This window comes from Mycobacterium sp. NTMscope_Eco_3 (assembly GCF_976985685.1).
Map to the genome: position 1 here is coordinate 3,827,227 of NZ_CDRJYZ010000001.1, position 56,637 is coordinate 3,883,863.

Annotated in this window: 56 protein-coding genes (2 of these 56 cut by a window edge); 24 read left to right on the forward strand and 32 right to left on the reverse strand. The window is 69.1% G+C overall.

Translation table 11 applies throughout. The features are described from left to right. Positions 1–770, reverse strand: the 5' portion of a protein-coding gene (locus tag AC0KTM_RS17550) for a nuclear transport factor 2 family protein (protein ID WP_238956532.1). Its footprint begins 163 nt before the window's first position; 770 of the gene's 933 nt are visible here — the first part of the coding sequence; its start codon is at positions 768–770; the stop codon falls past the left edge of the window. 266 nt (positions 771–1,036) lie between these two features. Continuing rightward, complete coding sequence (locus tag AC0KTM_RS17555; protein WP_238956533.1) at positions 1,037–2,011, reverse strand: hypothetical protein; 975 nt, start codon at positions 2,009–2,011, stop codon at positions 1,037–1,039. 421 nt (positions 2,012–2,432) lie between these two features. Between AC0KTM_RS17555 and AC0KTM_RS17560 the strand changes: the two genes are divergently transcribed. Continuing rightward, positions 2,433–3,089, forward strand: a complete 657-nt coding sequence (locus tag AC0KTM_RS17560; protein ID WP_238957347.1) for an ACT domain-containing protein — start codon at positions 2,433–2,435, stop codon at positions 3,087–3,089. 119 nt (positions 3,090–3,208) lie between these two features. Here the strand turns inward: AC0KTM_RS17560 and AC0KTM_RS17565 are convergent, their stop codons facing one another. The 3 genes from AC0KTM_RS17565 to AC0KTM_RS17575 form a co-directional block, all read right to left on the reverse strand. Continuing rightward, positions 3,209–4,465 carry an HNH endonuclease signature motif containing protein gene (locus tag AC0KTM_RS17565; RefSeq protein WP_238956534.1) on the reverse strand — a complete coding sequence of 419 codons (1,257 nt, stop codon included), beginning with the start codon at positions 4,463–4,465 and terminating at the stop codon, positions 3,209–3,211. Positions 4,466–4,545: 80 nt separating this feature from the next. Next, positions 4,546–7,449, reverse strand: a complete 2,904-nt coding sequence (locus AC0KTM_RS17570; protein ID WP_238956535.1) for an MMPL/RND family transporter — start codon at positions 7,447–7,449, stop codon at positions 4,546–4,548. Beyond that, entirely contained in the window at positions 7,446–7,877 is a 432-nt protein-coding gene (locus AC0KTM_RS17575; protein ID WP_238956536.1) for an MmpS family transport accessory protein, read from the reverse strand. Before AC0KTM_RS17575 ends, AC0KTM_RS17570 begins: the two co-directional genes overlap by 4 nt. A gap of 223 nt (positions 7,878–8,100) precedes the next feature. Here AC0KTM_RS17575 and AC0KTM_RS17580 point away from each other — a divergent pair, with 223 nt between their 5' ends. Continuing rightward, positions 8,101–8,619, forward strand: coding sequence for a pyridoxamine 5'-phosphate oxidase family protein (locus tag AC0KTM_RS17580; RefSeq protein WP_472416258.1), 519 nt, complete (start codon positions 8,101–8,103; stop codon positions 8,617–8,619). On the opposite strand, the gene AC0KTM_RS17585 is transcribed toward AC0KTM_RS17580, so the two are convergent. The 6 genes from AC0KTM_RS17585 to AC0KTM_RS17610 all read right to left on the reverse strand — a co-directional run bounded on the left by AC0KTM_RS17585 (position 8,616) and on the right by AC0KTM_RS17610 (position 14,399). Beyond that, on the reverse strand, positions 8,616–9,227 hold the full coding sequence (locus AC0KTM_RS17585; protein WP_238957348.1) for a TetR/AcrR family transcriptional regulator: 612 nt from the start codon (positions 9,225–9,227) through the stop codon (positions 8,616–8,618). The two genes, AC0KTM_RS17580 and AC0KTM_RS17585, sit on opposite strands and share 4 nt — an antisense overlap. Before the next feature lie 35 nt (positions 9,228–9,262). Further along, positions 9,263–10,369, reverse strand: a complete 1,107-nt coding sequence (locus AC0KTM_RS17590; RefSeq protein WP_472416260.1) for a cystathionine gamma-lyase — start codon at positions 10,367–10,369, stop codon at positions 9,263–9,265. Positions 10,370–10,373: 4 nt separating this feature from the next. Then, complete coding sequence (ligA, locus tag AC0KTM_RS17595) at positions 10,374–12,455, reverse strand: NAD-dependent DNA ligase LigA (protein ID WP_472416262.1); 2,082 nt, start codon at positions 12,453–12,455, stop codon at positions 10,374–10,376. A 48-nt stretch (positions 12,456–12,503) separates the two neighbouring features. Then, positions 12,504–12,839: an ArsR/SmtB family transcription factor gene (locus AC0KTM_RS17600; protein ID WP_238956539.1), complete on the reverse strand. Its 336-nt coding sequence runs from the start codon at positions 12,837–12,839 to the stop codon at positions 12,504–12,506. Further along, positions 12,836–13,318 (reverse strand): SRPBCC family protein, encoded by a 483-nt coding sequence (locus tag AC0KTM_RS17605; protein ID WP_008259062.1) that lies wholly within the window; start codon positions 13,316–13,318, stop codon positions 12,836–12,838. The genes AC0KTM_RS17600 and AC0KTM_RS17605 overlap by 4 nt, the downstream gene beginning before the upstream one ends. A 64-nt stretch (positions 13,319–13,382) precedes the next feature. Next, positions 13,383–14,399, reverse strand: coding sequence for a uroporphyrinogen decarboxylase/cobalamine-independent methonine synthase family protein (locus tag AC0KTM_RS17610; protein ID WP_472416264.1), 1,017 nt, complete (start codon positions 14,397–14,399; stop codon positions 13,383–13,385). Positions 14,400–14,498: 99 nt separating this feature from the next. Here AC0KTM_RS17610 and AC0KTM_RS17615 point away from each other — a divergent pair, with 99 nt between their 5' ends. After that, entirely contained in the window at positions 14,499–15,143 is a 645-nt protein-coding gene (locus AC0KTM_RS17615; protein ID WP_238956541.1) for a sensor domain-containing protein, read from the forward strand. A gap of 7 nt (positions 15,144–15,150) precedes the next feature. On the opposite strand, the gene mnmA is transcribed toward AC0KTM_RS17615, so the two are convergent. From mnmA to AC0KTM_RS17645, 6 genes are all read right to left on the reverse strand, one after another. Then, positions 15,151–16,227 carry a tRNA 2-thiouridine(34) synthase MnmA gene (mnmA, locus tag AC0KTM_RS17620; protein WP_238956542.1) on the reverse strand — a complete coding sequence of 359 codons (1,077 nt, stop codon included), beginning with the start codon at positions 16,225–16,227 and terminating at the stop codon, positions 15,151–15,153. After that, entirely contained in the window at positions 16,228–17,406 is a 1,179-nt protein-coding gene (locus AC0KTM_RS17625) for a cysteine desulfurase family protein (RefSeq protein WP_238956543.1), read from the reverse strand. Between the two features lie 33 nt (positions 17,407–17,439). Further along, complete coding sequence (locus tag AC0KTM_RS17630) at positions 17,440–18,324, reverse strand: lysophospholipid acyltransferase family protein (RefSeq protein ID WP_238956544.1); 885 nt, start codon at positions 18,322–18,324, stop codon at positions 17,440–17,442. Then, positions 18,321–19,181: a GNAT family N-acetyltransferase gene (locus AC0KTM_RS17635; RefSeq protein ID WP_238956545.1), complete on the reverse strand. Its 861-nt coding sequence runs from the start codon at positions 19,179–19,181 to the stop codon at positions 18,321–18,323. The genes AC0KTM_RS17630 and AC0KTM_RS17635 overlap by 4 nt, the downstream gene beginning before the upstream one ends. Before the next feature lie 231 nt (positions 19,182–19,412). Next, complete coding sequence (locus AC0KTM_RS17640) at positions 19,413–20,369, reverse strand: electron transfer flavoprotein subunit alpha/FixB family protein (protein ID WP_225326553.1); 957 nt, start codon at positions 20,367–20,369, stop codon at positions 19,413–19,415. Between the two features lie 50 nt (positions 20,370–20,419). Beyond that, positions 20,420–21,220 (reverse strand): electron transfer flavoprotein subunit beta/FixA family protein, encoded by an 801-nt coding sequence (locus AC0KTM_RS17645; protein WP_225326552.1) that lies wholly within the window; start codon positions 21,218–21,220, stop codon positions 20,420–20,422. A gap of 286 nt (positions 21,221–21,506) precedes the next feature. Here AC0KTM_RS17645 and AC0KTM_RS17650 point away from each other — a divergent pair, with 286 nt between their 5' ends. The 3 genes from AC0KTM_RS17650 to AC0KTM_RS17660 are packed head-to-tail and all read left to right on the forward strand — an operon-like array spanning position 21,507 to position 25,166. Beyond that, positions 21,507–22,331: a class I SAM-dependent methyltransferase gene (locus AC0KTM_RS17650; protein WP_472416266.1), complete on the forward strand. Its 825-nt coding sequence runs from the start codon at positions 21,507–21,509 to the stop codon at positions 22,329–22,331. After that, a complete protein-coding gene (locus tag AC0KTM_RS17655; RefSeq protein WP_472416268.1) occupies positions 22,328–23,908 on the forward strand; it encodes a 1,4-alpha-glucan branching protein domain-containing protein in 1,581 nt (526 codons plus the stop codon). Before AC0KTM_RS17650 ends, AC0KTM_RS17655 begins: the two co-directional genes overlap by 4 nt. A gap of 13 nt (positions 23,909–23,921) precedes the next feature. Beyond that, positions 23,922–25,166, forward strand: a complete 1,245-nt coding sequence (locus tag AC0KTM_RS17660; RefSeq protein ID WP_472416270.1) for a glycosyltransferase family 4 protein — start codon at positions 23,922–23,924, stop codon at positions 25,164–25,166. A 20-nt stretch (positions 25,167–25,186) separates the two neighbouring features. Here AC0KTM_RS17660 and AC0KTM_RS17665 read toward each other — a convergent pair whose 3' ends face one another. The 3 genes from AC0KTM_RS17665 to AC0KTM_RS17675 form a co-directional block, all read right to left on the reverse strand. Continuing rightward, positions 25,187–26,266 carry an NAD-dependent epimerase/dehydratase family protein gene (locus AC0KTM_RS17665; protein WP_472416272.1) on the reverse strand — a complete coding sequence of 360 codons (1,080 nt, stop codon included), beginning with the start codon at positions 26,264–26,266 and terminating at the stop codon, positions 25,187–25,189. 36 nt (positions 26,267–26,302) lie between these two features. Further along, positions 26,303–26,986, reverse strand: coding sequence for a phosphodiesterase (locus AC0KTM_RS17670; RefSeq protein ID WP_225326547.1), 684 nt, complete (start codon positions 26,984–26,986; stop codon positions 26,303–26,305). Between the two features lie 70 nt (positions 26,987–27,056). Then, positions 27,057–27,797, reverse strand: a complete 741-nt coding sequence (locus AC0KTM_RS17675) for an Rv1815 family serine proteinase (RefSeq protein WP_238956550.1) — start codon at positions 27,795–27,797, stop codon at positions 27,057–27,059. Positions 27,798–28,132: 335 nt separating this feature from the next. Between AC0KTM_RS17675 and AC0KTM_RS17680 the strand changes: the two genes are divergently transcribed. From AC0KTM_RS17680 to AC0KTM_RS17720, 9 genes are all read left to right on the forward strand, one after another. Further along, positions 28,133–28,564 carry an STAS domain-containing protein gene (locus AC0KTM_RS17680; RefSeq protein WP_238956551.1) on the forward strand — a complete coding sequence of 144 codons (432 nt, stop codon included), beginning with the start codon at positions 28,133–28,135 and terminating at the stop codon, positions 28,562–28,564. A 297-nt stretch (positions 28,565–28,861) separates the two neighbouring features. Further along, complete coding sequence (locus AC0KTM_RS17685) at positions 28,862–29,986, forward strand: polyprenyl synthetase family protein (protein ID WP_225326544.1); 1,125 nt, start codon at positions 28,862–28,864, stop codon at positions 29,984–29,986. 28 nt (positions 29,987–30,014) lie between these two features. Further along, a complete protein-coding gene (gene crtI / locus AC0KTM_RS17690; protein WP_472416274.1) occupies positions 30,015–31,535 on the forward strand; it encodes a phytoene desaturase family protein in 1,521 nt (506 codons plus the stop codon). Next, positions 31,532–32,485: a phytoene/squalene synthase family protein gene (locus AC0KTM_RS17695; RefSeq protein WP_238956553.1), complete on the forward strand. Its 954-nt coding sequence runs from the start codon at positions 31,532–31,534 to the stop codon at positions 32,483–32,485. The genes crtI and AC0KTM_RS17695 overlap by 4 nt, the downstream gene beginning before the upstream one ends. Further along, a complete protein-coding gene (locus AC0KTM_RS17700) occupies positions 32,482–32,805 on the forward strand; it encodes a lycopene cyclase domain-containing protein (RefSeq protein ID WP_472416276.1) in 324 nt (107 codons plus the stop codon). Before AC0KTM_RS17695 ends, AC0KTM_RS17700 begins: the two co-directional genes overlap by 4 nt. Further along, entirely contained in the window at positions 32,802–33,113 is a 312-nt protein-coding gene (locus AC0KTM_RS17705; RefSeq protein ID WP_472416278.1) for a lycopene cyclase domain-containing protein, read from the forward strand. Before AC0KTM_RS17700 ends, AC0KTM_RS17705 begins: the two co-directional genes overlap by 4 nt. Continuing rightward, positions 33,100–33,825 carry a class I SAM-dependent methyltransferase gene (locus AC0KTM_RS17710; protein ID WP_472416280.1) on the forward strand — a complete coding sequence of 242 codons (726 nt, stop codon included), beginning with the start codon at positions 33,100–33,102 and terminating at the stop codon, positions 33,823–33,825. Before AC0KTM_RS17705 ends, AC0KTM_RS17710 begins: the two co-directional genes overlap by 14 nt. Further along, positions 33,822–35,357: a hydroxysqualene dehydroxylase gene (locus AC0KTM_RS17715; RefSeq protein ID WP_472416282.1), complete on the forward strand. Its 1,536-nt coding sequence runs from the start codon at positions 33,822–33,824 to the stop codon at positions 35,355–35,357. Before AC0KTM_RS17710 ends, AC0KTM_RS17715 begins: the two co-directional genes overlap by 4 nt. Continuing rightward, positions 35,354–36,358, forward strand: a complete 1,005-nt coding sequence (locus AC0KTM_RS17720) for a DUF5914 domain-containing protein (protein WP_225326537.1) — start codon at positions 35,354–35,356, stop codon at positions 36,356–36,358. The genes AC0KTM_RS17715 and AC0KTM_RS17720 overlap by 4 nt, the downstream gene beginning before the upstream one ends. On the opposite strand, the gene AC0KTM_RS17725 is transcribed toward AC0KTM_RS17720, so the two are convergent. Continuing rightward, a complete protein-coding gene (locus AC0KTM_RS17725) occupies positions 36,334–36,564 on the reverse strand; it encodes a hypothetical protein (protein ID WP_472416284.1) in 231 nt (76 codons plus the stop codon). The two genes, AC0KTM_RS17720 and AC0KTM_RS17725, sit on opposite strands and share 25 nt — an antisense overlap. A 138-nt stretch (positions 36,565–36,702) precedes the next feature. Between AC0KTM_RS17725 and AC0KTM_RS17730 the strand changes: the two genes are divergently transcribed. Further along, entirely contained in the window at positions 36,703–37,287 is a 585-nt protein-coding gene (locus AC0KTM_RS17730; protein WP_225326535.1) for a MarR family winged helix-turn-helix transcriptional regulator, read from the forward strand. 18 nt (positions 37,288–37,305) lie between these two features. Here AC0KTM_RS17730 and fni read toward each other — a convergent pair whose 3' ends face one another. Further along, positions 37,306–38,352, reverse strand: a complete 1,047-nt coding sequence (gene fni, locus AC0KTM_RS17735; protein WP_472416286.1) for a type 2 isopentenyl-diphosphate Delta-isomerase — start codon at positions 38,350–38,352, stop codon at positions 37,306–37,308. A 122-nt stretch (positions 38,353–38,474) separates the two neighbouring features. Here fni and AC0KTM_RS17740 point away from each other — a divergent pair, with 122 nt between their 5' ends. The 4 genes from AC0KTM_RS17740 to AC0KTM_RS17755 all read left to right on the forward strand — a co-directional run bounded on the left by AC0KTM_RS17740 (position 38,475) and on the right by AC0KTM_RS17755 (position 43,035). Further along, on the forward strand, positions 38,475–40,583 hold the full coding sequence (locus tag AC0KTM_RS17740; protein ID WP_225326533.1) for an MMPL family transporter: 2,109 nt from the start codon (positions 38,475–38,477) through the stop codon (positions 40,581–40,583). Continuing rightward, a complete protein-coding gene (locus AC0KTM_RS17745) occupies positions 40,580–41,059 on the forward strand; it encodes a TspO/MBR family protein (protein ID WP_225326532.1) in 480 nt (159 codons plus the stop codon). The genes AC0KTM_RS17740 and AC0KTM_RS17745 overlap by 4 nt, the downstream gene beginning before the upstream one ends. Positions 41,060–41,070: 11 nt before the next feature. Beyond that, complete coding sequence (locus AC0KTM_RS17750) at positions 41,071–42,399, forward strand: cryptochrome/photolyase family protein (RefSeq protein WP_472416288.1); 1,329 nt, start codon at positions 41,071–41,073, stop codon at positions 42,397–42,399. A gap of 87 nt (positions 42,400–42,486) precedes the next feature. Continuing rightward, on the forward strand, positions 42,487–43,035 hold the full coding sequence (locus AC0KTM_RS17755; protein ID WP_238956559.1) for an anti-apoptotic protein: 549 nt from the start codon (positions 42,487–42,489) through the stop codon (positions 43,033–43,035). Here AC0KTM_RS17755 and AC0KTM_RS17760 read toward each other — a convergent pair. After that, positions 43,032–43,769 carry an acyltransferase gene (locus AC0KTM_RS17760; protein WP_225326529.1) on the reverse strand — a complete coding sequence of 246 codons (738 nt, stop codon included), beginning with the start codon at positions 43,767–43,769 and terminating at the stop codon, positions 43,032–43,034. The two genes, AC0KTM_RS17755 and AC0KTM_RS17760, sit on opposite strands and share 4 nt — an antisense overlap. An 81-nt stretch (positions 43,770–43,850) precedes the next feature. Between AC0KTM_RS17760 and AC0KTM_RS17765 the strand changes: the two genes are divergently transcribed. Together AC0KTM_RS17765 and AC0KTM_RS17770 are read left to right on the forward strand one after the other, a co-directional pair. Next, positions 43,851–45,185: an outer membrane protein assembly factor BamB family protein gene (locus AC0KTM_RS17765; RefSeq protein WP_225326528.1), complete on the forward strand. Its 1,335-nt coding sequence runs from the start codon at positions 43,851–43,853 to the stop codon at positions 45,183–45,185. A gap of 18 nt (positions 45,186–45,203) precedes the next feature. Beyond that, positions 45,204–45,590, forward strand: coding sequence for a hypothetical protein (locus AC0KTM_RS17770; RefSeq protein ID WP_374109650.1), 387 nt, complete (start codon positions 45,204–45,206; stop codon positions 45,588–45,590). A gap of 4 nt (positions 45,591–45,594) precedes the next feature. On the opposite strand, the gene AC0KTM_RS17775 is transcribed toward AC0KTM_RS17770, so the two are convergent. The 8 genes from AC0KTM_RS17775 to ctaD form a co-directional block, all read right to left on the reverse strand. Further along, a complete protein-coding gene (locus AC0KTM_RS17775; protein WP_225326527.1) occupies positions 45,595–46,278 on the reverse strand; it encodes an esterase in 684 nt (227 codons plus the stop codon). A 73-nt stretch (positions 46,279–46,351) separates the two neighbouring features. Then, a complete protein-coding gene (locus AC0KTM_RS17780; protein ID WP_225326590.1) occupies positions 46,352–47,590 on the reverse strand; it encodes a THUMP-like domain-containing protein in 1,239 nt (412 codons plus the stop codon). Further along, a complete protein-coding gene (locus tag AC0KTM_RS17785; RefSeq protein WP_225326526.1) occupies positions 47,548–48,519 on the reverse strand; it encodes a class I SAM-dependent methyltransferase in 972 nt (323 codons plus the stop codon). Before AC0KTM_RS17785 ends, AC0KTM_RS17780 begins: the two co-directional genes overlap by 43 nt. Before the next feature lie 10 nt (positions 48,520–48,529). Then, positions 48,530–49,294: an enoyl-CoA hydratase gene (locus AC0KTM_RS17790; RefSeq protein WP_238956560.1), complete on the reverse strand. Its 765-nt coding sequence runs from the start codon at positions 49,292–49,294 to the stop codon at positions 48,530–48,532. Then, positions 49,291–50,121 carry an NUDIX hydrolase gene (locus tag AC0KTM_RS17795; RefSeq protein ID WP_238956561.1) on the reverse strand — a complete coding sequence of 277 codons (831 nt, stop codon included), beginning with the start codon at positions 50,119–50,121 and terminating at the stop codon, positions 49,291–49,293. The genes AC0KTM_RS17790 and AC0KTM_RS17795 overlap by 4 nt, the downstream gene beginning before the upstream one ends. Beyond that, positions 50,118–50,978 carry an ABC transporter ATP-binding protein gene (locus AC0KTM_RS17800; protein ID WP_238957349.1) on the reverse strand — a complete coding sequence of 287 codons (861 nt, stop codon included), beginning with the start codon at positions 50,976–50,978 and terminating at the stop codon, positions 50,118–50,120. Before AC0KTM_RS17800 ends, AC0KTM_RS17795 begins: the two co-directional genes overlap by 4 nt. A gap of 16 nt (positions 50,979–50,994) precedes the next feature. Further along, positions 50,995–52,230 carry a phosphoserine phosphatase SerB gene (gene serB / locus AC0KTM_RS17805; protein WP_238956562.1) on the reverse strand — a complete coding sequence of 412 codons (1,236 nt, stop codon included), beginning with the start codon at positions 52,228–52,230 and terminating at the stop codon, positions 50,995–50,997. Positions 52,231–52,254: 24 nt separating this feature from the next. Next, positions 52,255–54,000: an aa3-type cytochrome oxidase subunit I gene (ctaD, locus tag AC0KTM_RS17810; protein ID WP_225326521.1), complete on the reverse strand. Its 1,746-nt coding sequence runs from the start codon at positions 53,998–54,000 to the stop codon at positions 52,255–52,257. Between the two features lie 286 nt (positions 54,001–54,286). Here ctaD and AC0KTM_RS17815 point away from each other — a divergent pair, with 286 nt between their 5' ends. Next, positions 54,287–55,405 (forward strand): iron-siderophore ABC transporter substrate-binding protein, encoded by a 1,119-nt coding sequence (locus tag AC0KTM_RS17815; RefSeq protein WP_425326325.1) that lies wholly within the window; start codon positions 54,287–54,289, stop codon positions 55,403–55,405. A 106-nt stretch (positions 55,406–55,511) separates the two neighbouring features. Further along, positions 55,512–56,552 carry an NAD(P)-dependent alcohol dehydrogenase gene (locus AC0KTM_RS17820; RefSeq protein WP_238956563.1) on the forward strand — a complete coding sequence of 347 codons (1,041 nt, stop codon included), beginning with the start codon at positions 55,512–55,514 and terminating at the stop codon, positions 56,550–56,552. A gap of 4 nt (positions 56,553–56,556) precedes the next feature. Here AC0KTM_RS17820 and AC0KTM_RS17825 read toward each other — a convergent pair whose 3' ends face one another. Then, positions 56,557–56,637, reverse strand: partial view of a DUF3349 domain-containing protein gene (locus AC0KTM_RS17825; protein ID WP_225326589.1) — the 3' portion only. Its footprint extends 270 nt past the window's final position; only the last 81 of its 351 coding nucleotides appear in the window; its start codon lies off the right edge, out of view; it ends in the stop codon at positions 56,557–56,559.

Below are 56,637 nucleotides of genomic sequence, written 5' to 3' on the forward strand. Positions count from 1 at the left end.
TTTTGGGTCAGCCCGCTGAATTCGATCGGTCCGGTAATTTTTGCGGTCGTCGGGTTGATCGGCGTATCCCGCTGCATCGTGGGGCATTTGAAGAAGCGATCGGGCGCGGTAAGGCATCCGTTGAGCCATGTCTCGAGCGCGGCGGTGATCGCGGCGTGGCCCGCGTCGTTGATCGCGAATGCGACGTTGATCAGCGCGGGGTTATCCCCTAGCAGGGATTCGAGCAACACAGGTTGAGCGATCACGTCGACGTAGCGCACCGACGAGATACCGAGGTAACCGGGAAACACGTAGGCGTGCTGACCCTGCGCCAGCGGCTTGCCCAAAATGGTCAGGCTGCCCGCCGCGTCTCCGAGCAGACCTTGCATGAGACCGGAGATGTTGATGGCCGAACTGACCATCTTCCAGACACCGTCGGATTTTCTCACCTGAATCTGACCCTGAGAGTGGTTGTCACCGAAGTCTGCGGCGGCCTTCACGATGGCGAAATCGCCCGGATCAACTTTGGACGAATCTTCAAGTATCGCAATGTTTTTTATCGGCCAATGGTCGATCTGCTGCTTGAGCATCTCTTTGGTGAGGAATTCATTCGATGCCGGCTTCCCGGCGGCAAGCCCCAGCGCGATATCGGCGTCCCCCTTGGCCAGCGCCTCGAGATATGCCTTGACCACATCTCCGGCGCTGCCGTTGCCCACTTGCTTGGAGCTCGCGCCGTTGCCCGTCATCAACACGATCGCCAAGACCACACCGACGATCACCAGCACCGCCACTCCAGCGACAAGGGTGATCACAAGTGGCTTGCGCCGCTTGGGCGGTGGCGGCCACCCGCCGGGAGGCGGAAATCCCGTGGGCGAGAACGCCTGCGGCCCGTTCGCGAAATAGGGCGGCGGCCCGGACGGGGGCATCGGTGTGTCGGCACCGCTCCCCGGATACGGCATACCGCCTGACGAACCGCCCGGCGAAGGGCCTCCGGGTGGTCCCCAGTTCTGCTCCGTCACGCTGTCGCCCCGTTGATCACATTTGGTCGCATGCTGACTTACTTGAAGGAGATCGCGGGTGGACTTTTGGTGAGATCAGCAACCGCTTTCGCCAGCGTCGGCACCCTTCCCGTGTCGGGCGCTCCGGACGCCGACTTTGCCGTCAATTGAAAATCGACGATTCCGTAGACGTTGACCGCCATCTTCTCGGCGTCGAAAGATCCGATCGTCATTCCACTGATATCGGTCGGTGGCACCCATTGCGCCGTTCCGTCGACCAAGTCCGAGGCCAGCGCCATCTGAGGGCAGTTAGGCGGCCGCAGCTGCGTGGACTTGGCACATTCGGCGAAGGCATTCTTCAACGCAGTCTGAATCCCTGCGCGGCCCGCGTCGCTGATGTCGTAGTCCAGGTTCACCGACGTGCCCGAGCTGATGGTATTCAAGTCATCCAGCAACAGGGGACGAGTTGGGGTGCGCTGGGTGATGTTCGGGTTGCTGTTGCCGAAATCGACCCAGCCCGGGAACACATACGTCGCCTGGTCGGCGTTGACTGGCTTTCCGAACAGCGTGAGCGTGCTCGCCGCTTTCGCGCTCTGCGAACTGAAGAATGTCAGCTTGATGGCGCCAGCCTCGAGCTTCCAGCCTCCGCCGTCAACCTGCTTCACGAACATCTTCTGATCCGACGTCTGGTCACCGAAGTTGGCGGCCACGTGCACCGACAGTGAGTCGCTGTCGAGAACCCGAATGTTGGTGATGGGCCACTTTGAGATCTGCTTCTTCAATACGTCGTCGGTGAGGAACTGCGTCGTCGCGGGTTGATCCTTGGCGTAGGAAAGGGCGGCCTTGGCATCGCCGCGGGCCAGGGCCCCCAAATATCCTTTGACCGCATCGACCGCGGTTAGCGGTTTTTTCTCACCGCCCGAGAGCGTGACCGCGATGGCGATGACCGCCGCGATCACGACAACGACCACACCGGATATGAGGGCGATGACCAACCGCTTGCGGCTTTTTCGCGGTGGCGGTCCGAAATGCATCATTGGTTGCTGCGACGCGATCGGCGGCCCCGGCCATGGCGGCCCTTGCCAACTGGGCGGCGCCCCTTCGGTCAGCGCGCCTGGTGTCGCGAAAGCGGGGGGAACCACGTCGGGCGGTGGTGGGGGCGGCGGCGAATCGTTGGGCGCACCACTTGCGCTGGGGCCACCGATCGGGTTGGGCCCGCCAAAACGCCCCGCCGACTCCGACCCTTCAGTCACATCGAGCCCCCTGGGTAATTCGTGCCGCGCCTATCTGACCATGCATATTCGCGCTCCACACCGTTCCGCGGCACGTCTTGTTATACACCTGCCGACCAAGCCCGCTCAGCTTATTTGTATGACGACGCACTCGACCAGTCACCCGTTGCGCCGGCGCACCGCCGAAATGCCGCCGACACATCGCTGTGCAACAGTGTTGGCCGTGCCCTCCTATCTGTTGCGCATCGAGCTGGTCGACCGCCCGGGAAGCCTGGGGTCGCTGGCGGTGGCGCTCGGTTCGGTGGGAGCCGACATCTTGTCGCTCGACGTCGTGGAGCGAAGCTCCGGATACGCGATCGACGACCTGGTCATCGAGCTGCCGCCGGGGGCGATGCCCGACTCGCTGATCACCGCCGCCGAATCACTGCCCGGGGTCCGGGTGGACAGCGTGCGCCCGCACACCGGCCTGCTCGAGGCGCACCGCGAGCTGGAGCTGCTCGACCACGTCGCCGCGGCCGGCGACAAGGCGTCCAGGCTGCAGGTGCTGGCCAACGAGGCGCCCAAGGTGCTGCGCGTCAGCTGGTGCACGGTCTTGCGGAGTGCGGATGGAGAGCTGCAGCGCCTGGCCGGCAGCCGCGGCGCCCCGGAGACCAAGGCGGACTCGGCCCCGTGGCTGCCCCTCGAGCGGGCCGTGTCGCTGGACAGCGACGCCGAGTGGGTGCCGAAGGCATGGCGCGACATGGACATGACGATGGTCGCGGCCCCGCTGGGGGACCCGCACACCGCGGTGGTGCTCGGCCGCCCGGGTCCCGAATTCCGTCCTTCGGAGGTCGCGCGCCTGGGTTACCTCGCCGGGATCGTGGCCACGATGCTGCGTTAATCGGACTCCAACTCAATCGAATCCGGTTGGCATAGGTCGAAGAATGAACCAATTCCCCCATGCACCAACATGTTTGATCGTCAACACAGTGCCGGTAGCGGCCGGCCCCGGTGACCGAGCTAGTTGTTTGTCGGTGGTGGTTGGGGTTGGAAGGGGTCATACCACCACCAGTCGGCGCGTTCGCCGATAGGTCCCGGGCAGGGCGCCACCGCGGGCGGTGGTCCAGTGGGTGGGCGTGCCAGCGATCCCGCGCTCAGGATTCTGCCGTCCTCGTCCGTGACCACCAGAGCGTGCGCGGGTCCGGTGATGGTGATCAGGCCACGATGGTGCAGCCGATGGTGATAGGGACACACCAGCACCAGATTGGCCAACTCGGTAGGGCCGCCGTCCTCCCAATGCCGGATGTGATGAGCGTGCAAACCCCGGGTCGCACCACAGCCAGGAACCGCACACATGCCGTCGCGGTGCTCGAGCGCACGGCGCAACCGCCGGCTGATCACCCGCGTCGACCGGCCGGCACCGATGGGCTCACCGTGACGTTCGAACCACACCTCACAGGTGGCATCACAGGTCAAATATCGGCGATCCGAATCAGACAGCAGCGGACCCAGATGCAATGCCGCAGCGCGCTGGGCGACATCAAGGTGCACCACGACCGTGGTGTGCTGCCCCTGCGGGCGGCGGGAGGCCTCGACATCCCAACCCGCCTCCACCAAACGCATAAACGCCTCGACCGTGCCCGGCAACGGCGGCACCTGATCACCGGCGCGGTCACCCTCACCGTGGTCGCGTTTCCACTCCGCGACCAACGCGTCACGATGAGAGGCCAACGCGGCATCGAACTTCGCGGCATCCAAATGTCCCAGCGTGATCCGATAACAGGCGCCCCACTCAGTGGCGGTCGCGGTGATCGAACGCTCGCGCTCGGGCTCGGGCAGAGGGTGGGGTTCAGGTCGCGGTTCCAGCTTGACCGCCGTGCGCAGCTGACTGACCGTGGCGACCGCGGCCAGCTGCGCGTAATGCTCATCAGATCCCTGCCCGGCGCGTGCGGCGATCACCCCGACCTGATCGGCCGACAACCGACCCTCCCGCAGACCCTGAACACAGCGCGGAAACTCCTGCAGCCTGCCCGCGATGGCGCTCAGCGTGTGCGCATTTGCCGACGAACAACCCAGCTTCCAGGCCACCAACGCCGGCACCGACCGCGCCCCGGTCACACCACACAATTGGTCACGATCAATCTCGGCCACGATCTCCACAATGCGCCCATCAATCGCGTTGCGCTGACCGCTCAACTCCGCCAACTCTCCGAACAACACCTCAAGACGGTCACTCGCAGTGACCACCCCGGCGTCAGCGCATGCGGTCGACAACATGACCTCATCATCGCAGCCACCACCGACAAGTTCGGGCCAAGTCAGGTCGCGCTAGGCGGACGCGGCCCGACGCAACCACATCAGCGCGCTTTCGATCCGGACATCGCCACCGGGTCGTCGTCCTCCCACAGGAGCAGCTGACGAACCGCCGGGCGCGACCCGTAGGGGCGCAGCATGGTGCTGGCCGGTCGTGGCCGCACCCGCTGCGGCCACCAGAACCAGCGCCCGAGAAGCCTTGCGACAGAAGGCGTCATGAATGACCGAACGATCAGCGTGTCGAACAACAGGCCGAGGCCGATGGTCGTGCCGATCTGGCCGAGGACCTGAAAGCCGCTGAACACGAACGCGCACATGGTGACGGCGAAAACGATTCCGGCCGAGGTGACCACCGAGCCGGAGCCGGCCATCGCCCGGATGATGCCGGTGTTCAGGCCCGCATGAATCTCTTCCTTGAATCGCGAGATCAACAGCAGGTTATAGTCGGATCCGACTGCGAGCAGCAGGATCACGGCCAGCGCGAGCACCACCCAGTAGAGCTGAATGCCGAAGAGGTACTGCCAGACCAGAACCGACAGCCCGAACGAGGCTCCCAGCGACAGGGCCACCGTACCCACGATGACGAGCGCGGCGATCAGGCTGCGCGTGATGATCATCATGATCAGCAGGATGAGGCTCAGCGCCGCGAACGCCACGATCATCAGGTCGTATTTCGCGCCGTCCTGAATGTCTTTATACGTCGCAGCGGTGCCGCCGAGATAGATTCCCGCGCCCGCCATCGGCGTGCCCTTCAGGGCCTCGTGCGCGGCCTTGGCCATCGGGTCGATGTGCGAAATGCCTTCTGGTGTAGCGGGATCACCCTCATGCGTGACGATCATGCGGGCGGCTTTGCCGTCCGGTGACAGGAACAGCTTCAAGCCGCGCTTGAAGTCGGGGTTGTTGAACACCTCGGGCGGCAGGTAGAAGGTGTCGTCGTTCTTGGCCGCGTCGAAGGCTCGCCCCAGCGCCGTCGCGTTGTCGATCGCCGCCGCCGTCTGCGCGTAAATGCCCGACAGCGTCGCGTAATTGGCCAACGTCAGGTCGCGATTGGTCTGTTGACTGTCGATCTGCGGCGGGATCAGCGCGACCAGTTTCGGTTGCAGCGCGTCGAGTTTGTCGAGGGAAGCCGTGAGGTTCTCGAACTTTTCCGTGAGCTGGTCGATGCCGTCGAGCGCGTCGAAGAGGGATCTAAACGCGAAGCAGGCGGGGATGTCGAAACAATGCTTTTCCCAATAGAAATAACTGCGCACGGGGCGGAAGAAATCGTCGAAATTCGCGACCTTGTCGCGCAGGTCCCGGATCGTGACGAGCGTGTCGCGGAAACTTTCGGTTTCTTCGTGGGTGGTGCCGGCGAGCTGCTGCTGCAATACGTACTGCTGCTTCAAAATGTCGATGGTCTTGGACAGTTCATTGGCCTGCTTGAGGGCGTCGTCGGCCCGATCGCGTTGGTACGTCAGGTTTTGTTGCTGCGCCGCGCTTTGATTGCTGACCACGAAGGCGAGCGAGCTGTGAACCAGCGGGGTCCCCAACGGCCTGGTGATGGACTGCACCTGGGCGACGCCAGGAACGTGGAACACCGCCTTGGCCACCTTGTCCAAGATGAGCATGCTCTCGGGGTTACGCATGTCGTGATCCGTTTCGACCATCAGCAATTCGGGCTCCAGCCGGGCCCGCGAGAAATGCTTCTCGGCGGCGGTGTAACCGATGTTGGCCGGTGCGCTCGCGGGCATGTAGGGCCGGGTGTCGTAACTCGTCTTGTACCCGGGCAGGGCGATCAGCCCGACCAGGGCCAGCGCGCACGCCGACGCCAGAACCGCGCCGGGCCACCGAACGATGGCGGTGCCGATGCGCCGCCATCCTCGCGTCCGTATCGCCCGCTTGGGGTCGAAAATACCCACCTTGGCGCCCAGGGTGAGGATGGCCGGGCCCAGGGTGAGCGCGGCGAACAGCGCGACGAGGATGCCCAATGCGGCTGGGATACCGAGACTTTGGAAGTAGGGCAGCCGGGTGAAGCTCAGGCAGGCCACCGCTCCCGCAACGGTGAGCCCCGAACCCAGCACGATATGCGTCGTGCCGTGATACATCGTGTAGAAGGCGGTTTCGCGATCCTCACCGGATCCGCGCGCTTCTTGATAGCGACCCACGAAAAATATCGCGTAGTCGGTTCCGGCGGCGATCACCAAGAGTGTCAGCAGGTTCGTCGCATAGGTCGACAACCCAATGACCCCGGCGTTCCCCAGGAACGCGACAAGGCCTCGGGCGGCTGACATTTCGATCAAGACGGTGGCGAGCACCAACAACGTGGTGAGCACCGAGCGGTAGACGAAGAACAACATCACCGCGATCACCCCGACGGTAATCCCGGTGACCTTGGCGGTCCCCTTGCTACCGACGTCGAACTGATCGGAGATCAGCGGCGCCGCGCCCGTCACGTAGGTCTTGACGCCGGGCGGCGGCTTCATGTGCTCGACGATGTCGCGGATGGCGCCGACGCCCTCGTTGGCCAACGCCGAGCCTTGGTTGCCGGCAAGGTTCACCTGAACATAAGCCGCCTTGCCGTCGCTGCTCTGCGATCCCGCCGCGGTGAGAGTGTCGCCCCAGTAATCCTGGACATGTTGGACGTGTTTCTTGTCCCGCTCGATCCTGCGGATCATCTCGTCGTAAAAGCGGTGCGCGTCCGCGCCGAGCGGCTTGTCACCTTCCAGCACGATCATGGCCGAGCTGTCGGTGTCGAACTCGTGGAATTTTTCACCGATACGCTTGATCGCCTTGAGCGACGGGGCGTCGGGCGAGTTCAGCGCCACATTGTGGGTTTTCCCCACGTCTTCCAGTTGCGGCACCGCGATGTTCGTGAGGGCGGCCAATCCCACCCAGAACAGCAGGATCGGCAGCGCGAGCCGGCGGATGGTGCGCGGCACACTGGACCGCGGCTGTTGATCGTTGCTCATCCAGATTTATCCAGACAGAAGGTGTAGGCGTCGACTTTGTGAACCGTGCGTTGGTCTTTCACTTCACCGTTGACGGTGATGCGGCAACCGAGGGTGTCCCCGTTGCCCTGCGCCACGACGTTGCCGATCACGGCGGGCTCCGTGGTGGTGATGGTGAACGACCACGGCAACGGGGCGTCTTTGACTTGTTGCGGCTGGGCGTTGACGTCCAGGTAGTTGATGGTGGCCACCGCGCCCGGGGCGCCGAAGACTTCGAGGACCACCTGCTTGGGGTTGAACGGGACGATCTCGCCCGCCAGGCCGCTGTTGGCCGACGTGGTGTTGTGCGAGCCGAAGATGCCGTGCAGCCGATAGATCCCGAATCCCGCGAGGGCGACGACGAGCACGGAGACGATCACCATCCACCCTCGCTTGACCAGGGATGCCATCGAAAAGCCTTTCACCCGTTAGCCTTTCGAATATCGGGTGACAGGGTCGCGCCCAAGCCGGGCGCGGCTGCCAACGTCCATAAGCGTGATCGACAGCTATGACAGTACGGTACGGGACCGTACTCTACAAGAGGAACTTTCCCCTTGGTTATGCCGGGCGATGAATTCCGGTGCCGTCACCCGGTCAGTGTCCGTACGAGCAATCGACGTGCGAGGAGTAACAATGCTGCCCGAACCGATTTCGGCAACCGACCTGAACATCTACGGCGACGCCGAGCTGCCGTGGGCCAGGGCCCTTGACGCGATGAAGGCCCTGCCGTCCGAGGAGACGCCACAATTTCTGGGGACCGTCCGGCCGGACGGCAGCCCGCACTCGGCGGGTATCGGCTCGATCGAACACGGCGGCCACCTCTATTTCACCAGCGGCCCTGCGACGCTGAAATCCCGCAACCTGGCCGCCAATCCGGCCTGCACCCTGTCGTTCCGACTTCCCGGAGTCGACCTGGTGCTCGACGGCGCAGCCCACCGGACCACCGACGGGCGCGAACTCGACGAGGTCACGGCGCTGTATCGCGACTCCGGCTGGCCGTGCGAACGCGACGGCGACGCCGTCACCGCCCCGTACAGCGCCCAGAGCGCAGGGCCGCCGCCGTGGTATTTGTACCGATTCGTGGCCCGGGGCGCTGTCGGTGTCGCAACCGCCGAGCCCCACGGGGCGACGCGTTGGCGGTTCGCGCCCTAGGCGCGGGGCTGCGCGGTCAGGCCCGGGATCAGGAACCCGTCCACAAACGCCTGCACGGTGTGACGGGTGGGCGGCCGACCGGGGATGATCGACCGGAAGATGAGGTAGCCGGGCAACAAGTCCCAGAGTTCGTCGGTGATGACGTCTGCAGTGATCTCACCCCGGTTGACGGCCTGACGCAGCACGTGCTGAATCATCGCTTTGCGCTGGTCGAGGAATTGATGCTGCAGGGCGTCCTTGAGCGCGGGGTGGCGCGACACCTCGACCATTACCGCACGGATGGTGCTGGCGTGCTGCCCGCATTCCACCGCGATGGTCTCCCCCAGGCTCAGCAGGTCGCCGCGCAACGTGCCCGTATTCGGCGGGACGGCCACCTGGCGGACCCCTTCGATGAAGGCGGCCAGCACCAGTTCGGCTTTGGACGGCCAGCGCCGGTAGACCGTGGCCTTGCTGGCGCGGGCGGCGTTGGCCACCGCTTCCACTGCCAGCTGGTCATAGCCGTGTTCCTGCAGCAGCCGCAGGGTCACCGCCAGGATCTCGGCCTCGCGCGGCGACCACGGCGATGCCTGCTCGCACTCCTCGGCCGTCTGGGTCATAGAACCCACGATAGAGCCGCCCGCGCGGTGCGGCATGTATATGTCCGTTATCGGGAGCTCATGAGCGCGCGTTCGATGTCGGCGACGAGGTCGTCGGTGTCCTCGATGCCCAACGAAATGCGCGCGAATCCGTCGGCGACCGCGTCTCCCCACCGGGCCCGCCGATCCACCGACGTGTGCAGGCCCCCGAAGCTGGTGGCGGCGATCAGCAGCTCGCTGGCGTCGACGAGGGCGTGGACCGCGGCGGCGTCGGCCAATTCGACCGTGAGCAGGCCCCCGAATCGGCGCATCTGCGCCATGGCGACATGATGCGCCGGATCCTCCGCCAACCCCGGATAGCGCACGGCCCGAACCGCCGGGTGGCGGGCCAGCATCGTCGCCACCGCCCGGGCGTTCTGGCACTGGCGCTCGAAGCGCAGTCCCGCAGTTTCCAGGCTGCGCAACAGAAGCCACGCTTCGAACCCGCCCAGGACGGCGCCGGCGAGCAGTCGTTGGCGCTCGGCGGCGGCGAGTAACTCGGGCTGACTGGTCGCGACATAGCCGGCCAGCAGGTCGCTGTGACCGGACAGGGCCTTGGTGGCGCTGGCCACCACCGCGTCGGCGCCCAACGACAGCGGCTGCTGACCCAGAGGCGTGGCGGCGGTGTTGTCGACGACCAGGCGTGCGCCGTGACCGTGGCAGATGGTGGCCAGCCGGTGCAGGTCGATCACGTCGAGGGCCGGATTGGTGGGGGTCTCGGCCAGCACCACGTCGGCTTCCGCGGCGGCGTCATAGATCTGCGAGCTGGACGCGGCGATGACGGTCACCCCCGCGGGCGCCAGGTCCTCGGTGGCGTGGCGGCGCACCTGGTAATAGCCGTCGGCCGGCACCACCACCGTCGACCCCGGCGGCGCCAAGGCCCGCAGCACCGCACTGACGGCCGCCATCCCCGAGCCGAACACCCGAGCGCCCGCCGCGCCCTCCAGCTCCGCGAGCGCCGACTCCAGTTGCCGCCAGGTCGGATTCGAGGTGCGACCGTAGCTGTCCAGGGTTTCGTCGCCCGAAAGGTGATAGGTGGCGGCGAACACCGGCTGCGGTGCGACCGGCTGACCCGAAACCGGTTGAGAATTCACGGCTTTGAGGCTGCGGGTGGAATCGCCGTACCGACCGCTCATCGGCTTATTCCGCCGGCGTTTCCGGCGGACCGTCGGCCAGCAGCTGCCGGAAGCCGTCCTCGTCGAGGACGGGCACCCCCAGCTCAACGGCCTTGTCGTACTTCGAACCCGGCGAATCGCCGGCCACGACGTAGTCGGTCTTCTTCGACACCGACCCGGAGGCCTTGCCCCCGCGCGCCAGAATCGCCTCCTTGGCGTCGTCGCGTGAAAAGCCGGCGAGCGACCCGGTGACCACCACCGTCAGCCCCTCCAGCGTGCGGGGCACGCTGGTGTCGCGTTCGTCGGCCATCCGCACGCCGGCGGCACGCCACTTGTCGACGATCGCGCGGTGCCAGTCGACGGTGAACCATTCGGTGAGTGCCGCGGCGATCGTCGGGCCCACCCCCTCGACCGCGGCGAGCCGCTCGGTGGAGGCCGACATGATGGCGTCCAGATCGCCGAACTCGGTCGCCAGGGCGCGCGCCGCCGTCGGCCCGACATGCCGGATCGACAACGCCACCAAAACCCGCCACAGCGCAACCTTTTTGGCCTTGTCGAGATTGTCGAGCAGCCGTCTGCCGTTGGCGGACAGGGCGCCCGCCTTCGTCCGGAACAGCTCGGTGCGCAGCAGGTCGTCCTCGGTCAGCGTGAACAGGTCGCCCTCGTCGGCGATCACGTCTGCCTTCAGCAGCGCGACGGCGGCCTCGTAGCCGAGCCCCTCGATGTCGAATGCCCCGCGACCCGCGACGTGAAAGACCCGCTCCCGCAGCTGCGCCGGACAGGACCGCGCGTTCGGGCAGCGGATGTCGGCGTCGCCCTCCTTGGCCGGCGCCAGCGGGGTGCCGCACTCGGGACACGTTGTGGGCATATCGAATTCGCGCTCGGAGCCGTCGCGCAGGTCGACGACGGGCCCCAGCACCTCCGGGATCACGTCGCCGGCTTTGCGGATCATCACGGTGTCGCCGATCAGCACGCCCTTGCGCTTGACCTCCGCGGCGTTGTGCAGGGTGGCCAGCCCGACCGTCGACCCGGCCACCTTCACCGGCGTCATGAACGCGAACGGCGTGACGCGCCCGGTGCGCCCGACGTTGACGCGGATGTCGAGCAGCTTGGTCTGCGCCTCCTGGGGCGGGTACTTGTAGGCGACGGCCCAGCGCGGCGCGCGCGACGTGGTCCCGAGCCGGCGCTGCAACGCGACATCGTCGACTTTGACCACCACGCCGTCGATCTCGTGCTCGAGCTCGTAGCGGTGCTCACCCCAGTAGCCGATCCGCTCCTCCACCGCGGCTAGGCCGCGCACGCGTGCCGTTTGCTCGGCCACCGGCAGCCCCCACGCCTTCAGCGCGGCGTAGGCCTCGTGCTGGGTCTTCGGGGCGAACCCTTCGGTGCGGCCGATGCCGTGGCAGATCATCCGCAGCTTGCGCCGGGCGGTGACGGCCGGATTCTTCTGGCGCAGCGACCCGGCGGCGCTGTTGCGTGGATTGGCAAACGGCGCTTTACCGTCCTCGACCAGGCTGGCGTTGAGCGCCTCGAAATCGGCGAGCAGGAAGAACACCTCGCCGCGCACCTCCAGCAGGGCCGGCGTCGGGAAGTCCTTGTCGGCGGAGAGCCGCTCGGGCACGTCGTCGATGGTGCGCGCGTTGAGCGTCACGTCCTCGCCGACCCGGCCGTCGCCGCGGGTCGCGGCGCGTTCCAACCGGCCGTCGCGGTACACCAGCGACAGCGCCACCCCGTCGATCTTGAGTTCGCACAGGTAATGCGGTTCCTTGCCGACCTCGTTCTCGACGCGATTGCTCCAGGCCACCAGCTCGTCGCGGTCGAACACGTCGTCGAGGCTCAGCATCCGTTCCAGGTGCTGCGCCTCAGCGAAGTCGGTGGCGAAGCCCGCCCCGCCGACCAGCTGGGTCGGCGAATCGGCGACCCGCAGCTCCGGGTGGCGCTCCTCCAGCGCGAGGAGCTCGTTGAACATCGTGTCGAATTCGGCGTCCGAGATGATCGGCGCGTCCTTGATGTAGTAGCGGAACTGGTGTTCACGGACCGATTCGGCCAGGTCCTGCCACTGCCGCCGAACCTCGGGCGCTACCGAATCAGCTTCTGCTGAGCTCACCTTGGCAGGCTATCCGAGGACACCGACGCAAAACCCGGCGCGCTCGACTCAATCCTCCACTCCGTCTTCCACGAAGGACCGCAACCGCTCCAGGGCCGCATCCCACCTGCGGGACAACTGGTCGAGGTAGTCGCTGGCCGACGCCAACGGCCCGGTCTGCACCGTCCACACGCGCTCGCGCCCCCGCCGGCTGCTGGTGACCAGTCCGACCGACTCCAACAGCTGCAGGTGCTTGCTCGCCGCCTGCCGGGTGACCGGGACGACGCTGGTGACCTGCGACGTCGAGCTCGGGCCCTGATCGCAGAGCCGCACGATGATGCGCAGCCGGTTCGGGTCACCGAGCGCACCGAAGATCGGGGCGCCGACGGCGACTCGTCCGCTCATACCCGAACGCCCTCGATGTACTTGCGCACCAGCGTGGTCTGGATCGCCCAGCCTTCGCCGTTCGCCTCGAACGACGCGCCGCGGCGGGCCTCCGGAATGGCCTCGAAACCGGATTCGGTGATGGTCAGCAGCACGCCGTCGGACCGCTCGGCGAGGGTGAACTCGACCAGCGTGGTCGGCTCGCCCTCATAGTCGACCTCCGGGTCGATGGCGAAGGGATGCCAGCGGTAGGCGAACCGCCGCCGCGGCTCGACGGCGACGATCTGCCAGGTGCTCGTCACGCCCGCGTGCGACTGTTGGCGCTTGGCGACCTCGCCGTCGACGGTGGTCGGGCTGATCGCCGCGGTCACCGATGTCCCGGCGACGAACGGCCCGTCGAAGCGCACCCCGAACCAGCGGCCGAATTCCTCGGCGTCGCTGATGGCCCGCCACACCCGCTCCAGCGGCGCGCGCAGCACCACCTGCTTCTCGATCTTCATATGCAACCTCCTGGTTGCCTATTAGTTCAGCACGGCGCGGTAAGAAGCGCAACCCCTCGGTTGCCTATTGGATGGCGTCGGGATCCTCGGCGAACATCCGGGCGGCCTTGCGGGCGAGCTCGATCGCGGTGCGGGCCCATTCGGGCGTGGCGCCGGCCAGACCACAGGCCGGGGTGACGCCGATGCGTTCGCGCAGCGCCGAGCGGGCGAAGCCGAGGCGATCGGTCACCGCGACCACCGCGGCGGCGACCTCCTCCGCCGACGGCCGGCGCGGCGGGGTCTTGGTCGCGACGACGCCCAACATGACGGCGCGGTCCGACTCGACGAATGCGGCGATGCCGTCGAGGTCCGCCGCGCTCAACGTGCCCGCGTCGACCGATATCGCGCCGAACATGCTGCGCTGCAACAGCTCCCAGGGCAGGCCGGGTGCGCAGCAGTGCAGCAGCACCTCGCCGCCCACCGTCTCGGCGCAGGCGTCGAGCAGGCCGCCGGCCACCGCCTCGTCGAGCGGGGCCACCGGGCTGAGCGCGGTCACCCCTCTCAGCCCTCCGCCCAGCGCTGGTGGCAGCGACGGCTCGTCGAACTGAACCACCACCGGCGCCTCGAGGCGCCGGGACAGCTGCGCACGATGCGCGGCCACGCCTTCGGCCAGCGACACCGTCAGGTCGCGCAGCGCCCCGGGGTCGGTGATCGCGCGGTGGCCGTTGGCCAGCTCGACCTCGGCGGCCAGCGTGATGGGGCCCGGCGCCTGCACCTTGACCACGTGGCCGGCGTTGCGCAGGCCGGCGGTCTCCCACGCCTCCTCCAACGCGTCCATGTCCTCGTCGAGAAGGCTGATGGCGCGGCGGGTCACCGCGCCCGGCCGGGCGGTAAGGCGGTAGCCGCGCGGCGCCGTGTCGATGGCGACGTCGACCAGCAGCGCGCCGGCCCGGCCCAACATGTCGGCGCCCACGCCGCGGGCGGGCAGCTCGACGATGTGGGACAGCGCGCCGGCCAATTCGCCGACGACCACGGCGGCGGCCTCGCGCGCGGCGATGCCGGGCCAGGAACCGACACCGCTGGGCCCCGCGAAAACACTCACCGGCCAACCGTATTCGACGGCACCTGGGCCACCCGTCGGCAGGGGCTGTGTGCCGAGCGGCGGCGCGGGTAGGTTCAACGCCAGAGGGGTGCAAAAACGGTGTCGCAGAAGACGAAGTGGGCGAGGCTACTGCTGTGGTGCGGGGCGGCGCTGCTGGCGGTGTCGTGCACCCGGGTGGTGGACGGCGCCGCCCTGGCGGGGCCCGACGCCAACCGCAGGGTGGTTCAGGGGGTCGACGTCGACACGATCCTGCTGGACCAGTCGCGGATGCGTGCGATCACCGGCGCCGGTGAGCATTTGACCATCATTCCCTCGATGGACGGCACCAGCCCGGTGAACATCGACGCGCTGGCCGAGACCGCGCCGCGGGAGTGCCGGTTCATCTACGACGAGACGGCGACCTTCGGGCACGACCTCGCGGCGTTTCACAAGACGACCTTTCAGGACCCGCCCGACGGCGCGTTGATCTCGGAGGGCGCCGCGGCCTATCGCGATGCAGACACCGCGCGCAGCGCCTTCAACGCCCTGGTGGGCACCGTCGGGGACTGCGCGAACGGCTCGGGAGGGCAGCTCTATGTCGGCGACTGGAACGCCGACGGCACCTCGCTGCACCTGCGGCCCGGTGGCTGCGGCCGCGACTATCGGATCCTGTCGGTGGCGATGCTGGAAGTCACCTTCTGCGGCTTCGCCCAATCGGTGTCCGACATCGTGATGACGAACATCGCCGCGAACGTCCCGCGTTAGCAGCCGATCAACGCGACGTTGCGGCGATGACGGCGCTGCCGAGCACCTCGTCCCCGTCGGGGTCGGGCCGGTACAGCACCAGAGTCTGGCCCGGCGCGACGCCGCGCAGCGGGACGCGCAACCGCACGACGAGTTCGTCGTCGACGAGTTCGGCCACGGCGTCGGCCGTTTCACCGTGCGCGCGCACCTGAACCGCGCACTCGATGGGACCCGACGGCGCCACACCCGAGGTGAATACCGGTGCGCGCCCGACCAATTCGCGAACATCGAGATCGGCCGCCTCCCCCACCCGCACGGTCGCGGTCTCGGCGTCGATTGCCGTCACGTAGCGGGGTCGTCCGTCGGGGCCGGGCCCGGCGATGCCCAGCCCTTTGCGCTGGCCGATGGTGAAACCGTGCACCCCGTCGTGCTCGGCGAGCACCGCCCCCTCCGCGTTGACCACGGCGCCGGGGCGAACCCCGATGCGCGCGCCCAGAAAGGCCCGGGTGTCGCCCGACGGGATGAAGCAGATGTCGTGACTGTCCGGCTTTTCGGCGACGGCCAGCCCGCGCCGCGCGGCTTCGGCGCGGATCTGCGGCTTGGGGGTGTCCCCGATCGGGAACGCCGCGTGGCGCAGCTGCTCGGCGCTGAGCACGGCCAGCACATAGGACTGGTCCTTGTCGTGGTCCACGGCGCGGCGCAGCCGTCCGCCGGAAAGCCGGGCGTAGTGACCGGTGACCACCGCGTCGAACCCGAGCGCTACGGCTTTCGCCGACAGCGCCGAGAATTTGATCTTCTGATTGCACACCACGCACGGGTTGGGGGTCTCGCCGCGCGCATAGGACGACACGAACTCGTCGATGACGTCCTCCTGGAATTTCTCCGCGAAATCCCAGACGTAGAACGGTATTCCGAGCACGTCGGCGACCCGGCGCGCATCCGAGGCGTCCTCCTTCGAGCAGCAGCCCCGCGAGCCGGTGCGCAGCGTGCCGGGCGAGGACGACAGCGCCAGGTGCACGCCCACCACCTCGTGTCCGGCGTCGACCATCCGGGCGGCGGCGACCGACGAGTCGACGCCACCGCTCATGGCGGCCAGCACTTTCACTTAGGACGCCCCCGCGGCGGCCAGCGCCGCCCGCCGCGCGCGGTCCACCGCCCCGGGCAGCACCCGCAGCACCGCATCGACGTCGGCGTCAACGCTGGTGTGCCCCAAGGAGAGTCGCAACGATCCGCGGGCGCTGGCCGGGTCGGCGCCCATGGCGATCAGCACATGGGACGGCTGCGCGACGCCGGCGGTGCACGCCGAACCGGTCGAGCACTCGATTCCGTTGGCGTCCAGGAGCATCAACAGCGCATCGCCCTCGCAACCGCGGAACGTGAAGTGCGCGTTGCCGGGGAGGCGCAGCGGGTCGCGGGCGCCGTTGAGGGTGACGTCCTCGATGCCGCCCAGCACGCCGTCGATCAGCCGGTCCCGCAGCGCCCGCAGCCGGGCGCTGTTGACCTCGAGCCCGTCGACCGAGACCTTGGCCGCCGCGGCCATTCCGACCGCACCGGCCACATCGGCCGTCCCCGAACGGATGTCGCGCTCCTGGCCGCCGCCGTGTGCGAGCGGCACGCACGCGACGTCGCGGCGCAGCAGCAGCGCGCCCACGGCGGCGGGACCGCCGAACTTGTGCGCGGTCACGCTCATCGCCGACAACCCGCTCGCGGCGAAGTCGACGGGCAGCTGCCCCACCGCCTGGATGGCGTCACTGTGCATGGGCACGTCGAATTCGGCTGCGACGGCGGCGAGTTCGGCGGTGGGCAGCACCGTGCCGACCTCGTTGTTGGCCCACATGACGGAGACCAGCGCGACATCGTCGTGGCGGGTGAGCACCTCGCGCAGCGCCGCCGCCGACACCGAGCCGTCGGCCGCGGCGGGCAGCCACGTCACCTCGGCGCCTTCGTGCTCGACGAGCCAATTGACCGAGTCCAGCACGGCGTGGTGTTCGACCTCACTGGTGACGATGCGCCGGTGCCGCGGCTCGGCGTCGCGCCGGGCCCAGTAGATGCCCTTGACGGCCAGGTTGTCGCTCTCGGTGCCGCCCGCGGTGAAGATGACCTCCGAGGGACGGGCCCCTAGCCTGTCGGCGATCAGTTCACGGGATTCCTCGATGCGGCGCCGCGCCGCCCGGCCGCTGGTGTGCAGCGAGGAGGCGTTGCCCACCGTGCCCAGCGCAGCCGTCATCGCCTCGACGGCGGCGGGGTGCATCGGGGTGGTGGCGGCGTGATCCAAATAGACCATGACGCGACCCACGATACCGGCCCGCCGGTGGGCTCAGGCCACCAGCACGTGCCCGTGACCAGCGCACCGGGCCGTCCCGGCACCCACCGCCGACTGGCAGCGGCCCGCCAGCGCGCGCCGATCGGTCCCCGGGAGCTGCAGCGACTCGACGTGCACCTGCGCCAGCGTTCGGCGCTGGGCGAGCAGCCGGCGGATCGAGCCCGGCAGCGTCTCGTCGCCGACGAAGGCCGGCACCGTCGACGGGGTGCCGTCGCCGTGATGGTAGGTCAGCCGCACGGGCTGCACCGGCCGGCCGGCATCGATCGCGGCCTGGAACATGGCCGGGTAGAAGGACCCCCGGCCTCGGTGGGAGGGTCCGGCTTCTCCTCCGGCCGCGTCCCGGCCGGCATCGTCGCCGGACGAACCACACCAGGTGGTGCCCTCCGGAAACGCCACGACCGTCTGGCCGGCGCGCAACCGGCGGGCGACGGCGTCCACCACACCGGGCAGCCGCCGCAAACTGGACCGCTCGATCGGGATGACCTGGCACATGCGCGCCACGATCCCGGTCGCCGGCCCGCTGAACATGTCGGCGCGGGCGACGAACGACCCCGGCAACACCGAGCCGATGGCGAAGACGTCGAGCCACGACATGTGTGGGCTGACCACCAGCACGCCGCGCAGGTTACGAATCGGGTTGCCCGACACCGCTATCCGGACACCGAAACAGCGCAGCACCGACCGGCAATAGAGGCGCTGCACGCGGGTGCGACCCGGCAGCGGCACGGCCAGCAGCGGCAGCCCCGGCGCCAGCAGCAGCGCCAGCAGAACGCGAAGCGCCACCCGCAGCGGCCGGGCGCCCACCGCGTCGCCGGCGCCCACGCAGCCGGCGTCGCACGACGCGCGCGGCAGCCAGGCATGCCCGGCGCCGGCGCTCATCGGTACCCGGCCGCCGCTGCGCTGGTCAGCCCGGAGGCGGCCGACACCGATCGGAGTCGCTTCAGGTATCGGGTGTCGGCGTGCTGTTTGCCCAGCAGCACGCAGAAGTCCCCGACACCGAAATCCGGGTCGTGCGCGGGTTCCCCACACACCTGGGCGCCCAGCCGCAGGTAACCGCGCATCAGCGCCGGGACCGACGTCCGCGCGGGCGGTGGGATGTCGTCGAGGGCCGTCCCGTCGACGAGGACGGGACGGTGTGGCCGCACCCGGTACCGCGGCGGCGCCCCGTGGCGGGCCAGGATGACGTCGCGGACGCCGCGCAGCCGGCTGCCCGGGGGCTGGTCGTCGGGCTCGCCGCCGATGGGCACCGACACGCATCCGGTGACGTGGTCGTAGCCGTAGCGGTCCAGGTACGCCAGGATGCCGGCCCACATCAGCAGCACCACGCCGCCGTTGCGGTGCCCGTCGCGCACCACGGCGCGCCCCATCTCCACCAGGGACGGCCGCAGCGAGTCGAAGGCCCGGATGTCGAATTCGGTGGCGGTGTACAGCCCGCCGGCCGCGATGGCGCCCGCCGGCGCCAGCATGCGGTAGCAACCCACCAGCTCGCCGGTGTTGTCGTCGCGGACCAGCAGGTGGTCGCAGAACTCGTCGAAGCGGTCCTCGTCGCGCCGGTCCGAGCCGTGGCCGTCGTCCGGCGGCACGGCGAAGCCCGGTGTGCTGGTGAAGACGTCGTACCGGAGTCGCTGCGCCGCCTCGATCATGTCGGGGTCGGTGGACAGCAACAGGGAGTACCGCGGTGCGGTGGCCGCGCTACCCGGCTTGTCGGCGGGGATGAGGACGGAAGCGATGCTCATGAGACACAACGTGGCGTAGCCGGTGAGCTGGTCGGCATCGACGCTGTGACGTGTCGGTGCACGTCAGATGACGAAATGACCGAGCCCGTCTGCCGTTGTCGCTCGGAGGTGGGTACGACGGCCCATCCCTCCGCTAGGCACTGGTGGGGCCCTTGTGACGCACGGGGTTTGCGGGTGGGCCGAAAAAGCCCCCGGCACCGCCGCGCCGGGGGCTCTTCGAGGCCGAGAAACTCAGCCCTTGCGTGCCTTGATCGCGTCGGTCAGCTGCGGAGCGACCTTGAACAGGTCGCCCACCACGCCGTAGTCGGCGATCTCGAAGATGGGTGCCTCTTCGTCCTTGTTGACCGCGACGATGGTCTTGGAGGTCTGCATCCCCGCGCGGTGCTGGATGGCGCCGGAGATGCCCAGCGCGATGTAGAGCTGGGGCGAGACCGTCTTGCCCGTCTGGCCCACCTGGAACTGGCCCGGGTAGTAGCCGGAGTCGACGGCGGCACGCGACGCGCCGACGGCCGCACCCAGTGAGTCGGCCAGGGCCTCGACCACGCTGAAGTTCTCGGCGCTGCCCACGCCGCGACCGCCGGACACCACGATGGTGGCCTCGGACAACTCGGGCCGGTCACCGGCGACCGCGGGCTCGCGGGCGGTGATCTTGGTGGCGTTCTCGGCGGGGGCCGGGACCTCGACGGTGACCTGCTCGCCCGCACCGGCGGACGGCTCGGCGTCGACGGCGCCGGCGCGCAGGGTGATCACCGGGGTGTCGCCGTTGGCCTGCGCCTCGACGGTGAACGCGCCACCGAAGATGGAGTGGACGGCCTTGGGGCCTTCCTTGACCTCGACCACGTCGACCAGCAGACCGGATCCGATCCGGGCGGCGAGCCGGCCGGCGATCTCCTTGCCGTCGGCGCTGGCGGCCAGCAGCACCGCCGCGGGCGCGTTCGATTCGGCGAGCGCGGCCAGCACGTCGACCACCGGGGTGATCAGGTAGTTGTCCGCGTCGTCGGACTCGGCGACGTAGATCTTGGCGGCGCCGGCCTCCTTCAGCCCGTCGGCCAGCGGGGCGGCCGTTCCCGGCGCCCCGACCACGACGGCGGAGGGCTCGCCCAGCGCGCGGGCGGCGGTGATCAATTCGGAGGTGACCTTCTTCAGCGCACCTTCCGCGTGCTCCACGAGCACCAATACTTCAGCCATGGTTATATCGCTCTTCTCGTCTCAGGAATGGTCTTCGATGGGGTGCTCGACTAGATGATTTTCTGGCCGACCAGGTACTGGGCGACCTGGTTGCCGCCCTCGCCCTCGTCGGTGACCTTCTCACCCGCGGTCTTCGGCGGCTTCGGCGTCGACGACAGCACGGTGGATCCGGCGTTGGCCAGCCCGACCTCGTCGCTCTCGACACCGATCTCGGCCAGGGTCAGCACCGTGACCTCTTTCTTCTTGGCGGCCATGATGCCCTTGAAGGACGGGAAGCGCGGCTCGTTGATCTTCTCCGTGACGCTGACCACGGCAGGCAGCGTGGCCTCGAGGTTGAAGACGCCGTCGTCGGTCTCGCGCTCACCGGTGACCTTGCCGCCCTCGATGGACAGCTTGCGCAGGTGGGTGAGCTGCGGCAGGCCCAGGTACTCGGCGATGATGGCCGGCACCGCCCCGCCGGTGCCGTCGGTGGCCTCGTTGCCGGCGATCACCAGCTCGGTGCCCTCGATGGTGCCCAGCGCGCGGGCCAGGGCCCACCCGGTCTGCACCACGTCGGAGCCGTGCAGGCCGTCGTCCTTGAGGTGGACGGCCTTGTCGGCGCCCATCGACAGCGCCTTGCGGATCGCTTCGGTGGCGCGCTCGGGACCCGCGGTCAGCACGGTGACCGATCCCTCGACGCCGTCGGCGGCTTCCTTCTCCCGGATCTGCAGGGCCTCTTCTACCGCGCGCTCGTTGATCTCATCGAGCACGGCGTCGGCAGCCTCGCGGTCCAGCGTGTAATCGCCGTCTGTCAGCTTGCGCTCTGACCAGGTGTCTGGGACCTGCTTAATCAGGACCACGATGTTCGTCATGAGTGTGGTTCGTCCTCCTCGAAGGGGTCCGCAGCGATCGACTGCGAGACCTCGGTACGCGTTTTTCGCAACGCACAGCCGTGTTACTACCCGGTAACTTTGTGCGGTATGCCTTCACACCATAGCTGGTGGCTCAGGCCATATTGCCCGCTCCTCCCCCGTCCGCTGTCCCGGACGGGGTCGTCGCCGGGCGGCACGTTCGTGCGGCCCGTCCGCCGCCTGAGAAGCGGGGCTACCCACTTTCGTGGTTCGCGAATCCGACACTTCGCGTTAGCCTGCCTATGCAATGAGCGCACTGGTCCCTGACGTCCCCCCGCGCGCCCCCGGCGATTCCGCGTCGGCGGGCGACGCGATGTTGACGCTGACGGGCGAGCGCACCATCCCGGGGCTGGACATCGAAAACTACTGGTTCCGCCGCCACGAGGTCGTCTATCAGCGGCTGGCCGAGCGTTGCGTGGGCCGCGAGGTGCTCGAGGCGGGCTGCGGCGAGGGATACGGCGCCGATCTGATCGCGGGTGTCGCCCGCCGCGTCATCGCCGTGGACTACGACGAGTCCGCCGTGGCCCACGTCCGCTCCCGCTACCCACGGGTGGACGTCATGCAGGCGAACCTCGCGCAGCTGCCGCTGCCCGATTCGTCGGTCGACATTGTGGTCAACTTCCAGGTGATCGAGCATCTGTGGGACCAAACACAATTCGTCGTCGAGTGCGCGCGGGTGCTGCGCCCGTCGGGGCTGCTGATGATGTCCACGCCGAACCGGATCACGTTCTCACCTGGGCGCGACACCCCGATCAACCCGTTCCACACGCGCGAACTCAACGCCGGCGAGCTCGCCGAGCTGCTCGTCGCCGGCGGTTTCTCGGACGTGTCGATCAGCGGCCTGTTCCACGGTCCGCGGCTGCGGGAGATGGATGCCCGGCACGGCGGCTCGATCATCGACGCGCAAATCGCGCGCGCGGTAACCGACGCGCCGTGGCCGCCCGACCTGGCGGCGGACGTCGCCGCCGTCACCACCGATGACTTCGAGCTGATAGAGAGCGGATCCGGGGCGGCGACCGGCCGGCACATCGACGACAGTCTCGACCTGATCGCGATCGCGGTAGCGCCGTGAACTCAACGCAAGACCGGGTCCCCGGCCTGTTCACCCTGGTTTTGCACACCCACCTCCCCTGGCTGGCCCACCACGGCCGCTGGCCGGTCGGTGAGGAATGGCTTTATCAATCCTGGGCGGCGGCCTACCTGCCGCTGATGCGCGTGCTGAACACGCTGGCGGGCGAGGATCGCCGGGGGCTGATCACGCTCGGCGTCACACCGGTGGTGAACGCCCAACTCGACGACCCGTATTGCCTTGGCGGCATGCATCATTGGCTGGCGAACTGGCGGCTGCGCGCGACCGAGGCGGCCAGCGTGCGGTCGATTCCCCGGTCGAAGTCGGCCGGCTATCAGTCCTGCACACCGGAAGCGTTGCGCGCCTTGGGAATTCGCGAGGAAGCGGAGGCCCACAGCGCCCTTGAGGACTTCGCCACCCTGTGGCGGCACGGCGGTAGCCCGCTGCTGCGCGGCCTGCTCGACGCCGGCACGGTGGAGCTGCTCGGCGGGCCGCTGGCCCACCCGTTCCAACCGCTGCTCGCGCCCCGGCTGCGCGAGTTCGCCCTGCGCGAGGGGCTGGCCGACGCCGGACAGCGGCTGGCGCACACCCCCAGCGGCATCTGGGCGCCCGAATGCGCGTATGCGCCCGGGCTGGAACACGACTACTCCGCGGCCGGCGTCACGCATTTCATGGTCGACGGCCCGTCGCTGCACGGTGACACCGCCCTGGGCCGGCCCGTCGGCGACACCGACGTGGTAGCGTTCGGGCGCGATCTGCAGGTCAGCTATCGGGTGTGGTCGCCGAAGTCGGGCTACCCCGGGCATGCCGCCTACCGCGATTTCCACACCTATGACCACCTCACCGGCCTGAAGCCGGCCAGGGTCACCGGCCGCAACGTGTCCTCGGACGCCAAGGCGCCCTACGACCCCGAACGCGCCGACCACGCGGTCGACGTCCACGTCGCCGACTTCGTCGAGACGGTCCGCAACCGCCTGCTCTCGGAGTCCGCGCGCATCGGGCGGCCCGCGCACGTGATCGCCGCCTTCGACACCGAACTGTTCGGCCACTGGTGGTACGAGGGCCCGACCTGGCTGGAGCGGGTGCTGCGCGCCTTGCCCGAGGCCGGTGTGCGGGTGGGCACCCTGAACGACGCGCTCGCCGACGGCTTCGTCGGTCAGCCGGTGGCCCTGCCGCCCAGCTCGTGGGGTTCGGGCAAGGACTGGCAGGTGTGGGCGGGCGACCAGGTCGCCGACCTGGTGCAGCTCAACAACGAAGTGGTCGACACCGCGCTGAGCACCGTCGACAAGGCGCTGTCCCAAACCGCGACGCTGGACGGGCCGATCCCCCGCGACCACGTCGCCGACCAGATCCTGCGCGAAACATTGCTCACCGTCTCCAGCGACTGGCCGTTCATGGTGAGCAAGGACTCGGCCGCCGACTACGCCCGCTACCGCGCTCACCTGCACGCGCACGCCGCCCGTGAGATCGCGGGGGCGCTGGCGTCCGGGCGGCGCGACACCGCGCAGCGGCTGGCGCAGGGGTGGAACCGCGCCGACGGACTCTTCGGCTCCCTCGACGCGCGCCGGCTGCCCCGATGAGGCGGGTCACGACGTGAAAATCCTGATGGTGTCGTGGGAGTACCCGCCCGTGGTCGTCGGCGGGCTCGGCCGGCACGTGCATCACCTGTCCACCGCGCTGGCGGCCGCAGGCCACGACGTGGTGGTGCTGTCGCGCCGACCCACCGGAACCGATCCCCGGAGCCATCCGTCGTCCGACCACGTCAGCGAGGGCGTCCGGGTGATCGCGGCCGCGCAGGATCCGCACGAATTCGCCTTCGGCACCGACATGATGGCCTGGACGCTCGCCATGGGCCATTCCATGGTCCGCGCCGGGCTGACCGTCAAGCAACCGGGCGGCAACCACGCGTGGCGGCCCGACGTCGTGCACGCCCACGACTGGCTGGTGGCCCATCCGGCGATCGCGCTGGCCCAATTCTATGACGTGCCAATGGTTTCCACGATCCACGCGACCGAGGCCGGTCGGCATTCCGGCTGGGTCAGCGGTGCGCTCAGCCGTCAGGTGCACGCGGTCGAGTCCTGGCTGGTGCGTGAATCCGATTCGCTGATCACGTGTTCGGGATCGATGGCCGACGAGATCACCGAACTGTTCGGCCCCGGGCTGGCCGAGATCACCGTGATCTGCAACGGCATTGAAACGGCGCGGTGGCCGTTCGCGGCGCGCCGGCCGCGCACCGGGCCCGCCGAACTGCTCTACCTGGGGCGGCTGGAGTACGAGAAGGGCGTGCACGACGTCATCGCCGCGCTCCCGCGGATCAGGCGCACCCACCCGGGAACCACACTGACCATCGCCGGCGAGGGCACCCAGCAGGGCTGGCTCATCGAGCAAGCCCGTAAACACCGGGTGCTCAAGGCGATTCGCTTCGTCGGCCACCTCGAACACGCCGAGCTGCTGGCCGTATTGCATCGCGCCGACGCCGCGGTTCTGCCCAGTCACTACGAGCCGTTCGGCATCGTGGCGCTGGAGGCGGCCGCGGCCGGCACCCCCCTGGTGACGTCGAACATCGGCGGTCTGGGCGAGGCGGTGATCGACGGTCAGACCGGCGTATCGTGTCCACCCCGCGACGTGACCCGGCTGGCCGCGGCGATCCGCACGGTGCTCGACGATCCGCGCGCCGCGCAACAACGCGCCCATGCCGCCCGCGAACGCCTCACGTCCGACTTCGATTGGCACACGGTGGCCGACAAGACCGCACAGGTGTATCTGTCGGCCAAGCGCGGCGAGCGGCAGCCGCACGCACGGCTCCCCATCGTCGAACACGCCTTGCCGGACCGGTAGCGGTTTTGACGGCGGGGCTCCTAGGGCACTTGCCGGACCGTGAGCGGGCCTTCGTGGACGTCGCGCGCGATGGCCTCGGCGAACGACCGCGAATGCAGGACCGGGCTGTGGGTCCCCGATTCATGAAGGAAGCCGTCGATGAGGTCGGCCAGCGCCGCCACCGCATCCCAGCGCGGCGACCATCCCAGCGCGGTGCGCGCGCGGCCGGTGGCCAACAGCGGCAACGAAAACGCCATATCCAGCCAGCCGCGGTCCAGGGGCTGCAACCTCGCCCGCCACGACGCCTCCACCAGCAAGCCGAGCAGCGCCGACGGCACGTGCACGGGGCGTGCCCGCACCGCCCGCGCGATGTCGTCGCGCCCGACCGGCGGCTCGGCGGCCAAGTTGAACGCCCCCAGCGCGCAACCCTCGATCGCCTTGACGCACGCGTCGGCGACGTCTTCCGCGTGCACGATCGACACGCTCAGCGAGCGATCCAGCGGTAGCAACGGCAGCCAGCGCAGCCAATGCGGGTTCACGTACGCGGGCAGGGTATAGCGGCGCAGGCCCGGCGCGGCGTCGCGCTGCATGATGAATCCGGGCCTCATCCGGGTGATTCCGACCCCGTCGGGGTTGTGCCGCTCGTAGCCGTCGAGCATGTGTTCCACCGCGGACTTCGCCCTGCTGTAGGCGGAGGAACGGATGCCCGCGGTGGAGAAAGTCTCATCGACCTTCTGTCCATATCGCCCGGCGGCGTAGGTCCCCACCGACGACATGTGCAGCAGGTGAGGCACTTTGGCGTTGTGTGCCGCGCTCAATACCGCCGTGCTGCCGTCGACGGCGACGGCGTCCAGGTACCGCCTGTTGCGGGTGGGCTGAAATCCCCACGCCAGATGAACCACGCAGTCGGCTCCGCGAAAGACGTTGAGCAACTGAATCTCCACGCCCGGGTCGGCCAGGTCCAGCTCATGCCAGCGGACGAACCGGTACACGTCGTCCGGCGGCGGTCGCCTGCGGGTGATTCCGACGATCTCGTAGTCGGAGCCGTCCTCGGCGAGCCGGCGCAGCAGCGCGGTGCCGACATTGCCGCTGGCGCCGGTGATCACGATGCGCTTGGACACCGGTTACCTCCTTCCCACGCGCTCTCGCTCGCGTGGCTACGCATCGGCGTCCCTGCCGTCACGGCTGTTCCGATATGCGCGGGCACGCAGATCGGCGAGCCAGCGCGGGTGCAGGTTCAGGCCGGGCGCGGTGTTGACGACGGGATCGAACGACACGTCGTGATGGGCTTCGTCGTCGACGACGGTGGTCAGCGTCAAACGACCCAATGGTGTGAAATGCCCTCTGCCGCAGGCTTGGTCGAGTGTGATCTCAATATTTCCGCGTTCGAGACGGTTGCGGAAGGTGTCCAGCGACAGGCCGAGGCCGTCGATGTCGCCCGGGGTGCGGGCCCGAAGCCACCAATTGTTGTTCTGATAATGCAACGGCATCAGGGTGGTCAGGGTCCGGCCGTTCCACGACACGGTCGGCCGCAACGCCACCGCCCGGGACAGCACCCCCGACCCCGCGGACACCAGCAAGATGTCCCAGGGCTTTCCCGCCGGCCCCGGGGGCGGCAACCGGAAGGCCAGGCCGACGAAGTCGGGCAGCGCGCCGGGTGTGCCGCTGGCCTTGGATACCCGGGCAACGATCTCCGACGACGGGATCGGCAGGCCCTGACCCGCCGGGGCGACGCGTTCGACGAAGCCCCTCGCCAACACTCCGGTCGGATGAAAGAGCCGCTTGCCCCGGATCGCGGAGCCCCATTGGAAGGGCACCGCCACGAGTTCTAAAACGTTCACCGGCGGCGGATTCCCGTTCTGTGTCGGGGGAAACACGCGGTGCGGCCCGGGTCGCGTGACGACGGGGAAGTTACGGTGCCGCAAATACGCGAGGGGTGGTGTGCCAGTTGATCATGCGTAGAGCGGGGAGTTGTTGATGCCCGCTGGAGGAGTGGCTGTCGATGTAGACCTGGGCCATGACCGCCTGCCACGTCTCGAACTGCGGCGCAGACCTCCACATGCCCTCGTAAAGCCCAACGATGACGGCGTTGTTGTCGTCGGTCAGGGCGTAGACCGGGCCGCCGAAGTCACGACCGTCCACGACCATGTCGGCGATGGCGAAGCGGCCGTTGGTGACCGTGCCGACGGAGCCGCATCGTTGGCCCGTCGAGCGGCGCAGCTGACACACGGGCAGGCCCGGCTGCGCACTCAGGCCGGGCGTCGACCGCAGCCGGCGTCCCGTGGGCAACAGGTCCGAGGCCGTGACATTGCCTGCGAGAGCGATGACTTCGTATTCCACCGGCAGCATCGAGGTGTCCGCGGCCGAGTCCGTGTCGACCTGGCGACGGCCGAGGACCACGTCGCCGATCGGGTTGCGGTCTCGGTCGGTCACCATCGACTGCCCACCGTCACATTGCCCGCTGGTGAGCGCGACCCGCAGCCGCGGCTCGACCATTCCGACCATGCACACTGTGTTGCCCTGACGAATCTCCATTCCCGGAAACACGGTGACGCCGGGGTCGGCGGTGGCCCATCCCGGCGCGCCGATGAGCATCATCGCGGCAGCGGGCGCAACCGCTAACCGGCACCAGCGGCGGCCTTGCTTTTCCATTGGGCCGCACCACCCCTCGCGTCCGTCAAGGGATTCGACGCGTTTGTTACTTGGCCCGCGTATACCCCGCGGCCGGACGGCCAAACGCGCTTTCACCACCGGATTCACCAGCGGCCAGACGCGGTTGCCCACCGGCCGGAAAACGAAACGTTGCTCCTGAGCGAGGACGTTCGGCGCTAGGCTGCTGTCAGGTTGAGTTCACAGCTGCGTCTCTAACGGGAGCGGTGTGTAAAACACTGGTCACTCCCTCCTCACCACCATCGATAGGCGCTTCAATGGCTGCTCTTCACTCCGCGCATTCGGCGGACCACCATGATCCCGCACACTGCCGCCACATGGCCCAATTCGCCAGGGCACACGTATACGTTTATGCGCGCTGCCTCGCCACGGTGGTGCGCGTCGACGGCGAGGTCGATGCCGCGAATGCGCACGATCTCACCGACGCCATCCGCGGCTTCGCCCGGCTCAAGACCCCCGTGGTCCTCGATGTGAGCCGGCTGCGCTTCGTCAGCGTCGAGGGCTTTCGGGCGCTGCTGGTGCTCAACGACGAATTCCGCAAAGCCCGCGTGCACTGCAGCGTGGTCACCGGCACGGCGATGCGGCCACTGCTGCGCATCGTGCACGACAACGGGCTGGCGACCACCGACTCGGTACCGGAAGCCTTTCAAACCATCGAAGACATCCTGCGGGCCCGCCTCAGATTCATGTCCGACCTGCCTCGTCCCCGACAGCCGCGGAGCCAGGTCAGCCGCGGCGCCGCGTCGTGACCTCACCGCCGTTAAACCGCTGCACGAGTTCGCGTTTCGGTTCGATGCCTTAGTTCTCTCGAGGGTGACGCGGCGAGGCCGGCCGTCGTCGCTCCAGGCCGGCGCGGCCCGGGTGAATTTCATCGAATGAATGTTTAAGTTATTGAACGAGGTGGTATGTCCTCCCGGGCGGCGCGGGGCGGAAACCAGGCGGCTCGCGCAGTGGTTTGTCCGCCTCGTCGGTGGGTATGACCGCGTGTGCCGGGGCCGCGCAGGCCCGGGCATTCCAGGCCGTTCGGGAGGGAGCGCTTGGGCAACATGGGAGCTTTGTCGTTTTCGCCGCCCACCGCAGCACCGCCGGTGGCGACGGCGTGGTTCGGCCGGACCGACTTCGGCGAGTGGCGGTCGAACCTGCGGCGGATGGTTTTGGTCCACGTCGCCGACTTCGTCGCCGAGCGACGGGCCGCCGAACTGGACGGGGCGGGTATCGAAGCGGCAGGCGACATCCTGGCCGACTTCGCCTCCGGCGGTAAGTGCCTGCGGTCGACGTTCATGTACCTGGGGTGGCTGTGCGGTGCGCCGCCCGACCCGGCCGCGTTGCGGGCCGCGGCCAGCTTTGAGTTGGTGCACGCGTTCGCGCTGCTGCAAGACGACGTCATGGACGGTTCGGACGTGCGGCGCGGCCGTCCGTCGGCGCATCTGCAGTTGGGGCGGTGGCACCGGGAGCGCGGATTGCCCGGCACCTCACGACGATTCGGCGAGTCGGCCGCCATCCTGCTCGGAGATCTGTGCCTGATCTGGGCCGAACAGATGCTGCGGGACAGCGGCGTCGACCCCCGGCGGCTGCAACGGGTGTGGCCGCGCTATGACGCGATGCGCACCGAGCTCGCGGTGGGACAGTTCGCCGACTTGACGAACGACGCGCGGCAGGCGCCCGGGCTGGAATTCGTGCTCGACGTGGCACGGCGCAAATCGGGCAACTACACGGTGCGCCGGCCCCTGGAGATCGGGGCGGCCATGGCCGGCTGCGACGCTCGCACGTTGTCCCAGCTGGGTTGCTACGGCCGCGCCCTCGGCGAGGCGTTTCAGCTGCGCGACGACGTGCTCGGCGTCTTCGGATCCCCCGCGGTGACGGGTAAGCCCGGCGCGGGAGATCTGCTCGAGCGCAAGGCAACCAGCGTCGTGGCGGCCGCCCACCAGCTGGCCGATCCGTCGACGCGCCGTGAACTCACCGAGCTGGCGAATCGTGAAGCCCTCGAGGACGACGCGATCGACAGGTGGAAGGCGCTGATCATCGAGACCGGGGCCCTGGGGTTGATCGAACGGATGATCGGCGACCGCGTCGCGTCCGCGCGCGCCCACCTCGCCGACGTGTCGATCGAGGAACCCGTTCGCATCGCGCTGGCCGAAATGGCGGCGGCCTGTACGGATCGCGGCGCATGAGCAATACCGACCCGGGAGCACGCTGACCATGCGGAGAATCGAAGGACGCACCGATCACGTCGTGGTGATCGGCGCCGGCCTGGCCGGGCTCTCCGCGGCCCTGCACCTGGCCGGACGGGGGCGCGCGGTCACGGTGGTGGAGCGCGAGCCGTGGCCGGGCGGGCGGGCCGGACGCCTCGACATCGACGGGTACCGGATCGACACCGGGCCAACGGTTCTCACGATGCCCGACATTATCGACCAGACATTCGCGGCCGTCGGCGAGACCCGGTCCGACCGGCTGGAGCTGTTGACGGTTGATCCCGCCTACCGCGCCGTGTTCGCCGACGGCAGCGCGCTTGATGTGCACAGCGATGCGGACCGGATGGTTGGCGCCATCGCCGAGTTCGCCGGGGCCGGGCAGGCGGCGGGCTACCGGCGGCTGCGCCAGTGGCTGACCAGGTTGTACCGCACCGAATTCGACGGATTCATCGGCGCCAATTTCGATTCCCCGCTCTCGCTGGTCACGCCGCAGCTGGCGCAGCTGACGGCGATCGGCGGCTTCCGCAAGTGGGACCGGATGGTCAAGCGGCACATCAGCGATCCACGGCTGCAGCGGATCTTCACCTTCCAGTCGCTGTATGCCGGGGTGGCGCCGCGCGACGCCCTGGCGGTCTACGCGGTCATCGCCTACATGGACACCATCTCCGGTGTGGTGTTTCCGCGAGGCGGCGTGCGCGCGCTGCCGGACGCCTTGGCCGCCGCGGCCGCCGATGCGGGTGTCCGATTCTGTTACGACGCAACCGTTACCGCGCTCGAACGCTCCGGCGGACGGGTCACGGCCGTACTCGCCGAACGGACCGGGCGCATCGCCTGCGACGCGGTGGTGCTGACCACCGAACTGCCCCAGACCTACGCGCTGCTGGGCCGCACGCCGCGTCGCGCCGTGCGGCTGCGCGCCTCACCGTCGGCGGTGGTGGTTCACCTGGGTTGTCCCGCGGTCGCCCCCGAGACGGCCCACCACACGATCCTGTTCGGCGAGGCGTGGGACCGGACCTTCACCGACATCATCCGCGACGGTCGGCTCATGGCCGACCCGTCGTTACTGGTGACCCGCCCGACGGCCGGCGACCCGGCCCTGGCCCCCGAGGGACGCGATCTGCTCTACGTCCTGGCCCCGGCGCCGAACCTGCAGCGGGGCGCCATCGATTGGTCGCGGACCGGCGGCGCCTACGCCGAAAGCCTCGTCGCACACGTCGCCGACCGACTGCTACCCGGATTGCGGCGAGACGCAACGGTTCTCGACGTCGTCACGCCCGCCGACTGGGCCCGTCAGGGCATGGCGGCCGGCAGCCCGTTCGCGCTCGCCCACACTTTCGGCCAGACGGGCCCGTTCCGCCCGGCCAACCTGGTCCGCGGCATCGACAACGCGGTGCTCGCCGGCTCCTCCACGGTGCCGGGCGTCGGCGTGCCGACCACCCTGATCTCCGGGCGACTCGCCGCGGACCGCATCACCGGGGCCGCCGAGCGGTCGACCACCAACCTCGACATGAAAGCCGGTTTGCCATGATGCGCAGCGAATTGGCCGCCGCCGGAATCGACGATCCGCGGCTGCGCGACGGGTATCGCCGGTGCCGGGAACTCAATGCCTCCCATGGCCGAACCTTCTTCCTGGCCACCCGGCTGCTCGCGCCCGACCAACGGCCGCCCGTGCACGCGCTGTACGGCTTCGCCCGCTACGCCGACGACATCCTCGACGACCTCGATCCGCGGCTGGACGCGTCCGCTCGCGGCAGGCGGCTGCAGCAACTGTCCGAGCGCTTCTTCTCCGACGGCGCCCACCTCGACGATCCGCTGGTGGCGGCGGTTACCCACACCGCACGGCGCTACCGGATCAGCGCCGCGCTGTTCGAGGACTTCCTGACCTCGATGCGAATGGATCTCACGGTCACCGACTATCCCGACCGCGAAGCGCTCAACCGCTACATGCGGGGCTCCGCGGAAGCGATTGGGCTGCAGGTACTCCCGATCCTGGGCACGGTGACACCGGCCGAGGAGGCCGCGCCCTACGCGGCGGCGCTGGGCCGGGCCTTCCAGCTCACCAACTTCCTGCGCGATGTCGACGAAGATCTGGTACGCGGCCGGGTCTACCTGCCCGCCGACGAACTCGCCGCCGACGGAGTCGATCGAGAGCTGTTGGGATGGTGTCACACGCACCGCCGTACCGACCCCCGGGTGCGCCGCGCCCTGGCCGCGCAACACGAAATCGCGCGGCAGACTTACCGATTCGCCGCGGCGGGAATCGCCACGCTCGCGCGTCGCTCACGACCGTGCGTGGCAACGGCGGCCGCCCTGTACGCAGAAATCCTGGACTGCATCGAAAGAAGCGAGTTCGCCGTGTTCGACCACCGGGCCACCGTGGGCAGGGCTCGACGGCTTCGGGTGGCCGGTGCGGGACTGATACGGTCCTGGCGGGCGCGAAATGGCGAGCGGGACGATCTCAATGCGGGGGCCGCATGAGCGATCGGTGGCAATACCTCGTTGTGCTGGCCACATGCCTGGCGATCACCGCGCCGCTGGAGACGTTGGGCCCCGGCGTCTACCGACAGTGGCGACGTCTCATCAAGGCGGTGCTGCCCGTCGCGGCGGTGTTCCTGATCTGGGACGAGATCGCGGTCGCCGCGCACGTGTGGACCTATGACGGCGCGTACCTCACCGGCGTGAGCATCCCGTTTCGGGTGCCGGTCGAAGAGGTGTTGTTCTTTCTCGTCATTCCGACATGCGGGCTGCTGACCTACAACGCCGTGAACGCCATCCTGGCAAAGGTCCACCGGCGATGACCGGCCTCGGCTACACCCTGCCCGCCACGCTGGCCGTATTCGCCGTCTGCGCACTGGAATTGGCGGTGCTGCGAACCGGACTTTTCCGCCGACCGGCCTACTGGCTGTCGATGCTGATCGTCCTCGGATTCCAGATCCCGGTCGACGGATGGCTGACCAAGCTGAGCTCGCCCATCGTCATTTACGACGATCGGCAGCTGAGCGGGGTGCGCTTCCCCTTCGACATCCCGGTCGAGGACTTTCTGTTCGGCTTCGCGCTGGTCACCGCGGTGCTGCTGCTGGGGGAACGGCAACGTGCGCGTCGGTGATGCGGGGCCCGCCCCCGGCGACCTGGCAGCCGCGTTCGACGCGGGCGCCGCGGCCTACGATCGGCTGGTCGGCGCCAGCCCGGGTTACCACGCGCAGCTGCTTTTGTCGGCCAAGCGGATGCGGATTCCGGCCCGCGGCAAGGGCTTACGGTTGCTCGACGCCGGCTGCGGGACGGGTGCTTCGACGGCCGCCCTGCTCGCCGTCGCGCCCGAAGCCGACATCGTCGCCGTGGACGCATCGCGCGGCATGCTCGACGAGGCGCGCGCGAAGGACTGGCCCGCCACGGTGCGGTTCGTCCACACCCCCGTCGAACGGCTGGCGGAGCAGGGGATCACCGGGCCGTTCGACGGCATCCTGGCCGCGTACCTGATCCGCAACGTCGCCAACCGCGACGACCAACTGCGGAAGTTCCGCGCGCTGTTGCGGCCGGGCGGCACCCTGGCGGTGCACGAGTATTCGGTGCGCGACTCCCCCGCCGCCACCCGCGTCTGGCACGCCGTCTGTTGGGGCATCATCATCCCGTCCGGCTGGTGGCGCACCCGGGACAGTACGCTGTATCGCTACCTGTGGCGTAGCGTGCTGGCGTTCGACGGGGCCGCGCGGTTCCGGGCCCGCCTCGCCGACGCCGGCTTCACCGCCGTGCACAGCGAGACGATGCCCGGCTGGGAAGCCAACATCGTGCACACTTTCCTGGCGGATGCGCCGTCATGACCGCGCACGCCACCGATCGTCGACGCCGAACCTTGCCCGCACCAACGGGATTGCCGGACGCCGGCGCGCTGCCGTCACGCCCCCGCATCGCCGTCGTCGGCGGCGGGATCGCCGGCCTGACCGCCGCCACCGGGCTCGCCGAGCGCGGCGTCGCCGTCGACGTCATCGAACGCGAGCATTACCTCGGCGGTCGGGTCGGCGGCTGGACCGAACACGAAGGCGGCGCCGACCTCGCGATGAACCGGGGCTTCCACGCCTTCTTCCGGCAGTACTACAACCTGCGCGCCCTGCTGACGCGGATCGATCCGGAATTGCGGATGCTCACCCCCGTCGACGACTACCCGCTCATCGACGGGTCGGGGCGGCGCGACAGCTTCCGCGGGCTGCCGCGCACCCCTCCCTGGAACGCCGTCGTCTTCGCCGCGCGCAGTCCGACGTTTCGGCTTCGTGACTTCACCCGCATCGACGCCCGCGCCGCCGCGCCCCTGGCCGCGGTGTCGGTGCCGGACACCTACGAGCGCCTCGACGACATCGACGCCGCGGCGTTCCTCGAAAACATCCGATTCCCGGAGGCCGCACGGCATCTGGCGTTCGAGGTGTTCTCCCGCAGCTTCTTCGCCGACCCCGCCAAGCTGTCCGCGGCCGAGTTGGCGACGATGTTCCACATCTACTTCCTGGGATCGGCCGAAGGGTTGATCTTCGACGTTCCGTGCGCGAACTACGACAGCGCGTTGTGGCAACCCTTGAGCGGCTACCTCGAAGGGCGCGGGGTGCGGTTTCGACTCGGCACCGACGCCCAGAGCATCGACACCGGGCCGGCGGGACACTTTCGGGTACACACCGATTCCGACGAACCTCTCGACGTCGACGCCGTGGTGCTGGCCACCGACGTCGCGGGTCTGCAGCGAATCGTTGCGGCATCGAGCGGCCTGGGCACCGATGACTGGCGGGCCCAGATCTCGCGGCTGCGCACCGCGCCGCCGTTCGCCGTGCATCGGTTCTGGCTCGACCGCCCCGTCTCGGCGCGGCGGCCGGCATTCCTTGGCACGGCCGGGCACAAGCCACTGGACAACATCAGCGTGTTGGAACGCTACGAACGCGAGGCCCGCACGTGGGCGCGCACACAGCGCGGCTCCGTCGTCGAATTGCATTCCTACGCCCTGGATTCGGCGCCGTCGCGCGCGGCCGCACTACGCCAGCTGCACACGGTCTACCCGGAAACGGCTGCGGCACAGATCGTTCACGAGAGGCTGCTGCATCGCAGCGACTGCCCCCTGTTCTCGCCGGGCTCCTATCCGGACCGCCCCGCGGTGACCACCCCGACGCCGGGCCTGGTGTTGGCCGGCGACGCCATCCGAATCGACCTGCCGGTGGCGCTGATGGAGCGCGCCGCCACCACCGGCTGGTGCGCCGCGAACCAACTGCTGACACGGTGGGGACTGGCCGGGCACCCGTTGGCCACGGTACCCACCGAGGGCCGGTCACCACTGCTGCGATGGCTTGCCACCCGCCAGAGAGTCGCCCGGCGATGAACATCCGCGACCGGCTGCAAACCCTGCGAGAGCGCTCCAAAGATTGGCCCCTGCAGGTGATCCCGCGTGTGCCGTGGGCCGATCAGCGCCCGACCTATCGCGACGCCCAACCCGCCCTCATCGAGGCCGCGCTGCGGCGCTCCCAGCACCGGGCCACCGGCAACTGGTACGCGTTCGCCGCCAGCCGGCAGGTGGTCGGCGGGCGACCGTTCGGCGCGCGCGTCGCCGGCGTCGAGGTCGTCGCCTGGCGCGACGAACGGCACCGACTGTGCGTGGGGCCGCGCAGCTGCCCGCACCTGGGGGCCGACCTCGCCACCGGGACGGTGCATCGGGGCACGCTGGTGTGCCGGTGGCACGGGCTGACCCTGGACGGCCGCGCCCGCGAATTCGGTTGGAGCCCACTGCCCGGTCACGACGACGGCACCCTGGTCTGGGTGCGGCTCGATGCGGTCGGACGCGAGACGCCACTGGAGCTTCCGGTGATTGCGGACCGGCCGACCGGCGACACCCTGGCCGCCGTCGCCCGCATGGAGGGCGTCTGCGAACCCATCGACATCATCGCCAACCGGCTCGATCCGTGGCATGGCGCATGGTTTCACCCGTACTCGTTCACCCGGCTCGAGGTGCTCAGCACGCCGACCGAACACGCCGACCGCTTCTTGGTGGCCGTGACCTTCCGGATGGGACGCCTGGGGGTGCCCGTCGTCGCGGAGTTCAGCTGCCCGGAGGCCCGCACCATCGTCATGCGCATCGTGGATGGGGAGGGGACGGGCAGCGTCGTCGAAACCCATGCCACCCCAATCGGTTTGGGACCCGACGGCCGTCCCCGCACCGCCGTCCTGGAAGCCACCATCGCGCATTCGGGGCGGCCCGGGTTCAAGCGGGCATCTCGGGTGGCGCCGCTGATCACACCGCTCATGCGCTTCGCGTCCAGCAGGCTCTGGCGCGACGACCTCGCCTACGCCGAGCGCCGCTATCAGGTCCGCGGCGGTGCCGGATAGCGGGGCGCAGCGTGCGCCGCCGATGCCGGCCCGCCCCTGCGGCCGGCCGTCCGCTTCCACACCATCCACAGCGCCCCCACCAGCAGGACCGCCAGCACGATCACCGTGGGCCACACGGCCAGCTGGGCAAGCCACAACCGTCGTTGCAGGCGCAGCACTTTGCGCTCCGCTCGGCGCAGGCGTTGCGATGTCTCGATCAAACTCATCGCGCATCACATACCCGGGGCGCGCCCGTTCAAACCGGCGCGGTGACCACAGCACCGTGACCAGGGTGCCGTAGGCTGATGGCCGCTGACCGGACCGGAAACGCTGGTCGGCGTATCTTGCAAGAAGGATGCGGGTAAGTGACCAAGCGCGCCGCCGCTGATCGGCGAGTAGATCGAGCCGAACTCGAGAAGTTGGTGTCGGCCGACATGCGTGCGATCACCGCGCAATCCGACCGCATCGGCCGGCACTTCGCTCGCCAAAACGACGTCAGCGGCACCGACTTTCACGCGTTACTGCACATCATGGTCGCCGAAACCGCCGGGACGCCGTTGACCGCGGCGCAATTGCGCCGGCGCATGGACGTTTCACCGGCCGCCATCACCTATCTGGTGGACCGCATGATCGAGGCGGGCCATGTCCGGCGCGAGCCCGACCCGGAGGATCGCCGCAAGACGCTGCTTCGCTACGAGAAATCGGGGATGGCGCTGGCTCGTTCTTTTTTCACTCCCCTTGGCGCCGAGCTGCGTACCGCCCTGTCCGACCTGCCCGACCGCGACCTGACGGCGGCCCATCGTGTCTTCGCGGCGATGATCGAGGCGATGTCCACCTTCGAATCCCGGCTCACCGCACCAACTCCCAAGAAGTCGACCGCCACCGACAGTAAGAGCGCCGCGCCAAAAGGCCGACGCAGCGCGGCAACGGCGAGCCGCACGCCCGGCTGACGGCCACGTCGCGCGAAGCTACGGCAGCGCGACGAGATCGACCTCGCGCAGGCCGGCAAGGTTCGCGACTCCGCAGCCGTGCAGGCAAACCCGAAGCTCGTCGATGAACGGCTGCAGCCAATCCACCACGGCGGCGGCGGATTCGATCGCGGCTCCCAGCAGCGGCCGGGCCACCGCCACGACGTCGGCGCCCAATGCGATCGCCTTGGCCGCGTCCATCCCGGTCCGGATGCCCCCGGAAGCCACCAACGGGATCTCCGGCAGCACCTCGCGCACCTCCAGGATCGCCCGCGCGGTGGGGATGCCCCAGTCGGCCAACTCCGGATAGCGCAGTTCGCCGTAACGCACGAACTGCTCCACGCGCGACCACGACGTGCCACCGGCGCCCGCCACGTCGATCCCGGCAACCGGGACGTTGCCTTCGGCCCCAAGAAGTTCCGCCACCGCGGCGCCGCCGATCCCGTGGCCGACCTCCTTGAGCAACACCGGGTGGCCGAGGGCGCCGGCCACTTCTCGCAGCCGATCCACCGAGCCGGAAAAGTCGGTGTCGCCGTTGTGTTGCATCGCTTCCTGCAACGGATTGGTATGCACGGCCAGCGCGTCCGCGCCCACCCGATCAAGTGCCTTCGCCAGGTCCGGCACCGCCGCGCCCGCCAGTTGAGATAGACCGATATTGCCGAACAGCAACACATCTGGGGCGACGTCGCGAACCGCGAAGCTGTCCGCGGCGCGCTCCCCCAGCGCGCTGTCCAGCATGATGCGCTGCGAGCCGAGCATCATGCCGACGCCCAGCTGTTGGGCGGCCGCGGCCAGGTTCCGGTTGATCGTCCCGGACAGCTCGGCGCCCCCGGTCATCGCGCCGATGAGGATCGGAGACCGCAGGTTGACACCGAAAAAGTTGGTGGACACGTCGATGTCGCCCAGGCTGGTCTGCGTGAGGGCGTTATACGGCAAGCGATACCGGTCCAGGCCGGTGGTGACCCCGTCATAGCCGACCGGTTCGCCCAGGCACACATGGATGTGGCGCCGCTTGCGATTCTTCATCGCGCCACGGTCGAGGGTCATCGCCGGCAACCCGCTGCGTCCATAATGTCCATAGTGCCCCCTGGTGCACACCGCCTTCGGTGCGCCGTGGCGATGCATCATTTCAGTTGATTAATGTTTAACAAACTGAAAGGCTTGTGTTCGTGGTGTGGGAACCCTTGGCCGCCGCCGTGACGGGTCGACGCTCGTGGCTGCTCGCGCTGGTGGCGGCGCTGCTGGGCGTCGGCTTCATGGTGCTCATCGGCGGGAACGCGGCGGCGGGCCAGTCGCCGAAATCGCTTCCCGACGACTCGGCCTCCGCCGAAGTGGACGCGCTGTCCCGGCAGTTTCCCGGCGGCGACCGCGCGCCCCTGATCGTGGTCGTCAGCCGCACCGACGGTGCGGTGCTGAGCCCCTCCGACATCTCCGCCGCCCGAGCGGCCCGCGATCGCGCCCACGCCGCCGCGCAACCGGGCGGGGCCGACGGCGCGGCGCCCGCGCTGCCGTCGAACGACGGCAAGGCCGTCCTGGGCATCGTGCCGATCAGCGCAGGCCTGTCGGGTCTCGCCCTCGGCGACACCGTGACCGCGCTGCGCACGGCCGCGGCGACGGGCCTGCCCGCGGATCTGCGGGTTCACATCACCGGCGGCCCGGCGTTCGGCGCCGACATTGCCGGCGCCTTCACCAACGCCAACATCACCCTGCTCGCCGTGACGACGTCGGTGGTGGCGCTGCTGCTGATCGCCACCTATCGGTCCCCGGCGCTATGGGTGGTCCCCCTGCTGGTCGTCGGATTCGCCGATCGGGTCGCCGCCGCGGTCGGCACCGCGGTGGCGTCGGCGACCGGGTTGAGCTTCGACGGCGCCACGTCGGGCATCACCAGCGTGCTGGTGTTCGGGGCGGGCACCAATTACGCGCTGCTGTTGATCTCCCGGTATCGCCAAGAGCTTCGGCGCCAGTCCGGGCACCGTGCCGCCTTGCGCCACGCCGTGCGCCGGTCGGGCCCGACCATCGTGGCCAGCAATGCCACCGTGGTGCTGGCCCTGCTCACGCTGCTGTTCGCCGCCACCCCGAGCACGCGCAGCCTGGGCGCGTTGGGGGCGTGCGGCCTGGTGGTCGCCGCGGTGTCTGTGCTCGTCATCCTGCCGCCGATCCTCGCCCTCTGCGGCCGCCGATTGTTCTGGCCGTTCATCCCGCACGCCGGGGACGACGCGGCCCGGGATTCCGGTGCGTGGCGCCGCATCGCGGAAGGGGTGGCCCGTCGTCCCGCACTGGTTGCGGTGATCGCGATCGCGGCCCTGGCCGCCCTGGGCACGGGCTTGTGGGGAACCCGGATCGGGCTGTCGCAGACCGAACAGTTCCGGGTGCATGCGGATTCGGTGTCCGGTTACACCGTTGTGGCTGAACACTTCCCGGCCGGCCTGGCCAACCCCACGCTGGTCGTCGCCCCCACCGCCCACGCGTCGTCCGTTCGGCAGGCCATCGGGACCACGCCCGGGGCGGTCTCGGTGACCGAGTCCGGCCGCTCGGAAACCGGGTTGACGAAATGGTCGGTGGTGATCGACGCACCGCCGTCATCCAACCAGGCATTCGGCATCGTTGCCGCCCTGCGGAATTCGACCCGGGCCGCCGACCCCGGTGCGCTGGTGGGCGGCGCCGACGCGCAGGCCCTCGACATCCGGGATGCGGCCACGCATGATCGCGTGCTGCTGATCCCGGCGATCCTGGCCGTCATCCTGGTGGTCCTGTATGTGTTGCTGCGATCGGCCCTCGCCCCGCCGACCCTGCTGGCCGCGACCATCCTGGGCGCCCTGGCCGCGTTGGGCATGGGCGGCTGGGCGAGCATCCACGTCTTCGGCTTTCCGGCGCTGGACAACACCACCCCGCTGTTCGCCTTCCTGTTCCTGGCCGCCCTCGGCGTGGACTACACCATCTTTCTGGTCACCCGGGCCCGCGAGGAAGCCGCGCAGCACGGCGCGCGCGACGGGATGGTCCGCGCGGTGTCGGCCACCGGCGGCGTAATCACCAGCGCGGGAATCGTTTTGGCCGCCGTATTCTGCGTGCTCGGGGTGTTGCCGTTGATCGTCCTGACGCAGTTGGGGATCATCGTCGGCCTGGGCATCCTGCTCGACACCTTCGTGGTGCGTACGCTGGTCATCCCGGCGCTGTTCACCCTCATCGGCGACCGGATCTGGTGGCCCAACAGCCCTACCCACACCGAACCCGTTGAGCAGCAAGCGGATCGGGCCCAACGCGAACGGAGCACCCCGTGAACAAATCGATCTTGGGCGCGACATCCCTGGGCGTCGCCGCAGCCGCCGGCGCCGGCAGCGTCGCCAGCGCCGACGCCGCCTCGCCGTGGTATTCGCGGCTTCACAAGCCCGCCTACCAGCCGCCCCGCGCCGCCTTCCCCACGGTATGGACCACGCTTTACGGGGACATCGCGGCCACGTCGGCGGTGGCCATCGACCGGTTTCGCGCAACCGGGCAGCACGGCAAGGCGCGTCGCTACGCCGCGACGCTCGTGGTGAATCTGCTGCTCAACGCCGGGTGGAGTTGGCTGTTCTTCCGGTACCACAAGCTCGGCGCGGCCGCGGTCGGTGCCGCGGCGCTGACGGCCAGCAGTGCCGACCTGGTCAGGCGCACGGCCGAAGCCACCCCGCGGGGCGCGCTGGCGCTGCTGCCCTATCCGCTGTGGTGCGGCTTCGCGACCGTTCTGTCCACCCACATCTGGCGGCTCAACCGTTAGGGAGCCGAATCATGCCCGCGCTGTTGTGGTTTCGCCGCGATCTGCGGCTGCGTGATCATCCGGCGCTCCTCGCCGCGGCCGAGAGCGACGAGGTGCTCGCCTGTTTTGTGCTCGATCCGCGCCTGGAAGGCTCGTCGGGACAGCGCCGGCTGCAGTTCCTGGGTGACTCGCTGCGGCGGCTGCGCGACGACCTGGATGGGCGCCTGCTCGTAACCCGCGGGCGGCCCGAGACACGGATTCCCCGCATTGCCAAGGAGATCGGCGCGTCGTCGGTGCACATCGCGGAAGACTTCGCGCCGTTCGGCACGCGCCGCGACGAACGGGTGCGGGCCGCATTGGGCGCGGTCCCGCTGGTGGCAACGGGGTCACCGTATCTCGTGTCGCCCGGACGCGTCACCAAGCCGGACGGTTCGCCCTACCAGGTGTTCACCCCGTTTTTGCGGCGGTGGCACGAAACCGGCTGGCGGGCGCCGGCGCAATCGAGCGCCACGTCCGCGCGCTGGCTGGATCCGCGGCGCCTGGGGATCGAGCGCTGCGAAATCCCCGACCCCGGCGTCCGGCTCGATGTCGCCGCCGGCGAGGCGGCGGCGAGCATTCAGTGGGAGTCCTTCGTCGGCGACGGATTGAGAAGCTACGGCGCCGACCGCGACCGACCCGATCTGGCAGGCACCAGCCGGATGTCGGCGCACCTGAAATTCGGCACCGTCCATCCCCGCACTCTGGTTGCCGACCTGGACACGCGCAGCGGCGGGGCGCAAGCGTACCTGCGGGAGTTGGCTTTTCGCGATTTCTATGCCGATGTGCTGCACCACTGGCCGGCGAGCGCGTGGCGCAACTGGAACGGCGCTTTCGACGGCATCAAGACCGACGCCGGCGCCGAGGCGAAGCGCGGCTTCGCGGCGTGGAAGGCCGGCGAAACCGGTTTTCCCTTCGTCGACGCCGGGATGCGTCAGCTGCGGGAGACCGGGTTCATGCACAACCGGGTGCGGATGATCGTCGCGTCGTTTCTGGTCAAGGACCTGCACCTGCCATGGCAGTGGGGCGCCGAATGGTTTCTGGACCAGCTCGTGGACGGCGACATGGCGAACAACCAGCATGGTTGGCAGTGGTGCGCGGGCTGCGGCACCGATGCCGCGCCCTACTTCCGGGTGTTCAACCCGACGACGCAGGGCGAAAAGTTCGATCCCACAGGCGATTACATTCGCCGTTGGGTGCCCGAGCTGCGCTCGGCGCATGACGCGCACCTGCGCAAGGGCGAGCGGCCGGACGGTTACCCGCAGCCCATCGTCGACCACGCCGCCGAACGGGCCGAAGCGCTGCGGCGTTATCAGCGCATCTGAACTCGGTGTTCGTTAGCCCGAGCGTGCACCCGGAGCCGGTTGGCGTGCCATGATCGGACGATTCGGTCAAGCCATCGGGAGCCGACAATGACCATCTCCCTCATCCGCGTGCTGATCTCGGGCGCCGCCGCCGGCCTTACCGCGGTGATCACGGGCTGTTCCTGCTCGATCGGTTCGTCGCACGCGGTGAGCAGGAGCGATGTCGCCGGCCAAATCACCGCCAAGATGACCGACGCCGCCGGCAACAAGCCCGAGTCGGTGAACTGCCCGAACGACCTGCCCGCCAAAGTCGGCGCGCAGGTGAACTGCGAAATGACGGTGAAGAACCGGCCGTTCGGTGTCAGCGTCACGGTCACCCGCGTCGACGGCAGCGACGTCAAGTTCGACATGGTGGAGATGGTCGACAAGAACCAGATCGCCGCCGCGATCAGCACCCAGCTCGGCCAGCGGGTGGGCAGAAAACCGGACTCGGTGACCTGCCCCGACAACTTGAAAGGCGTTGCGGGCGCGTCGCTTCGGTGTCAGCTCACCGACCGCGGCGCAAAGTACGGCGTGCTGGTGACCGTCACGAACGTCGATGCGGGCGACGTCAATTTCCATTTCAAGGTCGACGACCGGCCCCAACCAAATAGCTAGCGGGAGGCCTTTTTCCGTTCGATGTCGGCCAGGGCGGCGGCCAGCTCGGCACGCTGCGCGGCCGAGCTCTCCCAGGCGAGCTGGCGGTTCTTGACCACCTTGGCCGGCGCGCCGACCGCAATCGAGTAGTCCGGAATCACACCGCGCACCACCGCGTGAGATCCCAGCACGCAGCCGCGCCCGACGGACGTGCCCCGCAGCACCGACACCTTGACCCCCACCCAGGTGTCCGGGCCGATCCGCACCGGGGACTTGACGATGCCCTGATCTTTGATCGGCAGGTCAATGTTGTCCATGCGGTGGTCGAAGTCGCAGACGTAGCACCAGTCGGCCATCAACACCGAATCGCCGAGCTCGATGTCGAGGTAGGCGTTGATGACGTTGTCGCGGCCCAGCACCACTTTGTCGCCGAAGCGCAGCGAGCCCTCGTGTGCGCGGATGGTGTTCTTGTCACCGATGTGGACCCAGCGGCCGATCTCGAGCTGCGCGAGCTCGGGCGTGGCATGGATTTCCACGCCCTTGCCGAGAAACACCATGCCGCGGGTGATGATGTGCGGGTTGGCCAGCTTGAACTTCAGCAATCGCCAGTAGCGCACCAGGTACCACGGGGTGTATGCGCGGTTGCGCAGCACCCACCTCAGCGAGGCCAACGTGAGGAACTTGGCCTGGCGCGGGTCGCGCAGGTTCGATCCACGCCAGCGGCGATGGACCGGAGCGCCCCACATGCTCGTCATGGCCGGAAAGCCTAGTCGAGGGGCCAAGCGATACCCTCACGTGTACTCGATCGCCGCACCTGCGCCCGCCCCGGGAAGGACTTGGAAACCGACGTGCTTGCGCGACAACTCGTCAGTGGGCTTCGGCGTTGCTCATCCGCGCTGCTGGCGGCGGCGCTCACGGCCGTGGCCAGCGGCTGCGGCAACACCGACTCCTGGGTGGACGCGTCGGCCGCGCAGGGTTGGCCGGCGCAATACGCCGACGCCGCCAACAGCAGCTACACCGCCACCGGCGGGGCCACCAAGCTGTCGTTGCAGTGGACCCGCTCGGTCAAGGGCAGCCTGGCGGCCGGACCCGCGCTCAGCGCGCGCGGCTATCTGGCACTGAACGCCCAGACCTCGGCGGGGTGCTCGCTGATGGAGTGGGAGAACAACCACAACGGGCGGCAGCGCTGGTGTGTGCGGTTGTTCCAGGGCGGCGGCTTCGGCGGCCCGCTGCTCGACGGGTTCGACAACGTGTACGTCGGCCAGCCCGGAGCGTTCCTGTCTTTCCCGGTGACCCAGTGGACGCGGTGGCGCCAGCCGGTGATCGGCATGCCCACGACGCCGCGGTTCCTGGGCAACGGCGAGTTGCTCGTCGCCACGCACCTGGGGCAGGTGCTGGTGTTCGACGCCCATCGCGGCCAGGTGGTGAGCAGCCCGCTCGATCTGGTGGACGGTATCGATCCCACCGATGCGACGCGCGGGCTCGCCGATTGCGCACCGGCCCGCCAGGGCTGCCCGGTGGCCGCGGCCCCCGCCTTCTCGGCGGCCAACGGGATGGCGGTGCTCGGCGTCTGGCAGCCGGGCGCGCCGGCCGCGGTTCTGGTGGGCCTGAAGTACCACCCGGGGCAGACCCCGCTGCTGACCAAGGAGTGGACGAGCGACGCCGTGGGCGCGGGCGCGATCGCCAGCCCGGTGCTCTCGGCCGACGGGTCGACCGTCTACGTCAACGGCCGCGACCAGCGCCTGTGGGCGCTGCGCACCGCGGACGCGAAGGTGAAGTGGTCGGTGCCGCTGGGATTTCTGGCGCAGACTCCCCCGGCGATCACTCCGCAGGGGCTGATCGTCTCCGGCGGTGGGCCCGACACGCGGCTGGTCGCGTTCAAGGACGCGGGCGATCACGCCGATCAGGTGTGGCGCCGCGACGACGCCGTCCCCCTGTCGTCGTCGAGCCTGGCGGGGGCCGGGGTCGGCTACACGGTGGTCAGCGGGCCGCCCGCCAACGGCGCGCCCGGGATGTCGGTGTTGGTCTTCGATCCGGGTGACGGCCACACGCTGAACAGCTATCCGCTGCCGGCGGCCACCGGGTATCCGCTGGGGGTTGCCGTCGGCACCGACCGGCGGGTGGTGGCCGCCACCAGCGACGGTCAGGTCTACGGTTTCGCGCCGGCCTGACCGGGACATACTCCTGGAGTGCCGATCGACGACCCCACAGCAGCGGACGCCGCGACCACCACAGCGGAGGGCCGGCAGGTCAGCACGCCGGATATCGTGGCGACGCTCGTCTTGCTGGTCATCCATGGGGCCCTCTACGGAGCGAGCTTTGTGGTGCTGGGCCTGCTGGTGATGAGCACGGACCCGTGCGGCTATCAGAAGTGCGGCGATCCCGCCTGGATCGACCGGGCCATGAACCTGGGCACCTGGGGCGGGGCCGCCCTCTTGATCGCCGACGTCGTGGTCGCCGTGTACCTGCTGGTGTGCCGGAGAAGGGCGTTCTTCGTGCCGATCATCGGTTGCGTCGCGCAGGTGGCGTTGGCGGCCCTGGCCGTGGCGATGGAATTGCGGGCCGGACCCGTTTGAGCGCTCAGATGGCCAGCGGCGGGATGGCGCTGCGGGGCACCTGGGCCTGGGCGGGCCCGCCGAACGCCGGCAGCATCTCGCCGGGGGCGAAGTAGAAGATCAGCTGATCGTCGGTGATGGCGAAGTTCTGATAGTGCGACGGGTCATGCCCCGTCGACGGCAAAATCGCAGCGCCCAAAGGGGTTTGACGTTCCAAGTCGCGCTGGACGATCGGGAAGATGGCGTCCAGCGGCGTCGCGCCCGGGGGAAACAGGTTGTCGAACGTGATGGGCTGCTTCGTGCCGAGGTTGTAGTTGAACGCCTTGTACCAGGTCGATGAACGCGTTCCCCCGACGTCCTGAAAGAACTTGAGCACCACGCTGCGGGTGTTGTGCGGCGGCTGGCCGGCGCTGCGCTGGTCGGTGGTGGCCTCCAGCTGGTAGGGCTGGTCACGACCCCCGGAACTCTGCGCGACGTTGACGAAGCCGTCCCGGTTTTGGGTGATGTAGTCGGTCAGCGCCTGTTGGTCCGGGTAGTCGGTGGGAAACGTCATGGTGAGCATGTAGTTGGCGCCGGTGGCGTGCACACGACACATCTGGTCGGCCTCGACGGTGCCGCCCAGGCTCGCGCAGGACGGCGGCGCGGCGGCGGCCGGCCAGCCCACCAAGACCGCCGGCGCGAGCAGCGCAGCGGCTATCAGATAACGCATCGTGGAATTGTCCTCGCAAACTAGCCAGGGCGGGGTGTGACCGGAAAAGTAACCGCCGCCAGCGTACCCGGCGCTACCGGGACGCCCGGCAAACGAACGCCATCGCGCGACCGGAGGCGCGTGCACCGATGCGGGTGATGACCACCGACAGCGGTCGGTCGCCGCGCAGCCGCATCCGTTTGCGCAACGCGTCAGGGTCCACCCGCACCCCGCGGACCAATACCTCCAACGACCCGCAGTCCAGCGCCGACAACGCCTGCCGGAGCCGTCGTTCGTCGAAGACCAGCTGCTCGATCACCTCGAAGCCTCGCACCGCGGCCGGCAGCCGATCGCCCGAGAGATAGGCGATGTCGGGATCGAGCTGCCACAGCCCGTGCCGCGCGCCGTAGTGGCGCACCAGCCCGGCCCGGACCACCGCGCCGTCCGGGTCGACGATCCACCGCCCGACCGGCCGCACCGGGCAGTCATCGGGGTCGGCGTCGGTGAGCTGCTCGTCGCGGTCGAGGACGCTCGCCCGCCGGGTGACGCCGGGCCGCGCCAGCCCCGCCGACCACAGACACGCTTCCCGCACCGAGCCGCGATAGGACGTCACCTCGATCTCTCCGTCGAACCCGAGGCGACGAACCTCGTCGAAATCGATTCCCGGAGCGCACTTTACGGCGAAATCCCGATCACGGTAGGCGTCGAGCAACGCGGCCAGCCCGGGCTGATAGTCGTCGATGCGCAGGCGCCGCCGCCCCTGCGCACGTCGCGAAGGATCGACGACGAGCACGGCGTCGCGGGTGACCGGGTGCAGCGCGTCGGCGCGGCAGAGCCCCACCGGCCCCAGGTTGTGGCGGGCCATGGCCAGCCGCACGGAGTCGAGATCGCTGCCCACCGCCGTGATCCCGCGGCCGCGCAGCGCGGCCAGCTCGGTGCCGATCGAACAGGTCGCGTCGTGCACCACGACGTCCGGTCCGCCCTCGGCCAGCCGCCCGGCCCGGTGCAGCGCCACCGGCGCGGCGGTGGCTTGCTGCAGCGCCTCGTCGGTGAACAGCCAGTCCGACACCGCGAAGCCCGGCCCGCTCAGTTTCTCCACGGCGCGGCGGCGCAACAGGACCGTCTCCACCAGCACCGCCGCCCGGTCGCCGAAGTGGGCGCGGGCCGCGGCGACGTCGGCGACCCGGGTGGCGTCCGTCAGCTCGAGTTCGGCGACGGTCGCCAGCGCCGCGGCGCCGGCTTGCGACCGCAGGTAGCCGACATCGTCGGCGCTGAACCGCAGCCCACCGCTCAGGAGGGTTTGACCCCGGTCACCATCACGTTGTAGAACCAGCCCTTCGGCACCACGCGCCGCCACACGTTGGCGTCCGCCCAGCTCAGGGCTTTCCAGCCGTTGAAGGCGAATTTCGCCCAGCCCCACCCCAGCCGCCCGGCCGGCACCGACGCCTCGAAGGTGCGCACCGGCCAACCGAACATCGCGGCGGTGAACTCCTCGCTGACGGTCCGCACCTCGGTGGCGCCGGCGTTGGCGGCCATCCGCTCCAGGTCACCGGGCGTGAAGGTGTGCAGGTCGACGATGGCCTCCAGCGCCGCGGCCCGGGAGGATTCATCGAGCTCGGCCTGCGGGCGCCGCCAGCTGCCCAGGCCGGGCAGCTTGGTGACGTTGGTGGCGATCCGCCAGGTCAGCGTGGACAGCTCGCGGGCGTAGACGTCGCCGGCGCTGGTCGGTTCGCCGGCAAAGACGAACCGTCCGCCCGGGCGCAGCACCCGGATCACCTCGCGCAGCGACAGCTCGACGTCGGGAATGTGGTGCAGCACGGCGTGCCCGACGACCAGGTCGAAGGTGTTGTCTTCATACGGGATGCCCTCGGCGTCGGCGACCCGGCCGTCGATGTCCAGGCCCAGGGACTGCCCGTTGCGGGTGGCGACCTTGACCATGCCCGGCGACAGGTCGGTCACCGACCCGCGGCGCGCGACCCCGGACTGGATCAGGTTCAGCAGGAAAAAGCCTGTGCCACAGCCCAATTCGAGGGCCCGGTCGTACGGCAGGTCACGGAGCACCTCGTCGGGCACGATGGCGTCGAAACGGCCGCGCGCGTAGTCGATGCAGCGCTGGTCATAGGAGATCGACCACTTCTCGTCATAGGTTTCGGCCTCCCAGTCGTGGTAGAGGACCTGGGCCAGCTTGCTGTCGTGCCGGGCGGCCTCCACCTGTTCGGCGGTGGCGTGAGGCGTCGGCACGGCGTCGGTCGAACTCGTCATGCAGGGCAGCCTAACGGCCGCCGGGATCCGCCCGATCGCCACCGCCCTGACCAGCGGAGAACACCTCGGCGTAGCGGCGGCGTTCGGCGGCGAGGCGCTCGGGGCGCCCCAGGTCGAACACGTCGTTGATTCCGGCCTTGGCGGCGGCCAGCGCGTGCCGCGGACCCTCGAGGAAACGGCGCGCCCATCCCGCGGCGGCGTCGTACACGTCATCGGGGGCCACCATTTCGTCGATGAGGTTCAACGCCAGGGCCTCTTCGGCGTCGAAGAATCGCCCGCTGAACACCAGCTCCTTGGCCTTGCTGGCCCCGGCGGCCCGGGTCAGGCGGGCCATCGCGTCGCCGCCGGGCACCAGCCCGGCCAGGATTTCGGTCGCGCCGAACTTCACGTTGTCACCGCTGATGCGCCAATCGGCGGCCAGCGCCAGCGTGAGCCCGGCGCCCAACGCGTAGCCGGTGATGGCCGCCACGGTCGGCTTGGGGATGGCTGCGACCGCGTCGATGGCCTCCTGCCGGACCCGGGCCGCGGTCTCGGCTTCGGCACCCCGCAGCGTACGCAGTTCGGGCATGTCGTCGCCGGCGGAGAAAATCTCGTGGCCGCCGAACAGGATGACGGCCGCGACATCGTCGCGCCGCCCCAATTCCTCGGCCGCCGCGATGACCTCGCGGTAGACCTGGCGGGTCATCGCGTTGGTCGGGGGCCGCGACAGCAGCAGCATGGCCAGCCCGGCGTCCTGCGAGCCGTCGCTGACCACGACGCTGACGAACTCGCTCAATGCCGCCATCCCAGCCCGCCCGCTTCCCGCGCCTGGTGGTAGCGGTCGGAATCGAAGAACTCGAAAACCCAGTTGTCGCCCTGGATCTCGAGGTGCGGCTGCACCGGGACGATCTGGCGTTCCACGGCCAGCACCTCGGCGACGGTCCGCCCGGCCAGCGAGTCCAGCTGCGTCCAGGTTGGCGGCAGCAGGAAGCTGCGACCGGCCGAGAAGTCGGCGATGGCCGCCTCCGGCGTCGTCCAGCCCGCGCGGTCGGATTCGGTGTTCTCACCGTCGGCGCGCTGCCCCTCCGGCAGGGCCCCCACGAAGAAATAGGTGTCGTAGCGGCGGGTGCGCTCGGCCTCCGGGGTGACCCAGTTGGCCCACGGCCGCAACAGGTCCGAGCGCAGCTCCAGCTTCTCGCGCCGCAAGAAGTCCGCGAACGACAACGTCCCGTCGGCCAGCGCCCGGCGGGCGTCGCCGTACACCGACGCGTCGCCGACGATACTGTCCGGCGCCGCACGGCCCCGGCCCGCCGGGCCGGCAAACAGCACCCCGGACTCCTCGAAGGTCTCGCGGGCCGCGGCGCAGACCAGCGCCTCGGCCAGGTCGGGTTCGATGCCGAAGCGCTGCGCCCACCACTCCGGCGCCGGTCCGGCCCATGCGATATCGGCGTTGCGGTCGCGGTCGTCGACGCCGCCGCCGGGGAACACCATCGTCCCCGCGGCGAACTCCATCTTGGCGTGCCGGCGCATCAGGAAGACGCCCAGTCCGGGGCCCGTGTCGCGGACCAGCATCACGGTCGCCGCCGGCCTGGGGACGAGCGGGGTTTCCTCGGGTGACGTCATAGCTGCCTCCGGTGGGCTGCGCGGGTGCGGACTCGCCGCGCGAAGTAGCGCCCGTCGACGACGTCGAGGGCGATCGCTTGGCCGAAAGCGGTGGACAGATTCTCCGCGGTCAGCACGTCGGTGAGCAATCCCGCGGCCACCACCTCGCCTTCGGCGAGCAGCATGCAGTGACTGAACCCGGGCGGGATCTCCTCGACGTGATGGGTGACCAGCACCAGCGCGGGCGCGTCGGGGTCGGCGGCCAGGTCGGCCAGGCGCGCCACCAGCTCCTCGCGCCCGCCCAGGTCCAGGCCGGCGGCGGGCTCGTCGAGCAGCAGCAGTTCGGGGTCGGTCATCAGCGCGCGGGCGATCAGCACCCGCTTGCGTTCGCCTTCCGACAGCGTGCCGTAGGTGCGGTCCGCCAGATGCTCGGCGCCGAGGCTCTCCAGCATGTCGATCGCCCGGCGGTAGTCGACGTCTTCGTAGCGCTCGCGCCACCTGCCCAGCACCGCGTAGCCGGCGGAGACGACGAGATCGCGCACCACCTCGTCGCCGGGCACGCGCTGCGCCAGCGCCGAGGAACTGAGGCCGATGCGGGAACGCAACTCCGTCACGTCGACCCGGCCCAGCCGCTCACCGAGCACGAAAGCCACGCCGGACGAGGGATGTTCGGCCGCCGCGGCGATCCGCAGCAGCGACGTCTTGCCCGCCCCGTTGGGCCCGACGATGACCCAGCGCTCGTCGAGTTCGACCGCCCAATCCAGCGGCCCGACCAGGACGTTGCCGCCGCGCTGGAGCGACACCTCGCGCAACTCGATCAGCAGATCGGGGTCGGCTGCCTCGCTTCCGTTTTCGGGCACCCGACCATCGTGCCGTATGCCCGGCGAGCGCGAGCTACTCGGGCGGGATTTCCACCCGGCGCACCTCGCCGTCGACCGCGTCGGCGGCCTCGATTTCGCCCCGGGTGATGCCCAGCAGGAACAGCACCGTGTCCAGGTAGGGGTGGCTCAACGACGCGTCGGCCACTTCACGCAGCGCCGGCTTGGCGTTGAACGCGATCCCCAGCCCCGCGGCGGCCAGCATGTCGATGTCGTTGGCGCCGTCGCCCACGGCGACGGTCTGCGCCATCGGGACCCCGGCATGCTGCGCGAATTCCCTTAGCGCCGTGGCCTTTCCGGCCCGGTCGACGATGGGACCGATCACCCGGCCGGTGAGGGTGCCGTCGACGATCTCCAGCTCGTTGGCGGCGACATAGTCCAGCATCAGCTCCTCGGCCAGCGGCTCGATGATCCGGCGGAAACCCCCGGACACCACGCCGCACGCGTAACCCAACCGCCGCAGCGTCCGCAGCGTGGTCCGCGCCCCCGGCATCAGCTCCAGCTGGTCGGCGACCTCGTCGATCACCGTCGCGGGCAAGCCCGCCAGCGTCGCGACCCGCTGCTCGAGCGACTGGGCGAAGTCCAGCTCGCCGCGCATCGCGGCGTCGGTGATCGCGGCGACCTTGCCCTCGGCACCCGCCCTCGCCGCCAGCATCTCGATGACCTCGCCCTGCACCAGCGTCGAGTCCACGTCGAACACGATGAGCCGCTTGGCCCGCCGTTCCAGGGTGAAGTCCTCGACGGCGACGTCGACGTGCTCCTCGCTGGACACCCGGTTCAGCGCGGTCCGCAGCCGGCCGTCGGCACCGGGCGGCACCGAGACCCGCAACTCCAAGCCGGTCACCGGATAATCCGAGACGCCGCGAATCAGGTCGATGTTGACGCCCAGCGCGGCCACCTCGCGGGCCACCGCGCCGAACGCCCCGGCCGTGATGGGCCGGCCCAGCACGAAAATGGTGTGCGTCGAGGGGTCCCGGATGATCGGCACGTCGTCGCTGCGCTCGATGCTGACGTCCAGGCCCACCTTGTGGATGGCCGACTCGACATCGTGACGCAGTTCGGCGCCGTCGGCGACGGCCGCCGGGCAGCACACCAGCACGCCGAGCGTCAGGCGGTGCCGGATCACCACCTGTTCGACATTGAGCAGCTCGACCCCGTGCCGCGACAGCGCCTCGAAGAGGGACGCGGTCACGCCCGGTTGGTCCACGCCGGTGACGGTGATCAGCACCGACACCTTGGGTGGTGAGTTCACTCCCGACAGCCGCCCGTCAGGCCATCAGCTGCGAACCTGGACGTCGTCCAGCCTGGTGACGTCCTTGTCCGCGGGCCCGTGCGCCCGGCCCACATGCGCCTCGGCGCGCAGCCGCTCCACCATGTGCGGGTAGTGCAACTCGAATGCCGGCCGCTCCGAACGGATTCGGGGCAGCTCGGTGAAGTTGTGCCGCGGCGGCGGGCAGCTGGTCGCCCATTCCAGAGAGTTGCCGTAGCCCCATGGGTCGTCGACGGTGACGACCTCGCCGTAGCGCCAGCTCTTGAAGACGTTCCAGACGAACGGGAACATCGAGGCGCCCAGGATGAAGGCGCCCACCGTCGAGGCGATGTTGTAGGGCTGGAAGCCGTCGCTGGGCAGGTAGTCGGCGTAGCGGCGGGGCATGCCCAGGTCACCCAGCCAGTGCTGGACCAGGAACGTGGTGTGGAACCCGATGAACGTCAACCAGAAGTGCAGCTTGCCCAGCCGCTCGTCGAGCAGCCGGCCGGTCATCTTCGGGAACCAGAAATAGATGCCCGCATACGTCGCGAACACGATGGTGCCGAACAGCACGTAGTGGAAGTGGGCGACGACGAAGTAGCTGTCGGTGACGTGGAAGTCCAGCGGCGGGCTGGCCAGCAGCACGCCGGTCAGGCCACCAAGCAGGAAGGTGAGTAGGAAGCCGATCGAAAACAGCATCGGCGTCTCAAAGGTCAACTGCCCCTTCCACATCGTGCCGATCCAGTTGAAGAACTTGATCCCGGTGGGCACCGCGATCAGGTACGTCATGAACGAAAAGAACGGCAGCAGAACGGCTCCGGTGGCGAACATGTGGTGCGCCCACACCGCGACCGACAGGGCGGCGATCGACAGGGTCGCGTACACCAGCGTGGTGTAGCCGAAGACCGGCTTGCGCGAGAACACCGGGAAGATCTCGGTGACGATCCCGAAGAACGGCAGGGCGATGATGTACACCTCGGGATGGCCGAAGAACCAGAACAGGTGTTGCCACAACAGGACTCCGCCGTTGGACGCGTCGTAGATATGGGCGCCCAGGTGACGGTCGGCGGCCAGCCCGAACAGCGCCGCGGTCAGGATCGGGAACGCGATCAGGATCAGGATCGAGGTCACCAGGATGTTCCAGGTGAAGATCGGCATCCGGAACATCGTCATGCCGGGCGCGCGCATGCACACCACGGTGGTGATCATGTTGACCCCACCCAGGATGGTGCCCAGACCGGCGAGGATCAGCCCGGTGATCCACAGGTCTCCCCCGGCGCCGGGCGAGTGGACGGCGTCAGACAGCGGCGTGTAGGCGGTCCAGCCGAAGTCGGCGGCCCCGCCCGGGACGATGAAGCCGGACGCCGCGATCAGCCCGCCGAACAGGAACAACCAGTACGAGAAGGCGTTCAGCCGCGGGAACGCCACGTCGGGCGCGCCGATCTGCAGCGGCAGCACCAGGTTGGCGAATCCGAACACCACCGGGGTGGCGTACAGCAGGAGCATGATCGTGCCGTGCATGGTGAACAGCTGGTTGAACTGCTCGTTGGACAGGAACTGCAGCCCGGGAGCGGCCAGCTCGGTGCGCATCAGCAACGCCATCAGCCCGCCGATGAAGAAGAAGGCGAAGCAGGTGACGGTGTACATCACGCCGATCAGCTTGTGATCGGTGGTCGTGATCAGTTTGTAGACGAGGTTCCCTTTGGGGCCCATGCGGTCCGGGTACGGACGAACGGCCTCGAGTTCTCCCAAAGGGGGCGCTTCGGCTGTCAACAGCTTCTCCAAACATCCGGATCGGACACTGGCCCAACATCACTATTGAGAGGAATCTTAGCCGTCGATCATGGCGACGTCAGGGCTGGTCCTACAAACTGTCGTAAACGCGTCGGCGGTGCGGCGTGTCCTTCGGCGCGGCGCCGGCAGGGGTCGATGGTGGCGACCCGCTTCGCCCGGCTCCGCCGCGCTCGCGATCGCCACGCGGGTCGATGGTGGCGACCCGCTTCGCCCGGCTCCGCCGCGCTCGCGATCGCCACGCGGGCCGGATGTTAGCGTCTGACGCGTGTTGTTCGGCGTGATCAGACCCGCCGGGCTGGCCTCCCGGATAGCTGTTGCCACCGCGGTGACGGCGGCGGTCGTCGCGGCGTGCGCCGGTTGCGGATCCGACAAGCGCGCCGCCACGCCGCCGGTCCGTTCGCTGGTCACCCCCACCACGCAGATCGCGGGGGCCGGCGTGCTGGGAAACGACCGCCGGCCTGACGATTCGTGCGCCCGCGACGCCGCCGAGGCCGACTCGGGGGCCGCGAAGCGGCGGGTCCACAACGCCGCCGGGGTCGAGCCGGACGTGGTGCAGGTGCCCGCCGACCCGCGGCGCATCGTGGTGCTCTCCGGCGACCAGCTCGACGCGTTGTGCGCGCTGGGCCTGCAATCGCGGGTGGTCGCCGCCGCGTTGCCGGACGGCTCGCCGGGTCAGCCCCCGTATTTGGGTGGTGCGGTGCACGGTGTGCCCGGCGCGGGGACGCGGTCGCACCCGGACGTGAAGGCGATCGAGGCCGCCCACCCCGACCTGATCCTGGGCTCCCAGGGGTTGACGCCCACGTTGTATCCGCAGCTGGCGGCGATCGCCCCCACGGTGTTCACCGGCGCACCGGGCGCAGCCTGGGAGGACAACCTGCGCGCCGTCGGCGCCGCCACCGCGCGCGGCACCGCGATGGACGCGTTGCTCAGCGGGTTTGCGCAACGGGCCACCGACGTGGGCGCGCGGCATGACGCCTCCCACTTTCAGGCGTCGATCGTGCAGCTGACCACCGGGACGATCCGGGTCTACGGCGCCAACAACTTCCCGGCCAGCGTGCTCGGGTCGGTCGGCGTGGACCGGCCGGCCGCGCAGCGGTTCACCGACAAGCCCTACGTCGAGATCGGCGCCACCGACGCGGATCTCGCGAAGGACCCGGATCTGTCGATCGCCGACGCCGACGTGGTGTACCTGTCGTGCGCCTCCCCGGCGGCCGCCGATCGGGCCGCCACGGTCCTCGACAGCGGCCCGTGGCGCAAGCTGTCCGCCAACCGCGACAACCGGGTCTATGTCGTCAACGACGAGATCTGGCAAACCGGCGAGGGGTTGATCGCTGCCCGCGGCATCGTCGACGACCTGCGCCTGGTGAACGCCCCCATCAACTGACGCCGGGCACGGTCGTCGGAACGTGATGTTCGCCCCGATAGTTGGCGGAAGAACGTTACCCTAGCTAAAATTTTGGTCGAAGCCATCAGACCGAAGAGGGAAATTCATGCGCACTGTTTCGGCATACGCCGCCACGTCGGCGACCGGACCGCTGACCAAGACCACCATCGAGCGGCGCGACCCGGGCCCGCGCGACGTGGCCATCGACATCAGGTTCGCCGGCATCTGCCACTCCGACATCCACACGGCCAAAGGCGAATGGGGCACACCGAATTACCCCGTGGTCGTGGGCCACGAGATCGCCGGCGTCGTGACCGAGGTCGGCGCCGAGGTCACCAAGTTCAAGGTGGGCGACCACGTCGGTGTGGGTTGCATGGTGAACTCCTGCGGCCAGTGCAGCAGCTGCGACGCCGGGCTCGAGCAGTACTGCAAGAACGGCGCGACCTTCACCTACAACTCGATCGACAAGGACGGCACGTCGACGCAGGGCGGCTACAGCCAGGCGGTCGTCGTCGACGAGAACTTCGTCTTGCGCATCCCCGACTCGCTGCCGCTGGACAAGGCGGCGCCGCTGCTGTGCGCCGGCATCACGCTGTTCTCTCCGCTGCGGCACTGGAAGGCCGGGCCTGGCACGCGACTGGCGATCATCGGCCTGGGCGGTCTGGGGCACATGGGCGTCAAGCTGGGCGCGGCGATGGGCGCCGAGGTCACCGTGCTGTCGCAGTCGCTGAAGAAGATGGAAGACGGGCTGCGGTTGGGCGCCAAGCATTACTACGCCACCGCCGACCGCGAGACCTTCAAGAAGTTGCGCAGCAGCTTCGACCTGATGCTCAACACCGTCTCGGCGAACCTGAATCTCAACGACTACCTGAGCCTGCTCGACGTCGACGGCACCCTCGTCGAATTGGGCATCCCCGAGCACCCCATGGAGGTGGGGGCGTTCCCGCTGGCGCTGGCGCGCCGCAGCCTGTCCGGGTCGAACATCGGCGGGATCGCCGAGACCCAGGAGATGCTGGACTTCTGCGCCGAACACAACGTCACGCCCGAAATCGAGGTCATCGACCCCGACTACATCAACGAGGCCTACGAGCGCGTCCTGGCCAGCGACGTCCGCTACCGCTTCGTCATCGACATCTCGAAGCTGTAGCGGCTCAGGAAACCGTGTTGGGGGCCGGTTCGGGCTTGCCGTTGGCCGCGCCGGGGTCCTCGGCCGCGTCGGTCGGGTGCGTGAT

Excerpts from the sequence above, each read along its gene's own strand:
- AC0KTM_RS17680 (WP_238956551.1), top strand. The coding sequence starts at position 28,133 with ATGGCCCAATTCGCCAGGGCACACGTATACGTTTATGCGCGCTGCCTC.
- fni (WP_472416286.1), bottom strand. The coding sequence starts at position 38,352 with ATGACCCTCGACCGTGGCGCGATGAAGAATCGCAAGCGGCGCCACATC.
- AC0KTM_RS17645 (WP_225326552.1), bottom strand. The coding sequence starts at position 21,220 with ATGACGAACATCGTGGTCCTGATTAAGCAGGTCCCAGACACCTGGTCA.
- AC0KTM_RS17605 (WP_008259062.1), bottom strand. The coding sequence starts at position 13,318 with ATGAAGATCGAGAAGCAGGTGGTGCTGCGCGCGCCGCTGGAGCGGGTG.
- AC0KTM_RS17625 (WP_238956543.1), bottom strand. The coding sequence starts at position 17,406 with ATGGTCTATTTGGATCACGCCGCCACCACCCCGATGCACCCCGCCGCC.
- AC0KTM_RS17725 (WP_472416284.1), bottom strand. The coding sequence starts at position 36,564 with ATGAGTTTGATCGAGACATCGCAACGCCTGCGCCGAGCGGAGCGCAAA.
- AC0KTM_RS17580 (WP_472416258.1), top strand. The coding sequence starts at position 8,101 with ATGCTGCCCGAACCGATTTCGGCAACCGACCTGAACATCTACGGCGAC.
- AC0KTM_RS17635 (WP_238956545.1), bottom strand. The coding sequence starts at position 19,181 with ATGAGCATCGCTTCCGTCCTCATCCCCGCCGACAAGCCGGGTAGCGCG.
- AC0KTM_RS17650 (WP_472416266.1), top strand. The coding sequence starts at position 21,507 with ATGAGCGCACTGGTCCCTGACGTCCCCCCGCGCGCCCCCGGCGATTCC.
- AC0KTM_RS17720 (WP_225326537.1), top strand. The coding sequence starts at position 35,354 with ATGAACATCCGCGACCGGCTGCAAACCCTGCGAGAGCGCTCCAAAGAT.
- AC0KTM_RS17630 (WP_238956544.1), bottom strand. The coding sequence starts at position 18,324 with ATGAGCGCCGGCGCCGGGCATGCCTGGCTGCCGCGCGCGTCGTGCGAC.
- AC0KTM_RS17695 (WP_238956553.1), top strand. The coding sequence starts at position 31,532 with ATGATGCGCAGCGAATTGGCCGCCGCCGGAATCGACGATCCGCGGCTG.
- AC0KTM_RS17760 (WP_225326529.1), bottom strand. The coding sequence starts at position 43,769 with ATGACGAGCATGTGGGGCGCTCCGGTCCATCGCCGCTGGCGTGGATCG.
- AC0KTM_RS17750 (WP_472416288.1), top strand. The coding sequence starts at position 41,071 with ATGCCCGCGCTGTTGTGGTTTCGCCGCGATCTGCGGCTGCGTGATCAT.
- AC0KTM_RS17570 (WP_238956535.1), bottom strand. The coding sequence starts at position 7,449 with ATGAGCAACGATCAACAGCCGCGGTCCAGTGTGCCGCGCACCATCCGC.
- AC0KTM_RS17565 (WP_238956534.1), bottom strand. The coding sequence starts at position 4,465 with ATGTTGTCGACCGCATGCGCTGACGCCGGGGTGGTCACTGCGAGTGAC.
- AC0KTM_RS17775 (WP_225326527.1), bottom strand. The coding sequence starts at position 46,278 with ATGCGTTATCTGATAGCCGCTGCGCTGCTCGCGCCGGCGGTCTTGGTG.
- AC0KTM_RS17820 (WP_238956563.1), top strand. The coding sequence starts at position 55,512 with ATGCGCACTGTTTCGGCATACGCCGCCACGTCGGCGACCGGACCGCTG.
- AC0KTM_RS17590 (WP_472416260.1), bottom strand. The coding sequence starts at position 10,369 with ATGAGCGGTCGGTACGGCGATTCCACCCGCAGCCTCAAAGCCGTGAAT.
- AC0KTM_RS17575 (WP_238956536.1), bottom strand. The coding sequence starts at position 7,877 with ATGGCATCCCTGGTCAAGCGAGGGTGGATGGTGATCGTCTCCGTGCTC.
- crtI (WP_472416274.1), top strand. The coding sequence starts at position 30,015 with ATGCGGAGAATCGAAGGACGCACCGATCACGTCGTGGTGATCGGCGCC.
- AC0KTM_RS17685 (WP_225326544.1), top strand. The coding sequence starts at position 28,862 with ATGGGAGCTTTGTCGTTTTCGCCGCCCACCGCAGCACCGCCGGTGGCG.
- AC0KTM_RS17640 (WP_225326553.1), bottom strand. The coding sequence starts at position 20,369 with ATGGCTGAAGTATTGGTGCTCGTGGAGCACGCGGAAGGTGCGCTGAAG.
- AC0KTM_RS17705 (WP_472416278.1), top strand. The coding sequence starts at position 32,802 with ATGACCGGCCTCGGCTACACCCTGCCCGCCACGCTGGCCGTATTCGCC.
- AC0KTM_RS17785 (WP_225326526.1), bottom strand. The coding sequence starts at position 48,519 with ATGACGAGTTCGACCGACGCCGTGCCGACGCCTCACGCCACCGCCGAA.
- AC0KTM_RS17600 (WP_238956539.1), bottom strand. The coding sequence starts at position 12,839 with ATGAGCGGACGAGTCGCCGTCGGCGCCCCGATCTTCGGTGCGCTCGGT.
- AC0KTM_RS17795 (WP_238956561.1), bottom strand. The coding sequence starts at position 50,121 with ATGACGTCACCCGAGGAAACCCCGCTCGTCCCCAGGCCGGCGGCGACC.
- AC0KTM_RS17555 (WP_238956533.1), bottom strand. The coding sequence starts at position 2,011 with ATGCATTTCGGACCGCCACCGCGAAAAAGCCGCAAGCGGTTGGTCATC.
- AC0KTM_RS17755 (WP_238956559.1), top strand. The coding sequence starts at position 42,487 with ATGACCATCTCCCTCATCCGCGTGCTGATCTCGGGCGCCGCCGCCGGC.
- AC0KTM_RS17675 (WP_238956550.1), bottom strand. The coding sequence starts at position 27,797 with ATGGAAAAGCAAGGCCGCCGCTGGTGCCGGTTAGCGGTTGCGCCCGCT.
- AC0KTM_RS17715 (WP_472416282.1), top strand. The coding sequence starts at position 33,822 with ATGACCGCGCACGCCACCGATCGTCGACGCCGAACCTTGCCCGCACCA.
- AC0KTM_RS17700 (WP_472416276.1), top strand. The coding sequence starts at position 32,482 with ATGAGCGATCGGTGGCAATACCTCGTTGTGCTGGCCACATGCCTGGCG.